The following is a 48,080-nucleotide window of genomic DNA, read 5'->3' on the forward strand; positions in this document are numbered from 1 at the left end:
AGGTTCCGGGCTGCGGGTCGCCCTCGGGACCGTGGGGCGGGGCGCCCTCGGCCGGCGCTCGTCGCCGGAGCCCGTGCGCATCGGCGCGCGGGGCGTCGACCGCGATGATCTGCTCGCCCGGCTGACGCCGCTGACACGGGCGTTGGCGGCCGAGACGGGCGCTCCGCCGCCGACCGTGGCCGTCGTGGGGGCCGCGGGGCTCGGCACCCTGGGCGAAGCGCTGCGCGCCGAGCTCCCGGCCGCCCTGGCGCGGGAGTTCGGCGTCCGCACGACCGCGCTCGCCGCCGACGCCGTCACCGCGTACGCCGGTGCACTCGGTTCACGACCCGGGGTCGTGGTGGCCGCGGGCACCGGCCTCATCGCGATCGGCACGGACCTGACGGCATGGCGGCGGGCGGACGGGTGGGGGCATCTGCTGGGCGACTGCGGAGGCGGCGCCTGGATCGGACGGGCCGGGCTGGAAGCGGCCCTGCGCGCGCACGACGGGCGGGCCGGCGGTTCGGTCGCGCTGCTGGCCCGGGCCGAGGAACGGTTCGGGCCGCTGCCCGGACTGCCGGGGCTGCTCTACCCGCGCTCCGACCGCCCGGCCGTCCTCGCCTCCTTCGCGCCCTGCGTGGCCGCCTGCGCCCGGGAGGACGCGGTCGCCGCCGCCATCGTGCGCGCGGCGGCCCGGCACATGGCCGAGTCGGCCGCCGCGGTGTGCCCGTCCGACGGGGAACCCCTGATCGCCCTCACCGGGGGCCTGTTCGAGATCGGCGAGCCCCTCCTCGTCCCCCTGGAGGAGGAACTGGCGAGAGCACTGCCGCACGCCCGCCGGGCGGCAGCCGAGGGCGACCCGCTGGACGGCGCCCTGCGCATCGGAGTAGCCCTGGCGACGGGCACTTTCACCTGGCCGTACGAGGACGCGCTGCTCTCGGTGGCGCGCCGCCCGTGATGCGCCCGGCGCAGGGAACGTACGTCAGCCCGCAAAAGGGGGATTACTCCCTCCAGGGGCAAGTCACCCGGAAAACATGCTGATCACTTCTGATCCGTACGTAACTCATCAGACAAAACCGGACGGATACCGCTCACGTGCACCCTCCCCGAACAGGGGAGCCCAAGAAGCCAGTAACATGCGTCGCCATGAGCTCCCCCACTGGGCCCGCGTCCGGCCTGCCAGTACGAATGCCGCGACCTCGCCAGCCCGGGCGGCACCGCCGACCCGAGCCGCTGGCGGCTCCCGAGGGCGCGCCCGCGCTCGTCCTCGCGGTGCCGGGCACGCCTGCCGCCGCCACCCGCGGCCTCGCCGAGGAGATCGTGAGCATCGCCCGCTCCGAACTCCCCGGCCTCGACGCGCGCATCGGCTACCTCGACGGGGACGACACCCACTTCCCCACCGTTCAGTCCGTGCTCGCGCACGCCGCCGACGAGCGCACGGCCCGCTTCGAGCAGGCCCGCGCCGCCGGTCTGGACGTCAAGGAGCCCGACGGCCCGGTCGCCGTCGTCGTGCCGCTGCTGGCCGGCCCCGACAGCGCGCTGCTGCGCCAGGTCCGCCAGGCCGTCATGGAGAGCCGCATCGCGGCCGAGCTGACCGACGTCCTCGGCCCGCACCCGCTGCTCGCCGAGGCGCTGCACGTGCGGCTGTCCGAGGCGGGCCTGGCCCGCGCCGACCGCGCCCGGCTGTTCACCGTGGCGACGGCCGCGGACGGCATCATCCTGGCCTCCGTGGGCGGCGAGGAGGCCGTGCAGGCCGCCGGGATCACCGGCATGCTGCTCGCCGCGCGCCTCGCCGTGCCGGTCATGGCCGCGGCCCTCGACCAGGAGGGCTCCATCGCCTCCGTCGCCGAGCAGCTGCGCTCCTCGGGCTCGCAGCAGCTGGCGCTGGCGCCGTACCTGATCGGCCCGGAGATCGACGCCACGCTGATCGAGGAGGCGGCCAAGGAGGCCGCCGCCCCCGCGGCGGAGGCGCTCGGCCCGTACCCGGCCATCGGCAAGCTGGCGCTGGCCAAGTACACGACCGCCCTCGGCATCGCGCCGCCGCAGCCGCAGGGCGCGCCGGTCCGTTGAGACAGCCGTTAGGACGCCATCAGACGCGTAGGGCCCGCTCCGGGTGAGGAGCGGGCCCTACGCGTCTGTGGCGCGGCGGGCCGGACGCTTACGCTCCGCGCCGGCTCGGGAGCGGGGCGGGCGCCGGGGCCGTCGGAGGGCGTCGGCAGCGGCGGCCGGGCGCGTCAGCCGAGGACGACGCAGGACGCCGCGGGGACCTCGATCGACCCACCGCGCCGGGGCAGGCCGGTCGCCGGGTCCAGGGAGAACCAGGTGACGTCTCCGGACCGCTCGTTCGCGACGTAGAGGAAACCGCTGGACTCGGCGAGGGCCCGGGGCCAGTGCCCGGCACAGGGCACCGTGCCCACCAGTCGCAGCGTCTCCCCGTCGCCCTCCACGGCGAACACCGAGAGCACGTCCTCGCCGCGGGTGGCCGTCCGGACGAACCGGCCGTCGGGCGAGACGACGAGCCCGGAGGGGTAGGCGTCGCCGGCCGGCGCGCCGGGCAGGACCGCGACCTCAGCCAGCGGCTTCAGCGAGCCGTCCACGGCGTCCCAGCGGCACACGGTGACGGTCGGGGTGAGCTCGTTGACGACGTAGGCGTACCGGCCGTTCGGATGGAACGCCAGATGACGCGGGCCGGATCCGGGGCGCAGCGCGTGCTCCCGGTGCAGGACGGGGCTGCCGTCGCGCAGGGCGCACACCCGCACGGAGTCCGTCCCGAGGTCCACGCTGACCGCCCAGCGACCGCTCGGGTCGGGCTGCACCTGGTGGGGGTGCGGCCCCTGCTGGCGCCGCGTGTGCGGTCCGGACCCGCGGTGCCGCAGGACGCCGGAGGCGACCCGGGCGAGGGCGCCGTCCGCACGGACCGGGACGGCGGTGACGCTGCCCGAGCCGTAGTTGGCGGTGAGGACGTGTCCGTCGAACACGCTGAGGTGGGTGGGACCGCTGCCGTTCACCGGCACCGGGGGGCCCGCCGGCTCGGGCACGTCGCCGGTCACCCGGTAGGCGGCCACGGCGCCGTCGGTGGTCTCGCTCACCGCGTACAGCGTCTCCCCGGTGACGGACAGGGCCAGATAGGAGGGGTCCTTGACGCCGTTCACGCTGCTCAGAACGGTCAGCGCCCCACTGGCCGGATCCACGGCGGCGGCCACGATCCCGGGCCCTCCAGCCGCCGTGAACGAGCCGATGAACGCGCGCCGTCGCCTTCCGCCGAGGTCTGCCACCGCTGTCCCCTCCCGGGTCGCCGCTGCCGTTGCTGACGCTGCTGCTCGGGGTGACGGTAGCAGTCGATCACGAGCGGTCTAGACCAGGCACGCTCGCCCGCCCGGCCCGGAGCGGGACCGCTCAGGCCCCGACGGAGACACGGCCCGAGCCGCGCAGCGGCACGGCCAGCTCCAGGAGCGCCTGTTCCAGAGCGTGCAGATGAGCCAGCACCGGCTCGGCGGGCGCGCTGTGCGCCACGACGACGGTCCGCGCCGGACGGCGCCCGTCGGCCGCCTGCTCGGGGCGGCGTCCATCGGCGGCCGAGGGGGCCGTGAGGGCCTCGACCGCGGTCTCCACCCGCCGGCAGGCCGAGACGAGCCGGGCGTCGTGGGAGGCTTCCGGGTCCGCCGCGACCGCGGCCAGCCCGCGCACCTCGCGGGCGCAGTCGTCGAGCAGCGCGAGCACCTGCCGGGCCCGGCCCTTGCGTGCCCGCAGCGGGCTGAGCGGATGCACCAGCGGGGCCAGCGACAGGCGGACCCGCGCGAGGATCTGCTCCAGCTCGGCCACGCGCGGCGCCGGGTCCGCCGTCGGGGAGCCGGCCAGCCGGGCGGCGGCCTCGGCGGTGCAGACGTGCACACAGCGCAGCGCGCGCTCCACCCAGGCGTCGGTCACGGAGTGCGTGGTGACCGGGAGCACCAGCAGCACCGCGAGCACGGCGCCCAGGGCTCCCACCGCCGTCTCGGCGAGGCGCAGGGCGAGCAGAGCGGGGTCGAGCAGCCCGAGCACGCCGTACAGCGCGCTGGCCATGACCGTGACGGAGAGCATCATCCACGTGTAGGAGACGGCGGCCGTGTAGAAGATCCCGAAGACGCCGGCCGCGACGACCACCGCGGACGCCACCGGCTCCCCGTGCAGGGGCACGGCCACCGCGAGCCCCACCACGATCCCGAGGACGGTTCCGAGGAACCGCCGGAACCCGCGGACCAGCGTCTCGCCGCGCGAGGCGGTGTTCACGAACACCCACCAGGTCGCGCCCACGGCCCAGTACCAGCGCTGGTCGGAGAGCGCCTGTCCGACGACGAGGGCGATCCCCGCGGCCACGGTGGCCTGCACGGCCTGCCGGGTCGTGATGCGCGCGAGCCCGGCGCCGCCGGTCGGCGGGGCCACGACGGGCGGCGCCGGCGAGCGCCGCTCGTAGCACCAGACGCCGAACCGCACCGCCGACGAGGCCGCCAACGAGATCGTCACGGCCGCGTAGAGCTCCGGCAGCCGGGCGGGGGCCGTGTGCAGGAACTGCGCGGCGAAGAAGGTCATGAAGGCGAACACCCCGAGGGCGTGGCCGCGCGGCCCCCACCGGCGGGCGTAGCCGCCCGCGCCGACCACGGCGAGGAAGGCGACGTCGCGGGCGACGGGGACGTCGTGCAGGAAGGCCGCGAGGGTGAGCACCGGCAGCCCGACGGCGGGCAGCAGCGCGGTCGTGACGGCCTGCCCGCGCACCGTCGCGTCGGTCACCGTGAACAGCGCGAGCAGCGCGGCCAGGCCGCCGGTGACGGCCGCCGTCAGACTGTGTCCGGCCGCCCCGCACAGCGCCACGGCCAGCCCGATGCCGAGCACGGCCCGGGTGGCGAACCGCAGTCGCACCCGCCCCGGATCCGGTGCCGCGAACGCCCTCTTCAGCAAGCTGTCCCGCCCTTTCCCCACTCTGACGCGCCCTCGCAACCGTCGCGCCGGACGACACGACTCGTGAGACGACATGAGAAAGGCGCCGCGGAGTCCGCAGCGCCATCGACCCGGCCATCTCAGCATCAGACGGGCGAGTGGTTCAACCGGGTCCGACAAGACTGGGCCAATGGCCCAGCCGAAGCCGTGTCGGCGGGGCCGTCGGCCGGGCCAACGGTCCACCGGTCGCCGACGGGGTCCCTCCCGCGCCTCGACCGGTCCGGCCCGCTCGCGCCTCTCCCGGCCGTTGATACTGTCGCGCAGGTCGGGCGCGAGCGAGGGATAGGGACAGGGCGAGGACATGGCCGTGGACGAGCTGGACACCCGCATCCTGCGTCTGCTGCTGGAGCAGCCGCGGACCAGCGTGCGCGAGTACGCCCGTCTGCTCGGCATCGCGCGCGGCACCCTTCAGGCCCGCCTCGACCGGCTGGAGCGGGACGGTGTCATCACCGGTACCGGACCGTCGCTCTCCCCCGCCGCCCTGGGCCACCCGGTGCTCGCGTTCGTGCACATCGAGGTCACCCAAGGCCACCTCGACGACGTGGGCGACGCGCTGGCCTCGGTGCCGGAGATCGTGGAGGCGTTCTCCGTCACCGGTGGCGGCGACCTCGTCACACGGGTCGTGGCGCGGGACAACGAGCACCTGGAGGATGTGATCCAGAAGCTCATCAGCCTGCCCGGCGTGGTGCGCACCCGCACCGAGGTGGTGCTCCGCGAGCGCGTGCCGCACCGGCTGCTGCCCCTGGTGGAGTCGATCGGGCGGGCGGCGGCGAAGTAGCGACCTGCTCCGGGCAGGAGCACGGGCGGGACGCGTGGGCGGCCGACGGGCTGCTCGGCGCGCCCGGCCGGGGCAGACGGTGGACCCCGCGCGCGTAGAGCGACTCTCGTGCCCCTGACGCCCTGGGGACCGCGGAATGCTAGGAGCGGCGACGGGGCTTTCCGCCGCCCGCGCGCCGGCCCCCGCCGCTCTTCGCGCCGCCGCTGCTCTTCGCGCCGCCGCTGCGGCCGCGGGCGCCGGCGGCCGTGTTCCCGCGCCGGGCGCCGCCCGGCTGCGCCTTACGGCGCTCGTCCTTCTTCTGCTCCGCCGCGGGGGTCTGCTGGGTACGGCCCCGCGTGCTGTTGACCGTGCGGCCCCGGACGATGCCGATGAAGTCCTCGACCAGGTCGGTGGTCGCGTCCTGCGGCCAGGACAGGGCGACCTCCGACTGCGGGGCGTCGACGAGCGTGCGGTAGGTCAGGTCGCGGCGGTGGTGCAGGCGGGCCAGGGACTGCGGCACGACCAGCACGCCGATGTTCGCGGCGACCAGCTCGATCGCGTCCTCGGTGGTCGCGGGACGCTCGAAGGCGGGCTCGCCGGGCGGCCGCTCCCAGCCGATGACGTCGTCGAGGGGGTGCAGGACCACCTCGTCGGCGAGGTCCTCCAGGGTGATCTCCTCGGCCGCGGTGATCACATGGTCCTTGGGGACCACGACGACCGTCGTCTCCGTGTACAGCGGGATGGCGCTGAACACGGTGCGGTCGACGGGCAGGCGCACGAAGGCCGCGTCGGCGGCGCCCTCGCGCAGGAGGCCGTCGGCCTCGGCGGGGGTCGCCTGCAGGAGGGCGAGGGGCGTGTCGGGCAGGCGCTCCGCCCAGACCCGCGCCCATTTGGCGGGCGTCACTCCGGGGACGTACGCGAGCCGGAAGGAGGGGGAGTCCGCGGAGTCGGTCATCCCGCCAGGCTACCGGCTGTGGTCGGGGCCCTCCGCCGCGGCCGATACCCTGGACCGCATGAAGTCGCAAGCGAACGCCCAGACGATGAAGCCCGCCACCGCGGCGAAGAAGCTGGGTGTGTACCTCCCCGCCACGCCCGCCGAGTTCCAGGAGGGCGTCGTCACGCGCACCGAGCTGAACGAGCTCCAGGCCAACCCGCCCGAGTGGCTGGTCACGCTGCGCGAGACCGGACCGCACCCCCGCCCGGTGGTCGCGGCCAAACTGGGCGTCTCCATCGCGGGCCTGGCCCGCGCCGGGGTGTCCGAGGCGCTGACCACCGAGCAGATCGAGGCCGTCAAGGACGCCGGGCCGGAGTGGCTGCACATGGAACGCGCCATCCAGGCCGAGGTCCGCAAGGAGACGGTCCGCATCAAGAAGCGGGACGCGGAGCGCGCGGGATCCTGACCGGTCGGCCGCGCGGCGCGAGAGCGCCCGCAGCGTCGGCGCGGACGACGGCGGAGCCGGCCGACCGGCCGCTCGGCCCCCCTGGTCGCGCTCGGTGAACGTCCCGCGCTCGCCCGACGACCGTCGCTTTGACTACGATCCGGGCAGGTTCACCGACGTGGTGTTTCGAGGTCGCTGGGGGTTGGGATGGTTGCTGGTCGTGTGGTGCGCTTCGACAGTCAGCGCGGTTACGGGTTCATCGCGCCCGACGACGGCGGGGAAGACGTCTTCCTGCATGTGAACGACATGTTGATGCCCGAGTCCCAGGTGCGCCGGGGCATCGTGGTGGAGTTCGAGATCGAGGACGGCGAGCGCGGTCCGAAGGCGTCCGGAGTACGGCTCGCGCGGGGCGCGGACGGAAAGCCGCTCGCCGCCGACGACGACGTCCTGTGCGACGTGCTCAGCACGGACGAGTTCACCCGGGACGTCACCGAGGCGCTGCTGACGGCGGCGCCCTCGCTCACCGGCGAGCAGATCCTCCAGGTGCGCGCCGGGCTCGCGCAGTTCGCGAAGGACCACGGCTGGGTCGAAGGCTGAGCGCACCGCCTTCCGGCAACCGCCTTCCGGCAACCGCCTTCCGCCTGCCGGCGACCGCCTCGCGCATGCCCGCGGTCGCCTGCCGCGTGGCCGGAACCGCAGCCGGCGCAGAGGTGGGCCGCACCGCTCGACGAGACGCACCGCCCAGGGATGACCTGCGCACTTCGACGTGCGGGTCCGCGGTTCACCGCCGCTTCGCCGTCTGCGGAACCCCGTTGTCAGTGGCCTGATCTACAGTTCCCGGCACTTGATCACAGCGGGTGCGGGAGGCACGCATGGGGTGGGTGTCGGCCGGCGACTACGAAGTCGCCTTGGAGGACGGCAAGGTGGTGTGCCGCAACGCGGCCGGGCGGCGGTTGAAGTCCGTTCCGCCCAAGATCGCCGACGAGCCGACGGTGGTGGGGCTGCGTCAGCTCGTCGATTGGCTGGAACGGCACGAACGCCGGTGCCTGGCGGACGTCGAGCGGTGGATGGTGCGCTCGCTGCCGGTGCCGTTCGCCGTCGTCGCCCAGGTGTGGCCCGACCCCGCCTGGCAGGCCGCCCTGCGCGACCTCGTCGTCACCGGGGACGACGGCGAGGTGGCGGGATTCCTTCGGGACGCCGACCCCGAGCGGGGCCTCGGCCTGGTCGACCTGGACGGCGACACCGTCCGCATCACCCCGGAGCTCGTGCGGGTTGCCCACCCCGTGCTCCTCGACGACCTGGAGGAGCTGCGGGAGTTCGCCGTGGAACTCGGCGTCGAGCAGCGCGCCCAGCAGCTCTTCCGCGAGGTGTGGCGGCGGCCCGCCGCGCTCGACGCGCGAGGCACGTCCGTCGAGGAGTACGCGGGCGGCGCCTTCAAGGAGCAGCGGTTCCTGCACGGCCGGGTCACCCAGCTCGGATACCGGGTGCGCGGCGGCAACGCCGTGACGTCCGTCCTGGAGGACGGCCGCACCGTCGAAGCCCGTGTGTGGGTGGGCGATTACGAAGGCTACGAGGAGGCCGAGACCGGCCCTCTGACGTTCACCGATGCCACGGGCCGGGCGCTGGAGCTCGGCCAGGTCGGAGCGGTGGCCTGGTCGGAGGGCATGCGCATGGCGGCCGCGCTGTACGCCGGGCGGGACATCGAGGACGAGGAGCGCGCGGCATGACGACCTACGACGAGAACACCGCGGCCGTCCTGCTCGACGCCGGCGCCGTCCTGCCCTCGGGCAGCACGACCCGCGAGGACGCCGACACGCTCACCGTCCGCGTCTACCGTCATCCCGCACTGGATGAGCGCAGGATCGTGCGCCTGGTGCCGGGCACCCTCGGCGAGGCAGAGGACCTCGCCCTGGACTTCCTCGGACTCACCCGCGAGGAGCAGACCCCCGAGGTCGGCCAGGTGCGCCGCGAGACGCTCGGCTTCCCCGCCTGGGCGCTGGTCAACGACCCGGCCAACGGCCACCACGCACTGGCCCTGGTCAAGGACGTCGAGCGACTCGCCCGGCAGGCCAAGTCCCGCCCGGGCACCGCCAAGGACGGCTTCGAGGAGCTCGGCGCCCGGCTCGGCCGGGCCGTGCCGCACTTCCTTCCCACCTACTACGAGCACGCGGCCCGCGTCTTCCTCCGGCACGAGAACACGACGTACGCCTCCGCTTTCTTCGGCAAGGCCCGCGAGGCCGAGCGGGTGCACGCGCTGACGGTCAACGAGGAGCGGCAGCGCGCCGTGTTCCTGGAGTTCGCCTTCGCCGGGGCGCTGACGGTCAAGGCGCTCAAGGAACACGTCAGGGCCCTCTCCGCGCGGCTCGACCCGGCCGCCGCCTGGGCGCAGTTCCGGCAGCTGACCGTGGAGCGCTGCGCGGCCGGGATGCCGCCGTACGCGTCGCTGCCGCAGGACGCGCGCGGGCTCATCAAGGCGGCCGGCCTGGACCGGACCGCCGAGGAATGCGCCCTGGTCGCCGACCTGCTCGCCTCGCCCGCCGCGGTCCGGGCCCCCGCGTCCTTCTGGAACGCCTACCGGTCCACGCTCGCCGTCCTCGCCGGGCAGCGGCCGCAGGTGCGGACCCGGCTGCTGGAGATCATGCCCGCCGGGCTGGGCCGTTCCGTCGAGGACGACGAGTTCTGGCTCGCGCTGCTCGCGGAGTGCGGCGCGGACCTGCTCCTCACGGGTGAGAGTGCTTCCGACGTGGAGGCGGCGGACTGGCTCGGCCGGTGGGCGCTGCACCGCAAGCACGGCGGCACCGTCGCCGACCGCTCCCCGGCCACCCTCGCCCTGGTGGAACGCATGGCGCCCCGGCTGCGCGAGCAGGGCCGCCCGGTCGACCTGTGCGCCGGGCGCTGGCACGCCGGCGCCGATCTCGACCTGCTGGACCTGTGCGTGGCGCAGGGCGTGCCGCTGGCCCTGCCGGACGCGGGCCAGGTCGTGCATCTCGCCCTGGACCGCTGGCTGCGCGAGCCGCGGGGCGGACGGCGGGATCTGACGGCGACCGCGGCGGACCCGCGCTTCCGTCGCCTGCTGTACGCCGCCGTCGGCGCCGTCGGCGGCGTCCGGCCCGGATCCGAGGTGCTGGAAGGGCTGGCCGCCCACCCCGTGCTCGGCGACGTGCTGCGGCAGTGGCTGGACGACGCGGCCGGAGAGCTGACCTCGGCGGTCGGCCTGCCCGCCGCGCGGGCGGCGCTGGAACGGCTGCGGCCCTTCCGTGCGGTGGCTGCCCGGGTCAGCCCGGCGGCCGTGGCCCGCGTCGCCGCCCGCGAGGTCGCGCCGCTGCTCGGGCACACCGTGCGCGCGGGGCTCCTGGACGAACTGGGCTGGCCCGCGCTCGACGAGGCGCTGCGCCGCATCGACGCCGAGACCAAGCCCGGCCGTGATCACGACAACCCGATGACCGTCCAGGAGGCGTGGCCCGCGCTGATCGTCTCCCGCGAGCACAAGGTGTTCGTCGTCGGCCCGCAGGAGATCCTGCTGGAGCACGACCTGCGGCTGCCCGTGCCCGCGCATCGCTGGCAGCGGCCCTCGTTCCGCTACACCGACGGCGAACTGCTGGTGATGTGGCGGCAGGACGGCAAGCAGTTCGGCTACTGGTCCGCCCGCCCGGCCGACGTGTTCCCGCTCGGCGGCGAGCAGATCCCCGCCTACTGGTACGGCGGCGGTGACGCCGGCGCCCCCTCGATCCCGCTGCCCGGCGGCGGCCGCGCGGGCGGCGGGCGCGTCCTGCACGCCGGCGACACCGTCCTGCCCGCAGGACGCCGCATCCTCGGCGACGGCACCTCGTACTGGCGTCAGGGGCGGCAGGGCCGGCAGCAGGTCTGGCTCGAGTACGACCCGGCCACCGGCGCCCACGGGCGTGCCTCGCTGCCCGCCTTCCTGCAGGCCGGCATCCAGGAGGACGCGACGCTGCAGCAGGAGAACTGCGAGCTGTTGCCGCTCCGACCGGGGCTGGAGCAGAGCCCGTTCGGAACCGACGGCACGGTGCTCGGCCGCTGGGTGCGCACCCAGGGGGAAGGGGCCGAGGCCCGCACGGTCGCCGGCACGCCGGACGGCCGCATCGTCACCCTGCCGTGGGCGGGCGGCCGGGCGCCCGGCGTCCTGCTCGGCGCGTTGCGGCTGCCCGGCGGGGCCGAGCCCGTCGCCGTCCGTCTCCACCGGCAGATCGCCCTGTACTCGGGCGATGACACCTCTCCCGCCGGCGAACTCGGCCGGGTGACGCCGATGGAGCGCGGCGGCGAGTTCGCCGCGGGCACCCGGTTCGTCCCGCCGGTCGAGTACTGGCACGCGCTGCGTCCGCGCGACGAGGAGGCGTCGGCCGCACTGCGCGCGCTGAGCGACGAGCGGGCCGCCGAGATCGTGCGCGCCGCGACGCGGGCGCTGGCCGAGCGACAGGCCCGGTCGACCGCGGCCGGGTCTGTCGACGGCTCCGCGCAGAGCCGGGACGTCGTCCCCACGGCGGACGAGGTCGTCCAGGAGATCGTGTCCCGCTTCCTGCCCGCGCTCGGCGACCGCAGGCTGGTCACGGGGGTCGCCGCGCTGGTACGCGCCGTGCTGCGGCTCGCGGAGTCGACCGCCGCGTTCGTGGCCCCTCCGGTCGTCCGGTCGAAGGCGCAGGACAACCGGATCCACGGCATGTTCGCGGACCTGAAGCCCGAGTACGGAGACGACCGGACGCTGCGCGAGGCCGTCACCGGGATCGCCCAGGTGCAGGGGTGGGGCGGCGAGACGACCTGGTCCACGCTGCGGCAGATCCGCGCCGTCAACCAGGTGCTGTCCGGCGAGCCGGCCGACGGCAAGGCGCTGCCCGAGGCCTCCCGGCCGGTCGGCGTAGCCGACGGCTGGCGCAGCGACGAGTTCACCGTCCCCGGCATCGGCCCGGTGTGGACGCCCGTGCTGGACGCCCTGCGGTCGCTCGCGTACCGGGCCGCCTGCCCGACGACGACCGTGCAGCACCGCGAGGCGCTGCTCCTGCTGCTGGAGGCCGTCGCCGAGGGGCCGCTGGCCACGCCCGAGGGCGCGGGCGCGCTGCGCGAGGTCGTGCTGAGCGAACCGTACGAGAAGCAGGAACGGGTCGGTCAGGTGCTGCGTCGGGACGGCCGTACCGTCGTCGTCCTCGGCTGCCAGAGCGTCGACCGGCAGGGCGGGCGGGTGAACTGGCTCGCCCTCGACCACGATACGGCCGGCCGGTTCGGCGCGATCGCCCACTTCGCCCTGGTGCGGGAGAGCGCGCACCCGGCGGTGTATCCCGCCGACGCGCTGGCCGCCGTCACCGCACTGGTCCGGGACAAGGGCGCCGCGCCCTGGCAGCCGGAGGCGCCCGACGCCCTGGCCGCCGCCACACGCGGGGGCGTCGGGCCCGTCCAGGCGGCGCTGCTGCTCGCCGGCCAGCCGTCGCAGCTCACCGACGAGGTGATCGCCGCAACTGGACTGAAGCCCCGTCAGAAGCAGTTCGGGGACACCCTGTTGGGGTCGGTCGCGGCCGGTGACCGGGCGGCGCTCGTCGGGGCGCTGCTGCCCGACGCCCCCGGTGATCTGTGGACGGCCGGACCGGACACCGAGGCGGCTGCGCGGGTCTGGGCGCAGCGCCTCGCCGGGGTCGTGCGGCTGCCGGAGGAGCTCGCCGGGGAACTCGCCCTGGACGGTGTGCCGGCCGGCTCCGTGGACGAGGTCCTCAACCCCCGGCTCACCCCTTGGATCGGCCGCACCACCGTGCAGCGGCCGGACAAGGACGGCAACCTGGTCGCGGAGGACCCCGCGGCGCTGCCCGGCCGGTACGACCTGACGCGAGCGGTGGCCGCTCTGGCCGGGCTCGCCTACTCCCTTCCGTACGCCCACCCGTTGCGGGGCGTCCTGCCGGAGAGCCTGGCCGCGGTGCGCCGCCGCGTCGCCGATCCTGGGCTGCTGATCGACCTGGACATCGCCTGGACGGACAAGGGCTCCTCGACCGCCGTCGATCTGCGCAAGGCGTACGGGATGGCCGCGACCGGGGGCGCCGACGCGCACGGTCTGACGGCCGCGGGCGAGGCGCTGGTGCTGCGGCCGTGGTACGGCGAGCAGGAGACCGTCCTGGTGCGGCCCGGCGCGCTGCACGGCCCCGACGACCCGGTGTTCGGGCTGGTCGAGGGGCTCGTCGGGCCCGGGCGCGGCCAGGGCATGCGAGCTCTGCGGACGCTCCTCGGCGGAGAACTCGCCGACGCCGTCGCGGCCGGGACCGATCCGCAGGGGCCGTCGGGCCATGCGCAGGACCCGACGTTCAGCGTGCCGGGGCTGGTCGCCGAGGTCGCCGCGCGGCTCGCACTGAGCGAGGACGCGGCAGCGCTCTACCTGCAGTTGCTCGCCCTCCCCGACCCCACCGACCGCAACTGCGCCCGCTGGACGGGCTGGCGGCCCGCCCGGATGAAGAAGGCCCGCGCCGAACTCGCGTCGACCGACCTGGTGGTGGAGGCCAGGCGTCCGCGCGCGGGCCGCACGCTCTTCCTGCCCTGCGGCTGGCTGGACCTGAAGTCGCCCGCCCTGCCGGTGGAGGTCTGGAAGGAGAGCCTCTACCCGGTGCGCGCCCACGTGCGGGCCGTGCCCCTGCTCCCGGTGCCCGAGCTGTTCGGGCGCGCGTGGGCCCGCGTCCGCTCCGGTGACGCCCCCGCCTACGAGGAGCTCACCACCCGGGCCACCCGCAAGGGCCGCCGCCGATGACCGTCGTCCCCTCTCACCTGGAAGAACCCGCGCCGATGACCGCCACCGCCCCGTCCCCCTCCCCCGAGCGGCAGATCGTCCCGCCCGAGGACCGCTACGCCGCCGAGCTGGCCTTCCTCGCCGCGTACGACGACGGGCCGCGACCGCCCGCCTGGCGGCTCACGCCGCGGGCCGTCGTCACCTTCGTGATGGGCAGCGACGGCCGGGCGCTGAAGCTGCCCGAGGGCGTCGACACGCCGGACGGGACGCCCCGCCGGCTGGTGGTCGAGGGCAAGTTCGTCGGCGACCGTGCCCTGGTGGAGCGGTGTGTGGTCACGCTCGCCGGTGAGCGTGGGCTGCTCCTCGTCGGCGAGCCCGGCACCGCCAAGTCGATGCTGTCCGAGCTGCTGTCCACCGCTGTGTGCGGCACCAGCGGCCTGGTCGTGCAGGGCACGGCGGGCACCACCGAGGACCAGCTCAAGTACGGCTGGAACTATGCCCTGTTGCTGGCCCAGGGGCCGAGCCGGCAGGCGCTGGTGCCCTCCCCGGTGCTGGCCGCCATGTCCCGGGGCGCCATCGCCCGGGTCGAGGAGGTCACGCGCTGTCTGCCCGAGGTGCAGGACGCGCTGGTGTCGCTGCTGTCCGAGCGGCGCATCGCGGTGCCCGAACTGACGGGCAGCGCCGACGCGTCGGCGCACGCGGCTCCCGGCTTCAACCTGATCGCCACGGCCAACCTGCGCGACAAGGGCGTCTCGGAGATGTCCGCGGCCCTCAAGCGCCGCTTCAACTTCGAGACCGTCGGCCCCATCCCCGACCTCGACGCGGAGACCGCGCTGGTGCGCGCTCAGGCCCGCGCCTCGGTGGAACGGGCCGGCGCGCCCTTCCAGGTCGACGACGCCGTGCTGGAGGCTCTGGTCACCGCCTTCCGCGATCTGCGCGAGGGACGGTCGGCGGAGGGCTGGGAGGTGGAACGGCCGTCCACGGTGATGAGCACCGCCGAGGCCGTGTCCGTCGCCGGCGCGCTGGCGCTCGCCGCCGCCTACTTCCCCGGCGACCGTGACGTCCTGGGGCTGCTGCCGGGCCACCTGCTCGGCGTGGTCCGCAAGGACGACCCCGCGGACGCGGCCCGGCTGCGCGGCTACTGGGACGGGCCCGTGCGCCGCCGGGCCGAGCAGGGTTCCGCCACCTGGCGCACCCTGTGGGAGCTGCGCACGGTGCTGGAGGGCTGACGGCCGTGTCCGCGCACCTCATCCCACCGGGCGCTCCGCAGGAGGCGCTCGCCGCGCTCACCGACCCGGCCGCGCCCTATCTCATCGGCGTGCGGCACCACGCGCCGTCGCTGGCCGCCGCCGTGCCCTCGCTGCTGGACGAGGCGAAGCCGGACGTGCTGCTCGTCGAGCTGCCGGCCGAGATGCAGGAGTGGCTGCCCTGGCTCGGGCACGCGCAGACCCGGGCCCCGGTCGCGCTCGCCGCCGCTCCGGGTGACGCGCGCAGCGGCGGGAGTCCGGCGTTCTACCCGTTCGCCGATTTCTCGCCCGAGCTGGCCGCCGTGCGCTGGGCCGCCCGGCACGACGTCGCGGTGATCGCCTGCGACCTGCCCCTCGCCGACCGCGGGTGGGGCGAGGAAGGCGACGTCCCGGCGCCGGGGAAGTCCCCGGGGCTCGCGGGAGCGCTGCGGGCCCGGCTCACGGGCCGCCCGGGGGACGACCTGTGGGACCGGCTCGTCGAGGCGACCGCCCCGGGCTCGCCGCCCGAGGCGCTGCGCCGGGCGGCGCTGCTGACGGGGTGGGCGCTGCGCGAGGACGCGGCCGCCTCCGGCGGGGTGGCCGAGCTGGACCTGCGACGGGAGCGGTGGATGCGGTCCCGGATCGCCGAGGCCACCGCGGGCGGCGAGCGGGCCGCCGTGCTCGTCGGCGCCTTCCACGCTCCGGCGTTGACGGGCGCGGCCACGGCCGCCCCGACGGGCGCTGCCACCGGCCGGCGCCCGGCCCCCGCCCGGGCCGACACCCCCGCACGCTCCCCCGCGCGCCCCGACGCCGACGCGACCGGGCGCATCTCCTGGGTCACCTCGTTGATCCCGTACGCCTACCCCCTCCTGGACGAGCGTTCCGGGTATCCGGCCGGCATCCGGGACCCGGAGTGGCAGGACATGGTGCTGCGGGCCGCCGGGGACCCCGCCGCCCTTCAGGAGGCGCTGACGCGGGCGGCCGTGCGGGTGTGCGCGGAACTGCGCGGTCTGGGGCATCCGTCCGGGCCGGCCGACGCGCGCGAGATCACTCGGCTCGCCTCGGACCTGGCCCGGTTGCGCGGGCTGCCGGCGGCGGGCCGGGGCGAGTTGGTCGAGGCGGTGCAGACGGTGCTCGCGCAGGGCGAGCCGTACGGACGGGGGCGGGCCGTCGCGCGGGCGATGGAGCGGGTGCTGATCGGCACGCGCACCGGACGGCCGGCGCCGGACGCGCCGCGCAGCGGACTCGTTCCGGCGGTCGAGGCCGAGGCCGCCGCGCTGGGCCTGCCCGGACCGGAGAGTTCCCCGGGCGCGGTCCGCGAGCTACGGCTGGACCCGCTGCGCTCCGATCTCGACCGGCGCCGTGAACTGCTGCTGCGCAGGCTGACGGTGTGCGGGGTGCCGTACGGGGAGCCGAAGGAGGTCGTCGGCGCGGGCGGCGCCCAGGCCCTCACCTCCCGCTGGGAGGCGCGCTGGACCCCGGCCACGGCGGCCGTGCTGACCGCGGCCGGGGTACGCGGCGTCACCCCGGCCCAGGCCGCCGAGGGCGTGCTGCGGGAACGGCGACGCGCGGAGCTGGAGGAGGGCGGGCCGACGGCCGATCAGGTCCTGCGGGGACTCGCGGAGGCCGCGGAGTGCGGGCTCGACGCTCTCACGGACGAACGGCTCGACGACGTCGCCGCGGTGTTGCCGCAGGCCGGCACCCTGCCCGAACTCCTCGCCGCGCTGGCCCTGTCGGACCGGCTGCGGGCCGGTCATGTTCCGGGGCTGGGACTCGACGCCGGCCGTACGGCGCGGGCGACGGCCGTCGCCGAGCTGCTCACCGCGGCGGCGGTGCGCCAGGTGGACGGTCTGACCGGTTCCGAGGATCCGGCCGACGCGCACGCCCTCGTCGAACTCGCCCATCGCGCCGACGCGTTCGGCGGCATCCGGCTCGCCGACGCCCTCGCCCGGCTGGCCGCCGACGGCTCACCGCTGATGCGCGGCGCCGCCGGAGCCGTCCGGGTGCTGCTCGGCCACGAGGACGCCGGGGTCTTCGGAGACCGGGTGGCGTCCTGGGTCGACGGCGCGGTCGACGCCGGCTCCCGGTCGGGCCTGACCGCCCGGCTGAGCGGCCTGCTGACCGCCGCCGGCCCGCTGCTGGAGGCCGCGGCGCCGGCCCTGGAGCCGCTGCTGGACCGTGTGTCGGAGCTGCCCGACCGGCGGTTCCTGGACCGGCTGCCGGCCTTGCGGGGCGGGTTCGACACCCTGAGCCCGGCGGCCCGTGACCGGCTGCTGGCCTCCGTCGAGGAGCGTCTGGGCGCGGGGCGCGTGGCCGACACCCACGGCGTCGACCCGGCCGCCCTCGCCGTCTGGGCGGGGGCCGATCTCGCGGCCCGCGCCGCCCTGCGGTCCCTCGGGCTGCTGCCCGCGCGAGTCGTGGACGAGCCCGCCCCCACCCGCGCCACGCCCGCCCGGCCCGCGCCCGCCGACACCCCGACCGCCCGCACGACCGCGCCCGCTGCCGTCCCCGCGCCCCTTCCCGCGACCGCACCCGCGTCCGCGTCCGCCGTTCCTCGCACGGTCGCCTTCTTCGGTGAGGGGTCCGCGGCGCGGAGCGGAGCGCAGCCCGAGGAGGTCCCGGGCGAGGACCGGCTCCTCGGGCCGGCGGACCGCTGGCGGCTGGTCCTGGGGCGGCGCAGCGACCGGCTCCCGCCCGCCGCCCGATCGTTGGCCACCGCCCTGGACGAGCTGTACGGCAGCGGGCGCGGCGAGGGCAGCCGGGGCGACCTCTCGGGCCGCGGGTCCGCCGGCGGCCGGGACGTGCCGTATCCGGGCGTGCGCGAGTGGTCGCAGGAGCTGGCCGCCCTGTTCGGGCCGGGCATCCGGGAGGAGGTGCTGGCGGCGGCCGCGACGTCGGGCCGCGACGACGTGCTCGCGGAACTGGACGCCGACAGCGTGCGTCCCTCGGTCGATCTGCTGCGCACGGTGCTGCGGCACGCGGGCGGGCTGCCCGAGGCCCGGCTCGCCGCGTTGCGTCCGCTCGTGCGCCGGCTCGTGGAGGCGCTGACCCGGCAGCTGGCCACCCGGCTGCGTCCCGCGCTGCACGGCACGGCCCTGCCGCGGCCCAGCCGGCGTCCGGGCGGCGGCCTGGACCTGGCCCGCACCCTGCGCGCCAACCTGGCGACCGCACGGCGCGGCCCCGACGGCGTCGTCCGGGTGATCCCCGAGCACCCGGTGTTCCGGGCGCGGGCGCGACGGTCGGCGGACTGGCGGCTGATCCTGGTCACGGACGTGTCGGGGTCCATGGAGGCGTCCACCGTGTGGGCGGCGCTCACCGCCTCGGTGCTCGCCGGGGTGCCGACCCTGTCCACCCATTTCCTCGCCTTCTCCACCGAGGTCATCGACCTCACCGGTCACGTCGAGGACCCGCTGTCGTTGCTGCTCGAGGTCAGCGTCGGCGGGGGCACGCACATCGCGGCGGGGCTGCGGCACGCCCGCGAACTGGTCACCGTGCCGTCGCGGACCCTGGTGGTGGTCGTCAGCGACTTCGAGGAGGGGTATCCGCTCGGCGGGCTGCTCGCCGAGGTGCGCGCGCTGGTCGGGTCGGGGTGCCATGTGCTGGGCTGCGCGAGCCTCGACGACTCCGGCCGGCCGCGCTACTCCACGGGCGTGGCCGGTCAGCTCGTCGCCGCGGGCATGCCCGTCGCCGCCCTCAGTCCACTCGAACTCGCCCGCTGGGTAGGGGAGAAGATCGCATGAGCCGGGACCTCTTGCCGCCGGTCGCGCCGTCCGTCACCGCCGAACTCGTCGAAGCGCTGTCACCCCGGCTGCGCAAGCGGCTGGACGCGGGGGTCGCCAAGCTGGCGGCTCGTCCGGTGGTCCGGGAGGGCGACACCGTACGGATCGCCGTCGACGACGACACCGACCTCGAACTGCACCTCGTGGGCGACGCGGTGACCAGCGCGGACGCGATCCACTGCGGGTGCCTGCTCGCCCCCGACTGTCTGCACCGCGCGGCGGCGGCGTCGGCCGCGCCGATCGCCGACGCCGACTCCGGACCCAGCCGCGGCTCCGACGCCGCCGACTCGCCCACACCCGCACTTGCGCCGCCCTCCACGTCCGCCGACGCGTCCGCGTCCGCGCCTGCGGGCGACCCGGACGGCGAAGGGGCGCCGGAGCCAACGGCGCACGAGAGCGCCACCCCCGGTCAACTCGTCGCGGCGCGGGCCGTGTTCGACGCGGCCGCCGCGGTGCTCGACGCGGGAGCGGACGGATCGGGCGCCGTGCTCCAGGCGGAGCTCCTGCGCGCCGCGCACACCGCACGGCTCGCGGGACTCCCCCGGGTCGCCGCGGCGGCGGTCTCCGTGGTCAACGCGGTACGCGCGGCGCGCTCCGCCGATCCCGCGCACCGGCTGCCCGATCTGGCCGACGCCCTGCGCGCCGTCCTCGGCGCGGCTCACCGGCTGCCGTCGGCGCGCGGCCCGGAGCTGACCGAGCTGCGCGGCACGGTACGACAGCCGTACTCCCCGGACGGCTCCCTGCGGCTGTACGGGCTCTTCTCGGAGCCCGTGCTCACCGCGACCGGGTACGCGGGCGCGGTCACCTGGACCGCCGACGCCGAGGGCCGCCTCTACACGGTCTCCGACGTGGCGCCGGGCGGCCCCGGCCGGGCGACGGGCGCCGCCGACCGCGCCGTCCGCATCGGCGACACCGCCCTGACCCACCGTGAACTGTCCCGCGCCGGGCTCGCGGTCTCCGGCGCGACCGTCTCCCCGACCGGCCGGCTGGGCGCGGGGGCCGGGGTACGGGCGGTGCGCGCCGCCGGCGGGGACTGGAGCGCCGAGCCGCTCGACCGGCTGTGGGCGACGCCCGTCGCCGCACAGGTCGCCCGGGCCCTGCACGGCGGCCATGACCTGCTGTTCCTGCACGTCACCCTGGCGGGCACGGTCCGTGAGGCGACGGGCGACCGCTTGCTGGCCGACTGTTCCGGCCTCGCACTGCGACTCGCCACGGCTCACGACGACCCGGCGCTCCCGTACCGCGACAACCTGCGCCTGCTGGCCGCCGCCCGGGGCAGTCGGCTGCGCATCGTGGCCCGGCTGGTACCGGGGCCGCTGCCGCGCGCGCTGCTGCTGGCCGCGGAACACCCGGCCGAGCCCGGCGCCCGGGTCGATCTGGGCCTGGATCGCCTCCAGCATGCCGACCTGCCCGCGCCGAGCGGCGCGACGGGCGCACCGATCGGCGCAAGTCCCGTGGACGAGGCGCCGCTGCACCTTCTGCGCCGCCGGGCCCACCAGGCGGCTTCCGGCGGCCGCCGGGTGCTCGCCTTCCCGGGCGGCGCCGCGGGCGACGACGCGCGTCTGCGTCGTGTGGGCCTGGGCACCGCGGCCGACGTCCTCGACGCGCTGCACGCCGCCGCCGCGGACCGTTCCCGGGACGCCTTCGGCCGTCTGCTCCCCGCCGACACCGGCCGCTTCGCCCGCGCGTGGCTGGCCGCGTCCGTGTACACCGCCGAGGCCGAACGGGCGCTGTGCGCCGCGGCCTGGGGCGCGGGCGTCGCAACGGCGGCGACGCCTCACGGAACCCGGCTCGATTAGGTCAGGATCTGACCTCGATCGCTCCTACGGTGGTCCTACGACCGCGGAACAGCACTCACGGAAGAAGGCGCCCCATGAGCAAGTCCACCACCCCTCGCGAGACCGCCGCAGCGCCGACCGTCAGCCGCGAGCGCGCCGACCTGCTGGAGGCCCTCGCCAAGCAGCGGCACTTCCTGCGCTTCACCGCCCGCGACCTGACGGACGAGCAGGCCGGGCAGCGCACCACCGTCAGCGCACTGTGCGTCGGCGGGCTGATCAAGCACGTCTCCTCGGTGGAACGGGGCTGGGCGGCCTTCATCGTCGAGGGGCCTTCGGCGATGGGCGACTTCGACCAGATGACCGAGGAGGACTGGGGGCGGCGGGCCGACGAGTTCCGGATGCTGCCCGGCGAGACGCTGGGCGGGGTGCTCAAGGACTACGAGGAGGTGGCCGCCCGCACCGATGAGCTCGTCGTGTCCCTGCCCGACCTGGACGCGGCGCACCCGCTGCCGACGGCTCCGTGGTTCGAGCCGGGCGTGCAGTGGTCCGCCCGCCGGGTCCTGCTGCACATCGTGGCGGAGACCGCCCAGCACGCCGGTCACGCCGACATCATCCGCGAGGCTCTGGACGGCGCGAAGAGCATGGGCTGAGCATCGTCGGCCGAACGCGCCGGGCGGGCGGTGCAGTCGGGTCTCGGTCGGCCGGGCGGTGCAGTCGCGTCCGGCCAGAGCGGGCAGGCGCAGTCGCGTCCGGCCAAGGCGGGCAGGTGCGGCGAGCGTCGCCCTCCAGCCGGCGAGCGTCGCCCTCCGGCCGGCGGCCGTCGCTCCCCGGACGTCGCCTCGGGTCAGCGACCGACGCCGATCAGACCCGTCAGATAGCGCCACAGCGAGGAGCGTTGCCTGAGGGCCGGGTCCGGCGCCGCCGTCCCCGCCGGCTCCGCGGCCGGGTCGTGGGGCGAGGGCCGGGCCGGCGGCGCGGCGAGTTCGTACCGCACCGGAAGCGAGCGCAAGCCCCGCATGAACGGCGAGGAGCGCCAGGGCAGTTGGTCGGCCGGCAGGGCGAGCTCCAGGTGGGAGAACCGCTCGAAGAGCCGGGTCACACCGACCGCGGCGACCGTCGAGGCGAGTTCGCGCGCCGGGCACTGACGAGGGCCGGCGCCCCACGACAGATGCGCCCGGGTGCTGACCGTGGTGCTCGGACACACGTTGTCCGCGAAGAGCGGGTCGGCGTGCGCCGCCGCGGAGGAGACCCACACCGGATCGCCCGCCCGGATCGTGTAGCGGCCGAGGCGGGTGTCCTCGGCCGCGAAGCGCGGCACGAAGTTCACCAGCGGCGGCTTGCGCATGACCACCCGGTTCATGCTCTCCCTGACCATGCCCGCGGACAGGCTGGCCCGCACGCCGCCCTCCCCCGACAACACGTCGACCACCGTGTTGGAGATGAGGATCCCCACGTGGTCGGAGGTCATGCCCAGCAACATGAACAGCTCACGGGCCAGCTCGTCCAAGGAGAGCTCGGGACGCGCCGCCAGCAGGTAGGAGGGGAAGTCGTCCCCCGGCCGGTCGAGTTTGACCGCCGCCAGCTCCGCGAGCGCCGCGAGCAGCCGTTCCAGAGCGGGTTCGGCGTCCGGTCCGGCGTCCAGGACCCGCCACATGTCCATCAGCGCGTCGTCGCCGTGCGAACCGGGGAAGCCGAGCAGGCGACTGGCCACCATCAGCGGCAGCGGGCGGGAGAACTGGGCGGACAGATCCGCCAGCCCCGTGGTGCCCGCCTGCCCGACGAGGCCGATGAGCTCGTCGGCGTAGGCGGTGACGGCGCTCTTCAGCCGTTTCGCCTGCGCGTGACGCGGGTCCTGGAACGGCTTGAGAGCCGCGTCCCACGCCTGCCGCAACGGTCGATATCCGGGGCCGCCCTGGATCAGCACATGGTTGACCTCCAGGGACGGTCCGAGCGGCCAGTCGGCCGGCACCTCGCCGTCCGTGCGGGCCCGCCAGTTCTCCAGGCCCTTCGGCCACCCGGCGTCGTCCTGGAGCACGTCGAGCGCCTCGCGGTAGCCCAGAACGAGCCACGCGGGCACCCCGAGCAGGTCGACCGGGGCGACCGGGCCGTGGCGTCGGCGCAACCGCTCGTAGACGAGCGCGGGCCTGGTCTCGTAGTCCCGGGTCAGCAGCGGTTCGAGCGTCATCGTCTGCAACCGCGCAGCGTCCAGATCCACGCACCCACCGTCGCCCACCTGGGATTCCATCGCTCGCCGCCCCTTTGACATCCCCGTACCGGCGCGTCTTCGATCGATGGCCGGAAACGGGGGGACCCTATCCCAGCCCCGGCCGACGACGATCTACGGGGGCACTGCCCAGGAGACCCCCGGACCGCGCCCGTCGCCGGCGACACCCTCGCCGCGCCGGCGGTTCCGCTCGCCGCCGACCGCCTCACAACCTGACGGCCCGCCCGGGGGTTGCACGCCGCCGCGCGCGGGGACGCCGATCGGTGATTGGCTGTCCCCGACGCCGTCAACCAGTCCATGCACCGGAAGGCCCCAGACATGAGCAACCCCCAGGCACTCGAGTACAAGGTCGTCACCTTCCGCGAGTCACTCATCGGAGACGCACTCGACAGCGACAAGCTGGAGAAGGTCCTGAACAAGCACGCCGAGGACGGCTGGGCCCTCAAGGCGATCACGTCCGCCGACGTCAAGGGCCGTATCGGGCCCGGCGCGGTGGAGGGCCTGCTCCTCACCCTGGAACGTCCGCGCCGCTGACCTCCCCGGCCTCAGGGCGAAGCCCCGCACGGCCGTCGGGCCCCGGACGCGCTCCTACTCACCCCAGGAAGCTCAGCCGGACCTGGCGGTCGGGGTTGTCCTTGTTGGTGTCCACCAGGCAGACCGACTGCCACGTCCCCAGTTCCAGCCTCCCGTCCACCACGGGCAGGGTCGCGTGGGGCGGGACGAAGGCCGGCAGGACGTGGTCGCGGCCGTGACCGGGGCTGCCGTGCCGGTGCTGCCAGCGGTCGTCCGCGGGCAGGAGCGTGTGCAGCGCGGCGAGCAGGTCGTCGTCGCTGCCCGCGCCCGTCTCGATGATCGCGATGCCGGCCGTGGCGTGCGGCACGAAGACGTTGAGGAGGCCGTCGCGGCCGGCGGCCACCTGGCGCAGGAACGTCTCGCAGTCGCCGGTGAGGTCGACGACCCTCTCCCGGGAACCGGAGGCGACGGACAGGACTCGGGTGGTGAACGCATCTGACATGCCACCATCCTGACCCATATGCCGGGTTCCACACCCGCTCGACGTTCCCACCCCCTCGACCCCCGCTCGACGTTCCCACCCGCCCGCTGGACCTCGTGCCGATCACACGGACCCGCGGCCCCTCGTCGCGGTGATCCGGGAAGATCCACGCCGGTCGAAGCGTTGGTGCGAGCGTGAACGACGTGCGTGAGGTCGAGGTGGTCGTCATAGGCGCCGGCCAGGCAGGACTGGCGGGCGCCTATCACCTGCGGCGCACCGGCTTCGAGCCGGAGCGTGACTTCGTGGTGCTCGACCGCGCTCCCGCCCCGGGCGGCGCCTGGCAGTTCCGCTGGCCCTCGCTGACGTACGGCAAGGTGCACGGGATGCACGCCCTGCCCGCGATGGAGCTGACCGGCGCGGATCCCGCCCGGCCGTCGTCGCAGGTCATCGGCGAGTACTTCGCCGCCTACGAGCGCCGGTTCGATCTGCGCGTGCGGCGGCCGGTGGAGGTGCGGGCCGTCCGGGAAGGCTCCGGCGGACGTCTGCTGGTGGAGACCTCCGACGGCACGTGGTCCGCACGAGCGCTGATCAACGCCACCGGCACCTGGGGCCGGCCGTTCTGGCCGCGCTATCCGGGCCAGGAGACCTTCCGCGGACGCCAGCTGCACACCGCCCAGTACCCCGGCCCCGAGGCGTTCGCGGGCCTGCGGGTGGTCGTGGTGGGCGGCGGGGCCTCCGGCACCCAGCATCTGCTGGAGATCGCGCCCCACGCGGCCGGCACCACCTGGGTGACGCGTCGGCCTCCCGTTTTCCGCGAGGGGCCCTTCGACGAGGAGGCGGGGCGCGCCGCGGTCGCGCTCGTGGAGGAACGCGTGCGGCAGGGACTGCCGCCGAACAGCGTGGTCTCGGTGACGGGGCTGCCGCTCAACGACGCGATCCGGCAGGGGCTGGCCGACGGGGTGCTGGACCGGCTGCCCATGTTCGACCGGATCACTCCCGAGGGCGTCGAGTGGAGCGACGGTCGGCGGGTCGCGGCCGACGTCATCCTGTGGGCGACGGGTTTCCGGCCGGCCGTCGATCATCTCGCGCCGTTGCGGCTGCGCGAGCCGGGCGGCGGGATCCGGGTCGAGGGCACGCGTGCGGTCGCCGACCCGCGGGTCCACCTCGTCGGCTACGGGCCGTCGGCCAGTACGGTCGGCGCCAACCGGGCCGGCCGCGCGGCCGTTCGGGACATCAGGCGGTTGCTCGCACAGGAGTCGGTCGCCGCCTGACGTCCCGCCGCTTCACCCGGCCGCCGCGGACGCGCTCCGCGGGGCCTTCTGGTTGCGGTTGAACTCCGCGACGTTGCGCTGGTGCTCCGCGAGGCTCGCCGTGAAGCGCGTGTCGCCCGGCTTGACGGTGACGAAGTACAGCCAGTCGCCCGGGGTGGGGCTGATGACGGCGCGCATCGCCTCCTCGCCGGGGTTGTCGATCGGCGTCGGCGGCAGGCCCATGCGCTGGTAGGAGTTGTAGGGGCTCTCGACTCGGGTGTCGCTTTCCGTCGTCTTCAGTGTGGAGCGGTTCAGCGCGTAGTTGACGGTGGAGTCCATCTGCAACGGCATCCCGCGTTCCAGGCGGTTGAACACGACCCGGGCCACCTTGCCCATGTCCGCCTTGGTGGCGGCCTCGGCCTGGACGAGGCTGGCGACGATCACCGTCTGATACACGTTCATGGCGTTGCGCTGGGCGCCCGCGGCGATCGGCGCTCGGTTGAACCTCTTGTCGGCCGTGTCCACCATGTAGGCGAGCAGCGTCTGCGGCGTGGCCTTCTTGTACAGCGGATAGGTCGCCGGGAAGAGGTACCCCTCGGGGTTGCCCTTGGCGTCGTTCGGCAGCTTCAGGCCGGCCGTCGGCACGGCCTTGCGCGTGGTGCCGGCCGGCAGGGCGAGCGCCTTGTCGATCGCCTCGTAGACCTGGCTCGCGCGCCAGCCCTCGGGGATGACCAGCGTCCTCGGCTTCGGCTCCTCCCTGGGGTGCTCCAGGCTCAGCAGCGGCACCGCCACGGCGGCGCCGGCCACGACGGCGCCGGTCGCGATGAGGACGAGACGGCCGCGGCGCGTCAGTCGAATCGTGCTCCGAGGCGGAGTGTTCTTCTGCATGCGGGCACGGTAACTCCCAGATCGTCACAAACCCGGCACAACTTGCCATACTGTCATTTTGTCGGCTCCAGCCGGGAGTCCCGTCGCACCAGGGCCGCGTACCGGCCGTCCTGCCGCAACAGCTCCTCGTGCGTACCCCGTTCGACCACCGCGCCGGAGTCGAGGACCACGATCTGGTCGGAGCTCCGAATGGTGGACAGCCGGTGGGCGATGGTGAGGGTGGTGCGGTTCGCCGAGAGCGCGTCGATGGCTTCCTGGACGGCCTGTTCCGTGCGGGTGTCCAGGGCACTGGTCGCCTCGTCGAGGATCAGCACGGGCGGGTCGCGCAGGATGGTGCGCGCGATGGCCAGGCGCTGCTTCTCGCCGCCCGAGAAGCGGTGGCCTCGCTCGCCGACGACCGTGTCGTAGCCGTCGGGCAGTTTGGCGATGTGGTCGTGGATCTGCGCCGCCCGCGCCGCCGCGTGCAGTTCCTCGTCGGTGGCGTCCGGCTTGGCGAAGCGCAGGTTGTCGGCGACGGTGGCGTGGAAGAGGTACGTCTCCTGCGAGACGACGCCGACCGCCCGGGCGAGGGTGTCGAAGTCGAGGTCGCGCACGTCGACGCCGTCGAGGGTGACCCGGCCGCCCGTCACGTCGTACAGGCGCGGCACCAGGTAGCCCAGCGTGGACTTGCCGGCGCCGGTCGGGCCGACGACGGCGAGGCTGCCGCCGGCGGGGACGGTGACGTCGATGCCGTCGAGGACGGGGCCGACCGGCCCGTCCGCGCTGCCGTCGTCATAGCGGAAGACGACGTCCTCGAAGCGGACCTCGCCCTTGATCTGGTCGAGGTGGACCGGGTTCTCCCGCTCGGTGATGTCGATGGGGAGGTCGAGGTATTCGAAGATGCGCTGGAAGAGCGCGAGCGAGGTCTGGATCTGCACGCCGGTCGACAGGAGGCTGACGGCGGGGCGGAACAGGCCCTGCTGCAGCGAGACGAAGGCGACGATCGTGCCGAGGGACACGTCCGGGCCGCCGGCCTGGAGGGCCATGCCGGCCGTCCAGTAGATGACGGCCGGCATGGCCGCCATGACGATCCCGATCACGGCCATGCGCCACCGCCCGGCCATGTTCGACCGCACCTCGAGGTCGACCAGTTGCTCGGACTCCTCCGCGAAGGCCTCGGTGAGGGAGTCGGCCCGGCCCATGGTGCGGCCGAGCAGGATGCCGCTGACGGACAGCGATTCGGTGACCGTGGCGGCCATCGCGGCCATCTGCTTCTGACGCTGGGTGGTGATCTTCTTGCGTTCGTTGCCGACCCGCCGGCTGATCCACACGAACACCGGCAGCAGCAGGAGCGAGACGACCGTCAGCCGCCAGTCGAGGGCGACCATCGCGATGATCGTGGCGACCACGCTGGTGAAGTTGGAGACCAGGGAGGTCGCGGTGGAGGTGACGGTGGCCTGCATCCCGCCGATGTCGTTGGCGATGCGGGACTGCACCTCACCGGTGCGCGTGCGCGTGAAGAACGCGAGCGACATGCGCTGCAACCGCCCGTAGACGGCCGTCCGCAGATCGTGCATGACGCGCTGGCCGACCGTCGTGGAGATGAGCGTCTGCAGGACGCCGAAGACGCCGCCGAGCACGGCGCTGAGGATCATGCCGAGGGCGAGCAGGGTGAGCAGACCGGTGCGCCCCTGCGGGATCGCGACGTCCAGCGTCTCCTTGAGCAGGAAGGGGGTGGCCACGGTGACGAGCGACGAGGCGGCGACGAGCAGGCCCACGACCGCGAGCCGCGCGCGGTAGGGCTTGAAGAGGGCGAGGATGCGGCGCACCTGACGAGGTTCGTCGGTCGGGGCGCCGGGCGTGGGGGTCCAGTCGATGTGATCTCGGGGCATGGCTCCTACGGAGGGTGTGACGAGGAGGACTGACGGAGCTTAGCTCATTGTTACCTATACTCACAATGAACGAGGTCCTGTTATTGTTCCCCCATGACCACCCCCGATTCCGACAGTCTGCTCGCCGAGCAGTTGCTGCGGCTCACGCGCCGGGTGCATCGCATCCAGAAGCGCCATCTGCAGCAGAGTGGGCTGGGCGTCACACCGGCCCAGGCCCGGCTGCTGCGCACACTGGCGCACTGCGACTCACCGCCGCGCATGGCCGACCTGGCCGCTCGGCTGGAGGTGGTCCCCCGCGCCGTGACGACCCTGGTCGACGGGCTGGAGGCGAGTGGCATGGCACGGCGGGCGCCTGACCCCGCCAACCGTCGGGTCATCCGGATCGAGCTCACCGAGGGCGGCCGCAAGGCGCTGCGCCGGCTGCGGGGCGCCCGCGTGTCGGCCGCGGAGGAGATCCTCGACCCGCTGACGACCCTGGAGCGCGAGGTGCTGGGCGGATTGCTGGACGCGCTGGTCGGCGGGGCGATGGAGCAGGACCCGAGACCGGAGCGGGAGGCGCAGCCGGAACAGGGGCGCGAGCGGAATCGCGGGCGAACCTGCTGAACGGCGCGGGCACGGGCCGCGCCCGCCCCTCCGCAACGGTCGGAGCAGCGGGCGCGGCCCTCGTACGTCCGGTGGGTGCGAGGGTCCGGGCCGGGCCGCGCCCGTCGACGGTGACCGACTCGTCGTCCGTCCAGCGGGCGTCGAGGCCGTCGAACAAGGGTGAGGACGCGGTCGGGGGCGGCGTCCGCCGACCTCCCCTCGTAGAACGTGAGAGTCACCTTGACGTCGATCACCCCCGTGTACGTGTCGTCGACGACGTTGCCGATGAGCATCTCCACGCTGGGCGGAGCGGAAGGTGTCGCTGTAGCGGGTGACGTCCTTCTCGACGGACCACTCGATCCCGTCGGGGGACGGCTCGGGCGTCGAGGTGCGGAAGACCTCCACCCCTCCGACGTGCAGACGGCCGAGCCGGTCGAACTGCCGCCCCTTGACCTTGCCGTCGAGCCGCAGCACCACCGCGCTCCAGCGGTCGCCCAGCCCTCCGGGATTCCCTTCGACCCCAACGCGTAGGCCGGACGCCAACGGCGGCTTCCACGCCTGGCCCGCCGGCGGCAACCCGCCCACGCCGGCCAGCCGGCCGGCGGGTGGTACGAGCCGCGGTACGGCGTGAAGTCCCGGAACCGCGCCTCGGCGAGGGTGACTCGGCACGACCTGGTGTGCGGTCGGGGCACGGCCGGCGCGGCGGTGAGGGGGTCGTGCCGGTCGGCGCCGAACTCGGCCGGAGCCTCGGCTCTGGCGGGCGCGGCGACGGCCTCGCGGGCCGCTCCGCCGCCGAGGAGGGCGCCCGCCAGCAACGCCGCCACGGTGAGCATGGACAAGCTAATCCGACGTCTCAATGGCCCGTGTTCTACGGGGTGCCGGCGGCTCCCCGCAATGACGCCTCCGCCGGAACGGTCAGGGACTCTGCGTCCGCAGTGCGGCCCTGTCCCCCATGACCACCACGGGATGCTTGTCCGGGTCGAGCGTGCGCAGCAGGTGTTCCATCGCCGCCTCGGACACGCTGACGCAGGCCGAGGTGCCGCTGCCGTGGTCCAGGTGCAGCCAGATGCCGCCGCCCCGCTCCTCGCCCTCGGGTCGCGTCGGGTCGTCGGGCGGGACGCCCTTGACGCGGTTGTAGTCGATGGCGATGACGTAGTCGAAGTCGTGCCAGTGCGATTTCGCCCACCAGCGCGGTGCCGCGAACGAGGCGGACCTGGTGTAAGACAGCCTGGTGCCGGGATCCGCGAGGACCCCGCCCGCGTCGGTGAGCGTGAACACACCGACGGGACTGCGGTTGTCGCCGGCCCGATGTCTCGAGGTCCAGCCCTTCTTGCCGTTGTGCCCCCGCCATCTGTGGACGCGCTCCCAGTGCGGTCCACGTCTGGCGTAGAGCACGACGGTGGACCCCGCAAAGTCCTTTCCGTCGCCGTACACCGCCACGACCTGGCGCGTGGCCGCGGGAATCCGCCGCTGCATCCGGTCGCCGACGCCGGGGACGCCGGTCGCCCCGGCCGCCTGAGAAGAGTGGCCGGCGCCCTGCGCGCCGGCCCGCGCCACGCCGTCGCTTCCGCGTTGCGCGCCCGCTCCACCGCACGCGGCCAGGGCCGCGAACAGAAGAACGGAGGCCACCGTCGCGGCTCCTGCGTGCCGCCCCTCGCCAAGTCGCATCGGGCCATGATCGCATCACTTACCACTCTTTTACGGCAGGTTCCGGACACCGAGGCCGGGTCGGACGGTTGCCGGATCCCGCCGTCGCCGTGGAAAACCGGTTGATTCCGACCACACCGCGACGCGAACCTTGCACGGTTTCCCGCCGCACTCCGCGAACCTTCCCGTCCCGCCCCTCCCCCCGCCCCCTTCCTTTCCCCTCCATTCCCCTCCGCCGCCCTGCACCAGCGCCCGCTCCCCTCGCCGGTCGCCTTCTCTCTCGCCCATCCACCTGCCCTGACTCGAACCGCTGGGACGTCATGCAGATCCAAGACCTTCCGTACCCCGACCCGGGAGTGCCCGACGCACGCTCGGGCCCCCGCTTCCTGTGGTGGCTGGGCCGCAACCAACTGGGCGGTCAACTCAAGGCGTTGGCTTGGGGTTTGCTGCACTTCGTCGCCGTCTCGGCACAGCCCTTCTGCGTGGGCTTCGCGATCGAGGCCGTGGTGGACCGCTCCGGCGCCCGGCTCGCCCTCGCCGGCGGCGTGATGGCCCTGTGCGGCGCCGCCACCGCGATCGGGGACACCTTCCTGCATCGGGCCGCGGTCACCAACTGGATCACCGCCGCCGCACGGGTCCAGCAACTGCTCGCCCGCCAGGCCTCGCAGCTCGGCTCCGCGCTGAACCGGCGGGTCGCGGCCGGCGAGGTCGTGGCCGTCTCCACGGGCGACGTCGAGAAGATCGGCTGGTTCGTGGAGGCGGTGTCCCGTTTCACCGCCGCGGCCGTCACCGTCCTGCTGGTCTGCGCGGGCCTGGTCGTCTACCAGCCCGCGCTCGGCGTCGTGGTCGCCGTGGGCCTGCCCGTCCTCGCGATCGCGGTGCTGCCCCTGCTGCCGCGGGCCACCCGCCGGGCCGACTTCCAGCGCGAGAAGGCCGGACGCGCCACCGAACTCGCCTCGGACACCGTGGCGGGACTGCGGGTGCTGCGCGGCATCGGCGGCGAGGAACTCTTCCTCGACCGCTACCGCAGCGCCTCGCAGGAGGTGCGGCGCGCGGCGGTGCGCAGCGCCCGGATGTGGGCCCTCATCAACGCCGTCCAGGTACTGCTGCCGGGCCTGCTGTTGATCGCGGTGGTCTGCTACGGCGTCCAGCTGGCCCGGGAGGGCCGCATCACCGTGGGCGAACTGGTCACGGTCTACAGCTCGGTGATGGTCCTGACGTATCCCCTCCGGCACTTCGAGGAGATCGCCATGGCCTACTCCTTCTCGCGCCCGTCGGCCAAACGCGCCGCAGGCGTGCTGTCCCTGGAGCGCGCGACGGACATCGGCGGGTCGCGCGCGGCCGAAACGCCCTCGGGCGACCTGTACGACCCCGGCACGGGACTGCTCGCCCCGGCAGCCCTGCTCACCGCGGTCGTGTGCGGCGATCCCGACGCGGCCGGGCGACTGGCCGAACGGCTGGGCGGACATCCCGCGGAACACGGCCCCTCGGTCCTGCTCGGCGGCGTCCCGCTGGACGAACTGCCGCTGGACTGCGCGCGCACGGCCGTCCTCGTCCAGGACAAGGACCCCGTGTTGCTGTCCGGCGCGCTGCGCGATCTCCTCGACGTGCCCGCCTCGGGCGAGGTCGACGCGGGTGCGGCGCTGGCCGCCGCCCAGTGCGGGGACGTCCTCGAAGCGCTCGTCCAGGGGTCGTTGGACACCGCCGACCCGATGCAGGCCCACATCACCGAACGCGGCCGGTCCCTCTCCGGTGGCCAGCGGCAACGGCTCGCGCTGGCCCGCTCCCTGTACACCGACCCCCAGGTCCTCGTCCTGGACGAGCCCACCTCGGCCGTCGACTCGCACACCGAGGCCCGGATCGCCGAGGGACTGCGCGAACTGCGCGACGGTCGTACGACGGTCGTGTTCACCTCGTCCCCCCTGCTGCTCGACCGGGCCGACCGGGTCGTGCTCGTGCACGAGGGCGCCGCCGTCGCGGCCGGCGGCCACCGTGAACTGCTGCACCGCGAACCCCGGTACCGCGCCGTGGTGACCAGGGAGACCGAAGAGGAGATCGCGCTCGCCACGGGCCTCCCCGAGGACGCGGGGGCCTCGCTGAGCGGCGTGCCGAAGGGCCCGGAGCTGAAAGGGCCGGAGCTGAAGGGCCCGGAGCTGAAGGGCCCGGAGCTGAAGGGGCCGGAGCTGAAGGGGCCGGAGCTGAAGGGGCCGGAGAAGAACGAACGCGAACCCATCGAACACGACCTGGCGCACACCGAGCGCGAAGAGATCGAGGAGACGGCATGATCGGCGTGGCGCCGCCCGCGTACGACCCGGCGGCACCGAGGACGGCGAACACGCTGCCCGTCGGCGCCCCCGCGACCGTACGCGCCTACGTGGCCGAACTTCTGCGCCGGCACCGCCGCGCCTTCCTGCTGCTCCTCCTGGTCAACACGGTCGCCACCGTCGCTTCGATGGCGGGTCCCTGGTTGCTGGGAGACCTGGTGGAGCGGCTGTCGGACGGGGCGCGCGAACTCCATCTCGGGTTCACGGCCACGCTGTTCGTGCTCGCCCTGGTCGTCCAGGCCGCCTTCGTGCGGCAGGTGCGACTGCGCGGCGCGATGCTCGGCGAACAGATGCTCGCGGACCTGCGCGAGGACTTCCTCGTCCGGTCGGTCCGGCTGCCGCCGGGCGTGCTGGAGCGGGCCGGCACGGGCGACCTGCTGTCCCGCATCACCACGGACGTCGACCGGCTGGCCAACGCCATGCGCGAGGCCGTGCCGCAGCTGACCATCGGCGTGATGTGGGCGCTGCTGCTGCTCGGCGGACTGCTCGTCACCGCGCCGCCGCTCGCGCCTGCCGTGCTGGTCGCGGTGCCGCTGCTGGTCGTGGGATGCCGTTGGTACTTCAAACGGGCGCCGGCCGGCTACCGCTCGGAGGCTGTCGGTTACGCATCCGTGGCAGCCGCCCTCGCCGAGACCGTGGACGCCGGCCGCACCGTCGAGGCCCACCGCCTGGGCGATCGACGCATCGCCCTGTCGGAGGAGCGCATCCGGCAGTGGACGGCGTGGGAGCGCTACACGCTGTGGCTGCGATCCGTCCTGTTCCCGGTGATCAATCTGGTGCATGTGACGGTCCTCGGCTCGGTCCTCATGCTGGGCGGCGCGTTCGTCCTGCAGGGCTGGATCGACGTCGGTCAGCTGACGACGGGGGCGCTGCTGGCGCAGATGCTGGTCGACCCGGTGAACCTCGTGCTGCGCTGGTACGACGAATTGCAGGTGGCCCAGGTGTCGCTGGCCCGGCTGGTCGGTGTGCGGGACATCGAGCCGGACGCCGGGGACTCCGGGCTGGCGCCGGACGGCCGCGACGTGCTCGCCGACAGGGTGCGCTTCGGGTACCGGGAGGGTGTCGACGTGCTGCGCGAGGTGACCCTGCGGGTCTCCCCCGGCACCCGGCTGGCCCTGGTCGGCCCGTCGGGCGCGGGCAAGTCCACCCTGGGGCGACTGCTCGCCGGGATCTACGCGCCCCGCGGCGGGCGGATCACCCTGGGCGGTGCCGAGCTGTCCCGGATGACCGCCGAACGGGTCCGCTCGCATGTGGCCCTGGTCAACCAGGAGCACCACGTCTTCGTGGGCTCCCTGCGCGACAACCTCCGGCTCGCCCTCCCCCACTCCCGGCTGCGCCCGGGCGCAGAGCGCTCCACGGCCGCGGAGGACGCCGAGTTGTGGGCCGCCCTGGGCGCGGTCGACGCCGACGGCTGGGCACGGGCCCTGGACGACGGCCTCGACACCGAGGTCGGCTCGGGAGGCGTGGCGCTCACCCCGGCCCAGGCGCAACAGGTCGCGTTGGCCCGGCTGGTGCTGGCCGACCCGCACACGCTCGTCCTGGACGAGGCGACCTCGCTCCTCGACCCCCGTGCCGCCCGCCATCTGGAGCGGTCCCTGGCCCGTGTCCTGGACGGCCGCACGGTCGTCGCCATCGCCCACCGTCTGCACACCGCCCATGACGCCGACGTGATCGCCGTCGTCGATAACGGCCGCATCAGCGAGCTGGGCAGCCACGCTGAGCTGGTGGCGGCGGACGGAGCGTACGCGGCGCTGTGGCGGTCGTGGCACGGGTGAGCCCGACGGCGGCCAGGGCTGCCCACGCCGCTGACGGACGCTGACACGAGGAGCGCGAGCCCCGGCACCGGCACGACGTTCGATGCCGGCGCCAGTACGGGATTCGATGCCCGCGCCGGTGCGGACTCCGGTACTGGCACGGACTTCGGTGCCGGCGCCGGTGCGGACTTCGGTGCCGGCGCCGAAGTCCGTACCGGCGTCGCTGCCGGCCCGGGCCTCCTCGCCGCAGCAGGCGGTCCGGGTCCGCCCCGTTCGCGCCCGGGCGCCGCACCACGCGGCGATCAGAGCGCCGGGGAGCCACGACGACGCCGCGCCCGCGGCGGCAGGGCGCCGCTCCCGCGCGGCCTCTGGCGTTGCGCGGTACCGAAGCAGGGTGGAACGCTGGATAACGGCACCCGCGCGGGAGACCGTCGGAATCCATCCGGCACACGCCGCGCCCGGCCGGCCTCCCGCGCGGTGGAACCCGACCGCCGACCACGGAGCGCACCGGCCCGTCACCCCCTGGAGGTAGCCGTGAACAGCGCCGACGGATGGGGAGACGACGTCTACCAGCCTGACGCCTCCGACATCCAGGACGACTCGGGGCTGCTCGACGAGGAGGACACGCTGGAGAACGACGGCGTCGCAAACCCCCTCGACCGCGGTTGGTCCCCGCCCGAGCGTCCCTGGGCCGTGGAGCACAGCGGTGTGACCGCCGCGGAACGCCGGCAGGGGGAGAGCCTGGACCAGCGCCTCGCGGAGGAAGTGCCGGACCCGGACGCGCCCGACGGCGACGGTCTCGGAGACTGCGACGGCACCGACGGGGAACTCCTCGACAACGAGGTCGGCGTCCTGCGCTCCGGCCGGCTCGTGGCGCCCGACGAGGGAGTCCACGAGGGCGAGGAGAGCGCGCTGATCGCCACGGACGTCGGCATCGACGGCGCGGCCGCCTCCGCGGAGGAGGCCGCGATGCACATCGTCGACGAGGACGCCCTGTCCGGTTGAACGGCACGAGGAGCATTCATGCAGCAGGACAAGCAGCCCGACTACCACGAGGTCGTCTTCCGCGACCGCGCCGCCGGTTTCGCCTTCCTGACCCGGTCCACGGCGAGCAGCGACCAGACCATCGAGTGGGACGACGGCGAGACCTACCCGGTCGTGGACGTGGAGATCTCCTCGGAGAGCCACCCCTTCTACACGGGCAAGGCGCGCACGGTGGACACGGAGGGCCGCATCGCCCGCTTCGAGCGGCGCTACGGCGACGGCGGCGCGATGACCTGAGCCCGCGCCCGCCGTCAGATGTAGTTGAGGGCGGCTGCCCCGCCCACTCCCCCGAGCAGCATGAACACGGGCATGAGCACCTTCAGCTCGACCCAGCTGCCCGCCCGGAATCGCATCACCTTGGGCGGACCGATCGGATACCAGCGCTTGCGCCCGATCGGGATGGGCCACAGGACGGGGCAGCCGGAGACGGTGAGGGCGTCCCCGATGTCGTGCACCAGGGCGCCCAGCACGATGGGCAGCCCGAGCCACAGGTACGCCTGACCGGGCTGGTTGAACAGCCAGTCCGAGCCGTTGCCGGGCTTGTCCAGGACGCCGGCGAGGATCCATGCGCTGGTGGCGGCGAGCAGCCACACCAGCACGTCGCTGCTGGAGCCCCGGGCCGCCCGCCACAGCAGGCCCTCGATCGCCAGCACCATGTGCACGAACAGGATCGCCAGCACGCCCCAGCGGCCGCCGGTCACGGCCAGCGCCGAGGAGCCCGCGCCGATCATGACCGCCCACAGCCAGGTGTGCGTGAGCGTGCGGTGCCCGCCGGAGCGACGCGGGTCGCCCTGCTTCCGCGTCGACTTGTAGACGGCGTAGGAGAGCTTGTCGACGATCTCGCACAGCCAGCGTGAGAGGGGGCCGAAGGCCCGGGAGATGGTGGCGGCCTTGTGGTCGAGATCCGGGGCGAGAGCGGCTCCGGCGCAGATCAGCGCGCCGGCGAGCAGGACCGGCCAGGGCATCGTGTGCCCGGCCGCGGCGGCGGCCGCGCCGACGCCCAGCCAGGCGGCGGCGCCCGACAGTGAGTGTGCTGGTCCCATCATGGCCGTTGCCCGCCCTGTTCCTCGTGTGCCGCTGTCCAGTTGACCGGGTGCGATGACGCTCCGTCGGCGACACAGCGTAGCCGTCGTGATCTTCGGGTCGGCAGCCGATTCCCCCATCAGGGGTGACGGCAGGCAAGATGGGGGCGTGACCCTCATCGATCAGCTGCCGCCGACCGCAGATCCCGACGCCCTGTACGAAGCCTTCGAGTCCTGGGCGCAGGAGCGCGGTCTGACGCTCTACCCCCACCAGGAGGAGGCGCTGATCGAGGTGGTCTCCGGGGCGAACGTGATCGTGTCGACGCCCACGGGGTCGGGGAAGAGCATGATCGCCGCGGCTGCGCACTTCGCGGCCCTCGCGCGGGACGAGGTCACTTTCTACACGGCGCCGATCAAGGCGCTGGTGTCGGAGAAGTTCTTCGAGCTGTGCAAGATCTTCGGCACGGAGAACGTCGGCATGCTGACCGGCGACGCGTCGGTGAACTCCGACGCCCCGGTGATCTGCTGCACGGCCGAGGTGCTCGCCTCGATCGCGCTGCGCGACGGCAGGCACGCGGATGTGGGCCAGGTCGTCATGGACGAGTTCCACTTCTACGCGGAGGGCGACCGCGGCTGGGCGTGGCAGATTCCCCTTCTGGAGCTTCCCCGGGCGCAGTTCGTGCTCATGTCGGCGACGCTCGGGGACGTGTCCTTCTTCGAGAAGGACCTCGCCCGGCGCACCGGCCGCCCCACGGCGGTGGTCCGTTCGGCGACGCGTCCCGTGCCGTTGTCCTACGAGTACCGGTACACGCCGATGACGGAGACGCTCAGCGACCTGCTGGACACCCGGCAGGCCCCGGTGTACATCGTGCACTTCACGCAGGCGCAGGCGGTGGAGCGGGCGCAGGCGCTGATGAGCATCAACATGTGCTCGCGTGAGGAGAAGGAGCGGATCGCCGACCTGATCGGCAGCTTCCGCTTCACCACGAAGTTCGGCAGCAATCTCTCGCGCTACGTGCGGCACGGCATCGGCGTCCATCACGCCGGCATGCTGCCGAAGTACCGGCGTCTGGTGGAGAAGCTCGCCCAGGCCGGTCTGCTGAAGGTGATCTGCGGTACCGACACGCTCGGTGTCGGCGTGAACGTGCCCATCCGCACGGTGCTGTTCACGGCGCTGACCAAGTACGACGGCAACCGGGTGCGCACACTGCGGGCGCGTGAGTTCCACCAGATCGCGGGGCGGGCCGGCCGGGCCGGCTTCGACACCGCGGGTCTGGTCGTGGCGCAGGCTCCCGAGCACGTCATCGAGAACGAGAAGGCCCTCAACAAGGCCGGTGACGATCCGAAGAAGCGTCGCAAGGTGGTGCGCAAGAAAGCGCCGGAAGGCTTCGTGGGCTGGACGGAGAACACCTTCGACAAGCTCATCGAGTCCGAGCCGGAGCCGCTGACGTCGCGCTTCCGCGTCACGCACACCATGCTGCTGTCCGTGATCGCCCGACCCGGGAACGCCTTCGAGGCGATGCGGCACCTGCTGGAGGACAACCACGAGCCGCGCAAGCAGCAGCTGCGGCACATCCGGCGTGCCATCGCGATCTACCGTTCGCTGCTGGACGGCGGCGTCGTGGAGCGGCTCGAGGAGCCGGACGCCACCGGCCGGATCGTCCGCCTCACCGTCGACCTGCAGCAGGACTTCGCGCTCAGCCAGCCGCTGTCCACGTTCGCGCTGGCCGCGTTCGAGCTGCTGGACCCGGAGTCGCCCTCCTACGCTCTCGACATGGTCTCGGTCGTGGAGTCCACGCTGGACGATCCGCGCCAGATCCTGGCCGCGCAGCAGAACAAGGCGCGGGGCGAGGCGGTGGCCGCCATGAAGGCGGACGGCGTCGAGTACGAGGAGCGCATGGAGCGCCTGCAGGACGTCTCCTACCCGAAGCCTCTGGAGGAGTTGCTCTTCCACGCGTACGACACGTACCGCAAGAGCCACCCGTGGGTCGGCGACCATCCGCTGTCGCCGAAGTCCGTCATCCGTGACATGTACGAGCGGGCGATGTCCTTCACCGAGCTGGTCTCGCACTACGAGCTGGCCCGCACCGAGGGCATCGTGCTGCGGTACCTGGCCGGCGCCTACAAGGCCCTCGACCACACCGTCCCCGACGACCTCAAGTCCGAGGATCTGCAGGACCTGATCGCATGGCTCGGCGAGATGGTGCGCCAGGTCGACTCCAGTCTGCTGGACGAGTGGGAGCAGCTCGCCAACCCGGAGGAGATGACCGCCGAGGAGGCGCAGGAGAAGGCCGACGAGGTCAAGCCGGTCACCGCCAACGCCCGCGCCTTCCGGGTCCTGGTCCGCAACGCGATGTTCCGCCGGGTCGAGCTGGCCGCCCTCGACCATGTCGACGAACTCGGCGAGCTGGACGGCGAGTCCGGCTGGGACGCCGACGCCTGGGGCGAGGCGATGGACAAGTACTGGGACGAGTACGACGACCTCGGCACCGGCCCCGACGCGCGGGGGCCGAAGCTGCTGGTCATCCAGGAGGAGCCGGAGAACGCCCTGTGGCGGGTCCGGCAGATCTTCGACGACCCGAACGACGACCACGACTGGGGCATCAGCGCGGAGGTCGATCTCACGGCGTCGGACGCCGAGGGCCGCGCGGTCGTCCGCGTCACCTCCGTCGGCCAGCTGTGAGGGACCGGGCCCGTCCGACGGCGCGGGCCGCAACCAGCGGATCAGATGCCGGGACCAGCACGGGACAGGGCACAGAGCAAGGCGCAGAAGAGGGCACAGGAGAAACGCACCGATGACGAATCCGGCCGAGAAGCTGGTCGACCTGCTCGACCTGGAGCAGATCGAGGTCAACATCTTCCGGGGCCGCAGCCCGCACGAGTCGCTGCAGCGGGTCTTCGGCGGCCAGGTGGCGGGCCAGGCGCTGGTCGCGGCCGGCCGGACCACCGAGGGCGACCGGCCCGTGCACTCGCTGCACGCGTATTTCCTGCGCCCGGGACGGCCGGGCGTGCCGATCGTGTACCAGGTGGAACGGGTGCGGGACGGCCGGTCGTTCACGACCCGCCGGGTCACCGCCGTGCAGCAGGGGCGCACGATCTTCAATCTCACCGCCTCCTTTCACAAGCCTGAGGAAGGTCCCTTCGAGCACCAGCTGCCGCCGGCCCGCGAGGTACCGGACCCGGAATCCCTGCCGACGGTGGCCGAGGAGGTCCGGGCGCACCTGGGCGCGCTGCCCGAGCAGTTGGAGCGCATGGCGCGTCGCCAGCCCTTCGACATCCGGTACGCGGACCCGCTGCGCTGGAGCGCCGAGGACGTCAAGGACGCGGAGCCGCGCAGCGCGGTGTGGATGCGCGCCGTCGGGCCGCTGGGCGACGATCCGCTCGTCCACACCTGCGCGCTCACGTACGCCAGTGACATGACTCTTCTGGACGCCGTCCGCCTGCCGGTCGAGCCCCTGTGGGGGCCGCGCAACTTCGACATGGCGTCGCTGGACCACGCCATGTGGTTCCATCGGCCGTTCCGCGCGGACGAGTGGTTCCTGTACGACCAGGAGTCGCCGATCGCCACCGGCGGTCGGGGACTGGCCCGAGGACGCATCTACGACCTGGAGGGTCGCCTGTTGGTGTCGGTCGTCCAGGAGGGGCTGTTCCGGGCGCTGTAGCCGCCGACGTCGCCGTGATCGCCGTGGTCGCCGTGGGTCAGGCGCTTCGTCGGCGCAGCCGGTTCAGCAGGCCGCGCGCGGGTCGCTCGGGACCGGGTTCATCGGACGCGCCCCGCTGCTCGGGCGGACGCGGCAGGGCGCGTTTCGAGGCGGGCCGCGGCGCGGGCTGGTCGGCGCGGGCCTCGTCCAGCGTTCGGCTCAGGTCCGACCTCAGCCAGTCGATCTCGTCGGCGTCCTGCGCGGTCATGACCTTCTCGACGAGGTGGGCGGCCGGCGTGCCGGGGGTGCAGTGGGCCGGCGGTCCGGGCCGGAACCGGTTCAGATGGGAGCGCTCGTAGGGGTCCCTGACGATCTCCGCGACGTGGAGCGGGTCGAGGAACCCGGCCAGGACCCCCGCGTACTGCCAGGGCCCTTCCGCCTGGCGGAGCAGGAAGCCCAGGTGGCGTCCGCGCCAGTTCCGCGGCCGCAGGTCGACGCCCGCGGCCAGTTGGCCGCGCAACACCTCGGGTGTGCGGCCGGTGAGCAGGAACGCGTTGGTGCGGTCCGCGGCGAACTGGCGTAGTTCCTCGGCGAGATACAGCCAGACGACGACCCGGTAGCGGTTGAGGTAGAACCTCACCGGCGTGACCAGTCCCAGGCGGGCCAGACGGGTGAAGCGGGTCGGCGCCACGTCGAGGAGGGCGGCGCCCTCTGCGGTCCCCACGGTCAGCAGGCTCTCGCGCAGCGAGTCGGGGAAGCCGGGCTGGGCGCGCAGGCGGTCGAGTTCGGCGCGGGGCACCCGGCGGCCGCCGCCCGCCTCGTCGGGCACGGTCCTCACGCGCCCGAGGTGCACGGCGAGGTCGAGGTCGACCCTTTTCAGTTCCAGTTCGCGTGCCGCGCGACCCGGCGCGCAGGAGACGGAGTCGGGCGGGGCGATGGCGGTTCGGGACATGGTCGTCTCCCCCGTGGAGTGAAGTGGTGTGGAGCGAGGTCCGCATCGTCCGCGGTGGCCTCGGAAAAACCGTAGCCGGAATCGCGGACAGCGTGGCGAGCCTGTGGATAACTTCGAGCGAGGGGAAGAAAGGGCAGGTCAGAGCTCTGCGAGGGGAGCGCGCTCAGGATGTCGGGCATCGACGGTGAGGTGTTCGCCGACCCGGTTGACGAGCAAGGTCATCTCGTAGGCGATCCGCCCCATGTCACCGTCGGCTCCGCTGAGCACGCACAGACAGCTGCCGGTGCCCGCCGCGGTGACGAACAGCACGGCGTCTTCGAACTCGATCATGGTCTGGCGCACTCCGCCGGCGCCGAAGTGGCGCCCCGATCCCTTGGCGAGGCTGTGCAGCCCGGACGAGACGGCGGCGAGGTGCTCCGCGTCCTCCCGGCGCAGTTTCGAGCTCGCGCCCGCGACCAGACCGTCGTTGGACAGGACGAGCGCATGGCGCACCTGCCCGACGCGTTCGGTCAGATCGTCCAGCAGCCGGTCCAGGCCCTGGTTCTGCGCCATTTGCACTCCCCGTGTGACGTCCCCGTGTGATCCTCCGCCCGACCGGAGCATCTGTTCGCCAGCCTTGCGCAGGAGCGGTCGCCGGAGCAAGGAGGATGGCGGCATGGCACAGAAGATGACCGATGAGGAATGGCGGGCGTTCGTCACGCACGGAACCCGCACCGGAAAGCTGTCCACCGTACGAGCCGACGGAAGTCCGCACGTGGCGCCGATCTGGTTCGTGCTCGACGGCGACGACCTGGTGTTCAACACCGGGAAGGAGACGGTGAAGGGCCGCAACCTGGCACGGGACGGCCGGGTCGCCCTCTGCGTGGACGACGACCGGCCGCCGTTCGACTACGTGGTGCTGCAGGGCCGGGCCCGGATCTCCGAGGATCTCGACGAGGTCCGGCACTGGGCGGCCAGGATCGGCGCCCGCTACATGGGCGAGGAGCGTGCCGAGGAGTTCGGCGCCCGCAACGGCGTGCCGGGTGAACTCCTCGTCCGCGTCTCGATCACCAAGGTCCTGGCGCAGAAGGCCGTCGCGGACTGACGCCCGCCGCCCTACGCGCCGTCAGCGCACGGAGTCGAGCAGCCGGGCGGTGTGCATCCGCCCGGCGTACTCGACCAGCCTGATCAGGACCTCCTTGCCGGAGTCGCGGTCACGGGCGTCGCACAGGACGACGGGCGTGCCGCCGTCGAGGTCGAGGGCGCGCGAGACGTCCTCGGCGCCGTACGTCCGCGTGCCGGTGAAGCAGTTGACCGCCACCACGAACGGGATGTGCCGGTGCTCGAAGTAGTCGACCGCCGGGAAGCAGTCCTCCAGACGCCTGGTGTCGGCGAGGACCACCGCGCCGAGGGCCCCTTGGGACAGCTCGTCCCACAGAAACCAGAAGCGGTCCTGCCCGGGGGTTCCGAACAGGTACAGGGAGAGGCCGGAGCGGATGGTGATACGGCCGAAGTCCATCGCGACGGTGGTCGTGACCTTGTGGTCCACGCCGTCGGTGTCGTCCACCAACTGCCCTGCCTGGCTGAGCAGTTCCTCGGTGCGCAGCGGCTTGATCTCGCTGACCGCGCCCACCATGGTGGTCTTGCCCACGCCGAACCCGCCGGCGACCAGTATCTTCAACGCCAGCGGAGCCGTCTCGCCGGTGGCGTCGGAGTGCTCGGAGACCATGGATCACTTCTCTCGGGAGTGCCGGCAACGGTCTACGTCGGTACGGGCGCGCCGCGCGTCGTCGCGGCGATCGCGCGGGGCCCTGCGTGCGAACGGGAAGGCAGCATCATGGACAACCGCGCCCCCGCTTCGGGCGGTTCGACCGGGGTCTGCCCGATGTGACCGACTCCTGCGCGTCCGTGTTCGAGGAAGTGCACGAGTCGGCACCGGGTCGGTCCATACGCGCCCGGGTCGCTCCGATCGTTCATCTACAGCGCTCGCAGTCCCGCGATCACCTCGCGCAGAATCCGTTCATCGGGCAACTGCGCGGGAGGCACCGGACGGCTGACGGTGACGCAGCCCAGCTCCAACAGGTCGCCCAGGAGCACCCTGACCACGCCTACGGGGAGGTCCGCGCCCGCCGCGAGTTCGGCGACGGACTGGGTCTCCGTGCGACACAGGCCGATGAGGGTGCGGTGTTCCGGCCCGAGCGGCATGCCGTCCGTGCCCGGCGCGCCCGGATCGACGGCGACCAGGGCGATCAGGTCGAAGCGCACTCCCGTGGGGCCGGGCTTCGTGCGCCCACCCGTCATGGCGTACGGGCGGACGAGCGGGCCGGCCTCGTTGTCGTACCACTGGCTGCCCGACTCGCGTGGGGCGCCGGTCCTGTCGTCGGTCATCTGCGCGAGTCGCTCTCCGCCCTCATCCGAGGGGCGGTCGCGCGCCGAGGCGCGGCGGCGTGTAGAGGTGCTCTCCGACGCGTTTGACCAGCCGCGCCATCTCGTACGCGACCAGGCCGATGTCGGCGGTCACGGCGGTGAGGAGGGCCAGGCAGGAGCCGTCGCCCGCGGCGGCCACGAACAGGAAGCCGTCGTCCATCTCCACCATGGTCTGGCGCACTCCGCCGGCTCCGAAGTGCCGGCCCGCCCCCTTGGCCAGGCTGTGGAAGCCGGAGGCGACGGCGGCCAGGTGTTCGGCGTCCTCCCGCCTGAGGTCGGTGGAGGCGCCGACCGCGAGGCCGTCGTTGGACAGCACCACCGCGTGCCGCACCTCGGTGACGCGCATCACCAAGTCGTCGAGCAGCCAGTCGAGTTCACCCGACCGTTGGGCCGACCTCGTACTCGGGTCCTGGATCATGCGGGGTCTCCTTCGCTGCTGTCGCTGCCCGGTGCGGGTTCCGGGGTGGCTCCGCGGCCGGGTTGCCTGCCGCCGCCCCGGGCCCAGCCGTCCCGGTAGGCGGCCATCCGGTCCCGTGCCAGCTCGGGGGTGCGCCCGTCGACGCCGCGCGGGGCGGACGGCCGGGCCGGTTCCTCGGAGAGCGGGCGGCGTAGCTGCGGGGCCAAGCTGGCCTGCCGTACGCGGCGCGGGAGGTCGTCCGATTCTTCGATGTCGTCCGGGGGGCGGTGCAGGCGCAAGGCGGTCACTCCGGGGGGCGGCGGGTCGCCGGCCGCCGGCTCGGCGGCTGCCCGTGACGGGGCCGCCAGCGTGGGACGGTCGGCGGGGGCGAGGACGGCGTCCTGGCGCCGCCCGGGGGTCTGCCGGCCGACGGCGTGGCGGTCGGCGGCCTGCCCCTGGGCGGTATGGCCGTGCGCGGTACGACCGTCGGTGGCACGGCGGTCGGTGGCACGGCCGTCGTCGGTTTCCCGGTCTGCGCCTTCGCGGAGGGCGGCGGGCACGCGCGCGTACTCGCGTTCCGCGGACCGGCGCGCCGCCGCCGCGGTCTCGACGGCGGAACGTTCCGGCTTCCCGCCGTGCAGCAGTGGGGTGGGCAGCAGGACGACCGCCGTGGTACCGCCGTAGGGGGAGGTCCGCAGGTGCACCTTGATGCCGTGCCGGGCGGCGAGCCTGCTGACCACGAACAGGCCGAGCCGGTCGCTGTCGAACAGGTCGAGGGCCTCCGACTGCGCGATGCGCCGGTTCGCCTCGGTGAGCGTCTCCTTGCCCATCCCCAGACCCCGGTCCTCGACCTCGACGGCGTATCCGTTGCCGACGGGTTCGCCGGTGACGCGCACCCGCGTGTGCGGCGGCGAGAACTGGGCCGCGTTCTCCACGAGTTCGGCGAGCAGGTGCGTCAGGTCGGCGACGGCGGTGCCGATGACGGCCGCCTCCGGGAGCTGCCGTACCTCCACGCGCGCGTAGTCCTCGACTTCGGAGACGGCGGCGCGGACCACGTTGGTGAGGGAGACCGGCGTGCGCCAGGCCCGGCCGGGCGCGGCGCCGGAGAGGATGATCAGGCTCTCCGCGTGCCGCCGCATCCGCGTGGTGAGGTGGTCGAGCCGGAACAGATCGCCGAGCTCGTTCGGGTCGTCGGAGCGGCGCTCCATGCTGTCCAGCAGGGTCAGCTGACGGTGGACGAGGATCTGACTGCGGCGGGCGAGGTTGACGAACACTCCGGAGATGCCGCTGGCGAGTTCGGCGCGTTCCGCAGCGGCGCGCAGAGCGGCGCGGTGCACGGTGCTCAGCGCTTCGGCGACCTGACCGGTCTCGTCCTCGGCGGGCGGCCCCGGCGGGGCTTCGGCGTTGACGTCGATCTCCTCCCCAGCGCGGAGTTTCTGCATGGCCTCCGGGAGTTTGCGCCGGGCGATGTCCAGGGCGTCGTTGCGCAGGCTGACCAGTTCGACCACGAGCCCGCGGCCGATGCGCACGGAGATGACGAGCGAGGCGACGACGGCGGCGAGACCCAGCAGGACCGCGGCGCCGGGTGCGGTGAGCAGACCGCGGGTGAACGGGTCGGCGCGGTCGGCCACCTCGCGTCCGGCGTCCGTCTCGATGGTCCGCATCCCGCTCTGCACGCGCGCGTGAGCTGAGGTCCAGGCGGCGGCCGGAACGGCCGAAACCGACTTGGCGCCGGCCCCCTGCGACAGCACGTGGTCCTCGGCCGCGTACAGGGCCGCGTAGGCGCTGCCGGCCGCGAGGCGCTGCCAGGCGGTGCGCTCGGGGCCGCGCAGATCGGCGACGGCCGCTTCCGTCAGGGTGCGACGGCTGTCGACGGCTCCGGCGAACAGCCGCAGGCGCTCGGCGTCGAGGCGTCCCGTCAGGCGCGCGCCGGTGAGCGCCACGTCCTCCCTCGCCAGCGCCTCGCCCGCGCGGGAGAACTCCAGCAGTACGCGCGCGTCCGAACCGAGTTCGGCGTCCTGGACGCCGGAGAGCGCGCCGCCCACCGAGAAGGCCGCCGAGATCGCGCTCGTGTAGCGGCCGTAGGTCTCCTCCCAGCCGACGCCGCCGGCGAGCACCGAGGTCCGCAGCGAGGCGAGCCCTTCGGCCCCGGAGACGAACCCCTGGAGGCGCCGCGCCACCCCCGCGGGCAGTTCCTGGCCGTCGGCGACGGTGCTGGCGTCTCCGACCTTGAGTTCGGCCACCGCACGGTCCGTGCGTGCGGCGAGCGTCCTGAGGTCGCCGCCCTGTCCGGGGGCGGGGTGGATCGTGTACCGCACGGCGGCCGCGCGCTCGGTCTGCAGGGCGGTCACCGCGACCGCGAGGGGAGCACGGACCTGGGAGTCCACGCGCTGCAGTTGGCGCAGCCCGGAGACGTCCTGAGCGGTGCTCACGGTGGCGTACGCCCACAGGGCCAGCAGGGAGACGACCGGCACCATCAGCAGACAGACGATCTTGGCGCGCACGGTGCGCGGCCGCAGCCGCCAGCGTTCCGCGCGCGGGGGCGTCGTGGCCGCCGGAAGGTCCGTCGGCTCGTCCGCCCCCTCGTCGGCAGGGGGTCCGGCGTGGGCGCGGCGCCCGCGGGTGGGGGGCGGCGCGTCGGCGCCTGCCGTGGGGGTCCTCCGGGATGTACGCATGGCCTCCTCGCTCGGAAGGGGGTGGTGGGGGCTCGCCGGCCGGGTCAGGCGGTCCTGGTCTGCTGCCGGTCGGCGAGACTCTCCCCCGGCCGCTGCGCCGAGGCGGACGCCTCGCGCTCCCCCGTGGTGGGCGACAGCGCGACGAAGGCCGAGGTCAGGAACAGGTAGGACCCGAGGCCGACGGCGAGGGGGAAGATGAACTGCATCGCCGTGGCCCCGGGCAGCGCCGCGCCGGAGGGCGTGACACGCACCCTCACCGCGAACATCGCCGTGTAGTGCATGCTGCTCACCGCCGCCCCCATGACCAGGGAGGACAGGCCCACCGCGATCGGCGACCTGATGTTGAGCGCGGCCCAGAGCGCCGCGGTCGCCGCGACGACCGCGATCAGGACGGAGAGCCCGACCCGCACCGGGTCGTAGGTCACCTCGCCGTGCAGCCGGACCGCGGCCATGCCCAGGTAGTGCATGCTCGCCACGCCCAGGCCGGTGGTGAGCCCGCCGATCAGCAGCGCGCGCGTGCGGTCGCGGCTGTAGCCGACGGCGAAGACACCGGCGCAGACGACGACCATGGCGACGAGAAGGCTGAGCACGGTCAGCGGAACGTCGTAGCGGATGTCGGTGCCGCTGACCGCGAAACCGAGCATGGCCACGAAGTGCATGGTCCAGATCCCGGTGCCGATCGCCGAGGCCGCGGTGATCAGCCAGTTGCGGCGCGAGCGGCCGGCTGCGCCCAGGGCGCGCACGGTGCAGCGCAGCCCGAGGGCGGCGCCGATGCAGGCCATCACGTACGACAGAGCGGGGGTCAGCCAGCCGAAGGCGGCGTGGTCCAGATGTCCCATGGCCACGGGACGCTAGCCGGAGCACGGAAGCACAAGGGGGGCGCATTTCGAAAGCTGCTGGAATATGACGGGGAAGTGCGACGGAACGATCGGGTCACGCTCGAACATGTGCGCCGACGCCTCACCCGTGACGGTGAGGGATCATGCGGAACATGAGCGACGACCACACACACGTCCAGGAGTTCTTCACCGCGCGCGCCGCGGACTGGGACGACCGCTTCCCCGACGACGGTCCCGCCTACGAAGCGGCGGCCCGCGAGCTCGGTCTGCGCCGAGGCGACCGCGTGCTGGACGCCGGCTGCGGCACCGGACGCGCGCTGACACCGCTGCGCGCCGCCGTGGGCCCCTCGGGAACGGTCGTCGGGGTGGATCTCACCATGGCCATGCTGGAGGCCGCCGTAGGGGCCGGCCGCGACCGCGACGGGCGGCTCGTGCTCGCCGACGTCGCCGCGCTCCCCCTGCGCTCCGCCTCGCTGGACGCCGTCTTCGCGGCAGGGCTCGTCGCACACCTGCCCAGACCGGCCGACAACCTGCGGGAGCTGGCGCGGGTGGTGCGCCCCGGCGGCACGCTGGCGCTGTTCCACCCGATCGGCAGGGCGGCGCTCGCAGCTCGCCAGGGCCGGCAGATCACCCCGCAGGACCTGCGCGCCGAACCCAACCTCGCCCCGCTGCTCTCCCGTTCGGGCTGGCGCATGACGTCGTACGTCGACGAGGACTCCCGCTTCCTCGCCCTGGCCGTCCGAGAGGACCGCCAGGGCCTCTCGGACGGAGCAGTGCGCGAACACGGGGCCTGACACGCCGTCTGCGGCGTCACCGTCGGCCGGCGGCGGGAAGGCGTCGAGAGGGGCCCGGCATCCTCACCGTCCCGGGGGGGGGCGGGGCGCGGCCGGCCGCGGCGCCGGCGACGGCCGGCCCCCCTGCGGTCCCGCGGGCACCCTCGCGGGGGCGCCCAAGCCGCCCGCCGTGGAGATCATATACGAACTAGA

At 74.0% G+C, this 48,080-nt stretch carries 38 protein-coding genes and 1 pseudogene; 22 read left to right on the plus strand and 17 right to left on the minus strand.

What is annotated here, in order from left to right; all coding sequences use genetic code 11:
- On the plus strand, nt 1–934 hold a 934-nt coding region (locus ACFVYK_RS19810; protein ID WP_389775520.1), incomplete at its 5' end, for an N-acetylglucosamine kinase.
- A gap of 188 nt (nt 935–1,122) precedes the next feature.
- A complete protein-coding gene (locus ACFVYK_RS19815) occupies nt 1,123–2,046 on the plus strand; it encodes a sirohydrochlorin chelatase (protein ID WP_389775523.1) in 924 nt (307 codons plus the stop codon).
- Nucleotides 2,047–2,210: 164 nt separating this feature from the next.
- On the opposite strand, the gene ACFVYK_RS19820 is transcribed toward ACFVYK_RS19815, so the two are convergent.
- Nucleotides 2,211–3,251, minus strand: a complete 1,041-nt coding sequence (locus ACFVYK_RS19820) for a lactonase family protein (RefSeq protein WP_389775525.1) — start codon at nt 3,249–3,251, stop codon at nt 2,211–2,213.
- Between the two features lie 121 nt (nt 3,252–3,372).
- Nucleotides 3,373–4,911, minus strand: a complete 1,539-nt coding sequence (locus tag ACFVYK_RS19825) for an FUSC family protein (RefSeq protein WP_389775527.1) — start codon at nt 4,909–4,911, stop codon at nt 3,373–3,375.
- Nucleotides 4,912–5,251: 340 nt separating this feature from the next.
- On the opposite strand from ACFVYK_RS19825, the gene ACFVYK_RS19830 reads away from it, so the two are divergent.
- On the plus strand, nt 5,252–5,728 hold the full coding sequence (locus tag ACFVYK_RS19830; RefSeq protein WP_389775530.1) for an Lrp/AsnC family transcriptional regulator: 477 nt from the start codon (nt 5,252–5,254) through the stop codon (nt 5,726–5,728).
- 139 nt (nt 5,729–5,867) lie between these two features.
- Here ACFVYK_RS19830 and ACFVYK_RS19835 read toward each other — a convergent pair whose 3' ends face one another.
- A complete protein-coding gene (locus ACFVYK_RS19835) occupies nt 5,868–6,662 on the minus strand; it encodes a LysR family substrate-binding domain-containing protein (RefSeq protein WP_389775532.1) in 795 nt (264 codons plus the stop codon).
- Between the two features lie 58 nt (nt 6,663–6,720).
- Between ACFVYK_RS19835 and ACFVYK_RS19840 the strand changes: the two genes are divergently transcribed.
- The 8 genes from ACFVYK_RS19840 (at nt 6,721) to ACFVYK_RS19875 (ending at nt 21,234) form a co-directional block, all read left to right on the plus strand.
- The gene (locus ACFVYK_RS19840) at nt 6,721–7,107 is read left to right on the plus strand and encodes a DUF5997 family protein (RefSeq protein ID WP_389775534.1); all 387 of its coding nucleotides are present in this window, start codon (nt 6,721–6,723) and stop codon (nt 7,105–7,107) included.
- A 186-nt stretch (nt 7,108–7,293) separates the two neighbouring features.
- Nucleotides 7,294–7,683 (plus strand): cold-shock protein, encoded by a 390-nt coding sequence (locus ACFVYK_RS19845; RefSeq protein WP_389775536.1) that lies wholly within the window; start codon nt 7,294–7,296, stop codon nt 7,681–7,683.
- A 275-nt stretch (nt 7,684–7,958) separates the two neighbouring features.
- Nucleotides 7,959–8,813, plus strand: coding sequence for a DUF4132 domain-containing protein (locus tag ACFVYK_RS19850; RefSeq protein ID WP_389775539.1), 855 nt, complete (start codon nt 7,959–7,961; stop codon nt 8,811–8,813).
- Entirely contained in the window at nt 8,810–13,822 is a 5,013-nt protein-coding gene (locus ACFVYK_RS19855; RefSeq protein WP_389775541.1) for a hypothetical protein, read from the plus strand. Before ACFVYK_RS19850 ends, ACFVYK_RS19855 begins: the two co-directional genes overlap by 4 nt.
- A 35-nt stretch (nt 13,823–13,857) precedes the next feature.
- Entirely contained in the window at nt 13,858–15,030 is a 1,173-nt protein-coding gene (locus ACFVYK_RS19860; protein WP_389775543.1) for an AAA family ATPase, read from the plus strand.
- A 5-nt stretch (nt 15,031–15,035) separates the two neighbouring features.
- Nucleotides 15,036–18,767, plus strand: coding sequence for a DUF5682 family protein (locus tag ACFVYK_RS19865; protein ID WP_389775545.1), 3,732 nt, complete (start codon nt 15,036–15,038; stop codon nt 18,765–18,767).
- Complete coding sequence (locus ACFVYK_RS19870) at nt 18,764–20,605, plus strand: hypothetical protein (RefSeq protein WP_389775547.1); 1,842 nt, start codon at nt 18,764–18,766, stop codon at nt 20,603–20,605. Before ACFVYK_RS19865 ends, ACFVYK_RS19870 begins: the two co-directional genes overlap by 4 nt.
- Nucleotides 20,606–20,679: 74 nt before the next feature.
- Nucleotides 20,680–21,234 (plus strand): DinB family protein, encoded by a 555-nt coding sequence (locus ACFVYK_RS19875; protein WP_389775549.1) that lies wholly within the window; start codon nt 20,680–20,682, stop codon nt 21,232–21,234.
- A gap of 194 nt (nt 21,235–21,428) precedes the next feature.
- Here ACFVYK_RS19875 and ACFVYK_RS19880 read toward each other — a convergent pair whose 3' ends face one another.
- On the minus strand, nt 21,429–22,829 hold the full coding sequence (locus tag ACFVYK_RS19880; protein ID WP_389775552.1) for a cytochrome P450: 1,401 nt from the start codon (nt 22,827–22,829) through the stop codon (nt 21,429–21,431).
- A 297-nt stretch (nt 22,830–23,126) separates the two neighbouring features.
- Between ACFVYK_RS19880 and ACFVYK_RS19885 the strand changes: the two genes are divergently transcribed.
- Entirely contained in the window at nt 23,127–23,342 is a 216-nt protein-coding gene (locus ACFVYK_RS19885) for a DUF4177 domain-containing protein (protein WP_069772325.1), read from the plus strand.
- Between the two features lie 58 nt (nt 23,343–23,400).
- On the opposite strand, the gene ACFVYK_RS19890 is transcribed toward ACFVYK_RS19885, so the two are convergent.
- Nucleotides 23,401–23,823, minus strand: coding sequence for a secondary thiamine-phosphate synthase enzyme YjbQ (locus ACFVYK_RS19890; RefSeq protein ID WP_389775555.1), 423 nt, complete (start codon nt 23,821–23,823; stop codon nt 23,401–23,403).
- 173 nt (nt 23,824–23,996) lie between these two features.
- Here ACFVYK_RS19890 and ACFVYK_RS19895 point away from each other — a divergent pair, with 173 nt between their 5' ends.
- Complete coding sequence (locus ACFVYK_RS19895) at nt 23,997–25,073, plus strand: NAD(P)-binding domain-containing protein (RefSeq protein ID WP_389775558.1); 1,077 nt, start codon at nt 23,997–23,999, stop codon at nt 25,071–25,073.
- A gap of 12 nt (nt 25,074–25,085) precedes the next feature.
- Here ACFVYK_RS19895 and mltG read toward each other — a convergent pair whose 3' ends face one another.
- Nucleotides 25,086–25,940 (minus strand): endolytic transglycosylase MltG, encoded by an 855-nt coding sequence (mltG, locus tag ACFVYK_RS19900; RefSeq protein ID WP_389775560.1) that lies wholly within the window; start codon nt 25,938–25,940, stop codon nt 25,086–25,088.
- 53 nt (nt 25,941–25,993) lie between these two features.
- The gene (locus ACFVYK_RS19905) at nt 25,994–27,811 is read right to left on the minus strand and encodes an ABC transporter ATP-binding protein (protein WP_389775563.1); all 1,818 of its coding nucleotides are present in this window, start codon (nt 27,809–27,811) and stop codon (nt 25,994–25,996) included.
- A gap of 93 nt (nt 27,812–27,904) precedes the next feature.
- On the opposite strand from ACFVYK_RS19905, the gene ACFVYK_RS19910 reads away from it, so the two are divergent.
- Nucleotides 27,905–28,414, plus strand: a complete 510-nt coding sequence (locus ACFVYK_RS19910) for a MarR family winged helix-turn-helix transcriptional regulator (RefSeq protein WP_389775565.1) — start codon at nt 27,905–27,907, stop codon at nt 28,412–28,414.
- Between the two features lie 155 nt (nt 28,415–28,569).
- Here ACFVYK_RS19910 and ACFVYK_RS19915 read toward each other — a convergent pair.
- Together ACFVYK_RS19915 and ACFVYK_RS19920 are read right to left on the minus strand one after the other, a co-directional pair.
- Nucleotides 28,570–29,250 (minus strand): annotated as a pseudogene (locus tag ACFVYK_RS19915) (peptide-N4-asparagine amidase); the annotation flags it as partial.
- A gap of 58 nt (nt 29,251–29,308) precedes the next feature.
- Nucleotides 29,309–30,061, minus strand: coding sequence for a hypothetical protein (locus ACFVYK_RS19920; RefSeq protein WP_389775568.1), 753 nt, complete (start codon nt 30,059–30,061; stop codon nt 29,309–29,311).
- Nucleotides 30,062–30,360: 299 nt separating this feature from the next.
- Between ACFVYK_RS19920 and ACFVYK_RS19925 the strand changes: the two genes are divergently transcribed.
- The 4 genes from ACFVYK_RS19925 to ACFVYK_RS19940 all read left to right on the plus strand — a co-directional run bounded on the left by ACFVYK_RS19925 (nt 30,361) and on the right by ACFVYK_RS19940 (nt 35,399).
- On the plus strand, nt 30,361–32,325 hold the full coding sequence (locus ACFVYK_RS19925) for an ABC transporter transmembrane domain-containing protein (RefSeq protein ID WP_389775571.1): 1,965 nt from the start codon (nt 30,361–30,363) through the stop codon (nt 32,323–32,325).
- Nucleotides 32,322–34,139 (plus strand): ABC transporter ATP-binding protein, encoded by a 1,818-nt coding sequence (locus ACFVYK_RS19930; protein ID WP_389775574.1) that lies wholly within the window; start codon nt 32,322–32,324, stop codon nt 34,137–34,139. The genes ACFVYK_RS19925 and ACFVYK_RS19930 overlap by 4 nt, the downstream gene beginning before the upstream one ends.
- Nucleotides 34,140–34,652: 513 nt before the next feature.
- Nucleotides 34,653–35,123, plus strand: coding sequence for a DUF5709 domain-containing protein (locus tag ACFVYK_RS19935; RefSeq protein WP_389775577.1), 471 nt, complete (start codon nt 34,653–34,655; stop codon nt 35,121–35,123).
- 18 nt (nt 35,124–35,141) lie between these two features.
- A complete protein-coding gene (locus ACFVYK_RS19940) occupies nt 35,142–35,399 on the plus strand; it encodes a type B 50S ribosomal protein L31 (RefSeq protein WP_389775578.1) in 258 nt (85 codons plus the stop codon).
- A 14-nt stretch (nt 35,400–35,413) separates the two neighbouring features.
- On the opposite strand, the gene ACFVYK_RS19945 is transcribed toward ACFVYK_RS19940, so the two are convergent.
- Nucleotides 35,414–36,208 (minus strand): metal-dependent hydrolase, encoded by a 795-nt coding sequence (locus ACFVYK_RS19945; RefSeq protein ID WP_389775581.1) that lies wholly within the window; start codon nt 36,206–36,208, stop codon nt 35,414–35,416.
- A 145-nt stretch (nt 36,209–36,353) separates the two neighbouring features.
- On the opposite strand from ACFVYK_RS19945, the gene ACFVYK_RS19950 reads away from it, so the two are divergent.
- Nucleotides 36,354–38,867 carry a DEAD/DEAH box helicase gene (locus tag ACFVYK_RS19950; protein WP_389775583.1) on the plus strand — a complete coding sequence of 838 codons (2,514 nt, stop codon included), beginning with the start codon at nt 36,354–36,356 and terminating at the stop codon, nt 38,865–38,867.
- Between the two features lie 112 nt (nt 38,868–38,979).
- On the plus strand, nt 38,980–39,846 hold the full coding sequence (locus tag ACFVYK_RS19955; protein ID WP_389775585.1) for an acyl-CoA thioesterase: 867 nt from the start codon (nt 38,980–38,982) through the stop codon (nt 39,844–39,846).
- Between the two features lie 37 nt (nt 39,847–39,883).
- Here the strand turns inward: ACFVYK_RS19955 and ACFVYK_RS19960 are convergent, their stop codons facing one another.
- Nucleotides 39,884–40,777 carry a DUF6397 family protein gene (locus ACFVYK_RS19960; RefSeq protein ID WP_389775588.1) on the minus strand — a complete coding sequence of 298 codons (894 nt, stop codon included), beginning with the start codon at nt 40,775–40,777 and terminating at the stop codon, nt 39,884–39,886.
- 138 nt (nt 40,778–40,915) lie between these two features.
- Nucleotides 40,916–41,329 carry a roadblock/LC7 domain-containing protein gene (locus tag ACFVYK_RS19965; RefSeq protein ID WP_389775590.1) on the minus strand — a complete coding sequence of 138 codons (414 nt, stop codon included), beginning with the start codon at nt 41,327–41,329 and terminating at the stop codon, nt 40,916–40,918.
- Nucleotides 41,330–41,432: 103 nt separating this feature from the next.
- On the opposite strand from ACFVYK_RS19965, the gene ACFVYK_RS19970 reads away from it, so the two are divergent.
- Complete coding sequence (locus tag ACFVYK_RS19970) at nt 41,433–41,861, plus strand: PPOX class F420-dependent oxidoreductase (protein ID WP_389775593.1); 429 nt, start codon at nt 41,433–41,435, stop codon at nt 41,859–41,861.
- 21 nt (nt 41,862–41,882) lie between these two features.
- Here ACFVYK_RS19970 and ACFVYK_RS19975 read toward each other — a convergent pair whose 3' ends face one another.
- The 5 genes from ACFVYK_RS19975 to ACFVYK_RS19995 all read right to left on the minus strand — a co-directional run bounded on the left by ACFVYK_RS19975 (nt 41,883) and on the right by ACFVYK_RS19995 (nt 47,094).
- Nucleotides 41,883–42,485 carry an ATP/GTP-binding protein gene (locus ACFVYK_RS19975; RefSeq protein ID WP_389775594.1) on the minus strand — a complete coding sequence of 201 codons (603 nt, stop codon included), beginning with the start codon at nt 42,483–42,485 and terminating at the stop codon, nt 41,883–41,885.
- Nucleotides 42,486–42,733: 248 nt separating this feature from the next.
- The gene (locus ACFVYK_RS19980; RefSeq protein WP_389775596.1) at nt 42,734–43,144 is read right to left on the minus strand and encodes a DUF742 domain-containing protein; all 411 of its coding nucleotides are present in this window, start codon (nt 43,142–43,144) and stop codon (nt 42,734–42,736) included.
- Nucleotides 43,145–43,166: 22 nt separating this feature from the next.
- Nucleotides 43,167–43,601 (minus strand): roadblock/LC7 domain-containing protein, encoded by a 435-nt coding sequence (locus tag ACFVYK_RS19985; protein WP_389775598.1) that lies wholly within the window; start codon nt 43,599–43,601, stop codon nt 43,167–43,169.
- Nucleotides 43,598–46,255, minus strand: a complete 2,658-nt coding sequence (locus ACFVYK_RS19990; RefSeq protein ID WP_389775600.1) for a nitrate- and nitrite sensing domain-containing protein — start codon at nt 46,253–46,255, stop codon at nt 43,598–43,600. The genes ACFVYK_RS19985 and ACFVYK_RS19990 overlap by 4 nt, the downstream gene beginning before the upstream one ends.
- Nucleotides 46,256–46,299: 44 nt before the next feature.
- A complete protein-coding gene (locus ACFVYK_RS19995) occupies nt 46,300–47,094 on the minus strand; it encodes an MHYT domain-containing protein (protein WP_389775603.1) in 795 nt (264 codons plus the stop codon).
- A 152-nt stretch (nt 47,095–47,246) separates the two neighbouring features.
- On the opposite strand from ACFVYK_RS19995, the gene ACFVYK_RS20000 reads away from it, so the two are divergent.
- Nucleotides 47,247–47,888, plus strand: a complete 642-nt coding sequence (locus ACFVYK_RS20000; protein ID WP_389775605.1) for a class I SAM-dependent methyltransferase — start codon at nt 47,247–47,249, stop codon at nt 47,886–47,888.
- Nucleotides 47,889–48,080 lie beyond the last annotated feature (192 nt).

It is taken from the genome of Streptomyces sp. NPDC058291, assembly GCF_042880855.1.
Taxonomy (GTDB): Bacteria; Actinomycetota; Actinomycetes; order Streptomycetales; family Streptomycetaceae; genus Streptomyces.

Bases quoted from the DNA above. Each gene is read 5' to 3' on its own strand.
- ACFVYK_RS19905 (WP_389775563.1), bottom strand. From the start codon at position 27,811: ATGCCCCGAGATCACATCGACTGGACCCCCACGCCCGGCGCCCCGACC.
- ACFVYK_RS19875 (WP_389775549.1), top strand. From the start codon at position 20,680: ATGAGCAAGTCCACCACCCCTCGCGAGACCGCCGCAGCGCCGACCGTC.
- ACFVYK_RS19925 (WP_389775571.1), top strand. From the start codon at position 30,361: ATGCAGATCCAAGACCTTCCGTACCCCGACCCGGGAGTGCCCGACGCA.
- ACFVYK_RS20000 (WP_389775605.1), top strand. From the start codon at position 47,247: ATGAGCGACGACCACACACACGTCCAGGAGTTCTTCACCGCGCGCGCC.
- ACFVYK_RS19920 (WP_389775568.1), bottom strand. From the start codon at position 30,061: ATGCGACTTGGCGAGGGGCGGCACGCAGGAGCCGCGACGGTGGCCTCC.
- ACFVYK_RS19965 (WP_389775590.1), bottom strand. From the start codon at position 41,329: ATGGCGCAGAACCAGGGCCTGGACCGGCTGCTGGACGATCTGACCGAA.
- ACFVYK_RS19945 (WP_389775581.1), bottom strand. From the start codon at position 36,208: ATGATGGGACCAGCACACTCACTGTCGGGCGCCGCCGCCTGGCTGGGC.
- ACFVYK_RS19845 (WP_389775536.1), top strand. From the start codon at position 7,294: ATGGTTGCTGGTCGTGTGGTGCGCTTCGACAGTCAGCGCGGTTACGGG.
- ACFVYK_RS19940 (WP_389775578.1), top strand. From the start codon at position 35,142: ATGCAGCAGGACAAGCAGCCCGACTACCACGAGGTCGTCTTCCGCGAC.
- ACFVYK_RS19955 (WP_389775585.1), top strand. From the start codon at position 38,980: ATGACGAATCCGGCCGAGAAGCTGGTCGACCTGCTCGACCTGGAGCAG.
- ACFVYK_RS19930 (WP_389775574.1), top strand. From the start codon at position 32,322: ATGATCGGCGTGGCGCCGCCCGCGTACGACCCGGCGGCACCGAGGACG.
- ACFVYK_RS19860 (WP_389775543.1), top strand. From the start codon at position 13,858: ATGACCGCCACCGCCCCGTCCCCCTCCCCCGAGCGGCAGATCGTCCCG.
- ACFVYK_RS19975 (WP_389775594.1), bottom strand. From the start codon at position 42,485: ATGGTCTCCGAGCACTCCGACGCCACCGGCGAGACGGCTCCGCTGGCG.
- ACFVYK_RS19890 (WP_389775555.1), bottom strand. From the start codon at position 23,823: ATGTCAGATGCGTTCACCACCCGAGTCCTGTCCGTCGCCTCCGGTTCC.
- ACFVYK_RS19985 (WP_389775598.1), bottom strand. From the start codon at position 43,601: ATGATCCAGGACCCGAGTACGAGGTCGGCCCAACGGTCGGGTGAACTC.
- ACFVYK_RS19850 (WP_389775539.1), top strand. From the start codon at position 7,959: ATGGGGTGGGTGTCGGCCGGCGACTACGAAGTCGCCTTGGAGGACGGC.
- ACFVYK_RS19870 (WP_389775547.1), top strand. From the start codon at position 18,764: ATGAGCCGGGACCTCTTGCCGCCGGTCGCGCCGTCCGTCACCGCCGAA.
- ACFVYK_RS19995 (WP_389775603.1), bottom strand. From the start codon at position 47,094: ATGGGACATCTGGACCACGCCGCCTTCGGCTGGCTGACCCCCGCTCTG.
- ACFVYK_RS19855 (WP_389775541.1), top strand. From the start codon at position 8,810: ATGACGACCTACGACGAGAACACCGCGGCCGTCCTGCTCGACGCCGGC.
- ACFVYK_RS19885 (WP_069772325.1), top strand. From the start codon at position 23,127: ATGAGCAACCCCCAGGCACTCGAGTACAAGGTCGTCACCTTCCGCGAG.
- ACFVYK_RS19980 (WP_389775596.1), bottom strand. From the start codon at position 43,144: ATGACCGACGACAGGACCGGCGCCCCACGCGAGTCGGGCAGCCAGTGG.
- ACFVYK_RS19970 (WP_389775593.1), top strand. From the start codon at position 41,433: ATGGCACAGAAGATGACCGATGAGGAATGGCGGGCGTTCGTCACGCAC.
- ACFVYK_RS19990 (WP_389775600.1), bottom strand. From the start codon at position 46,255: ATGCGTACATCCCGGAGGACCCCCACGGCAGGCGCCGACGCGCCGCCC.
- ACFVYK_RS19910 (WP_389775565.1), top strand. From the start codon at position 27,905: ATGACCACCCCCGATTCCGACAGTCTGCTCGCCGAGCAGTTGCTGCGG.
- ACFVYK_RS19880 (WP_389775552.1), bottom strand. From the start codon at position 22,829: ATGGAATCCCAGGTGGGCGACGGTGGGTGCGTGGATCTGGACGCTGCG.
- ACFVYK_RS19960 (WP_389775588.1), bottom strand. From the start codon at position 40,777: ATGTCCCGAACCGCCATCGCCCCGCCCGACTCCGTCTCCTGCGCGCCG.
- ACFVYK_RS19830 (WP_389775530.1), top strand. From the start codon at position 5,252: ATGGCCGTGGACGAGCTGGACACCCGCATCCTGCGTCTGCTGCTGGAG.
- mltG (WP_389775560.1), bottom strand. From the start codon at position 25,940: ATGCAGAAGAACACTCCGCCTCGGAGCACGATTCGACTGACGCGCCGC.
- ACFVYK_RS19840 (WP_389775534.1), top strand. From the start codon at position 6,721: ATGAAGTCGCAAGCGAACGCCCAGACGATGAAGCCCGCCACCGCGGCG.
- ACFVYK_RS19835 (WP_389775532.1), bottom strand. From the start codon at position 6,662: ATGACCGACTCCGCGGACTCCCCCTCCTTCCGGCTCGCGTACGTCCCC.
- ACFVYK_RS19815 (WP_389775523.1), top strand. From the start codon at position 1,123: ATGAGCTCCCCCACTGGGCCCGCGTCCGGCCTGCCAGTACGAATGCCG.